The sequence below is a fragment of the Actinomycetes bacterium genome, from assembly GCA_035506535.1.
GTDB lineage: Bacteria > Actinomycetota > Actinomycetes > DATJPE01 > DATJPE01 > DATJPE01.
The window spans coordinates 1-57671 of sequence record DATJPE010000083.1 but is presented as its reverse complement, the minus strand read 5'-3'; the positions used below and the strand labels follow the sequence as shown (position 1 = coordinate 57671).

54 protein-coding genes (1 of these 54 running past the window's edge) are annotated in these 57671 nt (G+C 73.4%); 16 read left to right on the top strand and 38 right to left on the bottom strand.

Features of this window, described 5'->3' with window-relative positions; translation table 11 throughout:
- The 3 genes from recA to VMI11_13840 form a co-directional block, all read right to left on the bottom strand.
- Positions 1–1416 carry the 5' portion of an intein-containing recombinase RecA gene (gene recA, locus VMI11_13850; GenBank protein ID HTY73488.1) on the bottom strand. The gene continues 732 nt to the left of window position 1, outside the view, so the window shows 1416 of its 2148 coding nt (coding positions 1–1416); the start codon lies at positions 1414–1416; its stop codon lies beyond the left edge, outside the window.
- Between the two features lie 160 nt (positions 1417–1576).
- Positions 1577–2797: a glycoside hydrolase family 3 N-terminal domain-containing protein gene (locus tag VMI11_13845; GenBank protein HTY73487.1), complete on the bottom strand. Its 1221-nt coding sequence runs from the start codon at positions 2795–2797 to the stop codon at positions 1577–1579.
- Positions 2794–2988, bottom strand: a complete 195-nt coding sequence (locus VMI11_13840; protein ID HTY73486.1) for a DUF3046 domain-containing protein — start codon at positions 2986–2988, stop codon at positions 2794–2796. Before VMI11_13840 ends, VMI11_13845 begins: the two co-directional genes overlap by 4 nt.
- A 124-nt stretch (positions 2989–3112) precedes the next feature.
- On the opposite strand from VMI11_13840, the gene VMI11_13835 reads away from it, so the two are divergent.
- The 6 genes from VMI11_13835 (at position 3113) to VMI11_13810 (ending at position 12408) form a co-directional block, all read left to right on the top strand.
- The gene (locus tag VMI11_13835) at positions 3113–3658 is read left to right on the top strand and encodes a SigE family RNA polymerase sigma factor (GenBank protein ID HTY73485.1); all 546 of its coding nucleotides are present in this window, start codon (positions 3113–3115) and stop codon (positions 3656–3658) included.
- Positions 3646–4926, top strand: coding sequence for a hypothetical protein (locus VMI11_13830; GenBank protein ID HTY73484.1), 1281 nt, complete (start codon positions 3646–3648; stop codon positions 4924–4926). The genes VMI11_13835 and VMI11_13830 overlap by 13 nt, the downstream gene beginning before the upstream one ends.
- A gap of 170 nt (positions 4927–5096) precedes the next feature.
- Positions 5097–6161 carry a hypothetical protein gene (locus VMI11_13825; protein HTY73483.1) on the top strand — a complete coding sequence of 355 codons (1065 nt, stop codon included), beginning with the start codon at positions 5097–5099 and terminating at the stop codon, positions 6159–6161.
- A 193-nt stretch (positions 6162–6354) separates the two neighbouring features.
- Positions 6355–11064, top strand: coding sequence for a DEAD/DEAH box helicase (locus VMI11_13820; GenBank protein HTY73482.1), 4710 nt, complete (start codon positions 6355–6357; stop codon positions 11062–11064).
- Complete coding sequence (locus tag VMI11_13815; GenBank protein HTY73481.1) at positions 11061–11594, top strand: GNAT family N-acetyltransferase; 534 nt, start codon at positions 11061–11063, stop codon at positions 11592–11594. The genes VMI11_13820 and VMI11_13815 overlap by 4 nt, the downstream gene beginning before the upstream one ends.
- Positions 11581–12408 (top strand): DNA-formamidopyrimidine glycosylase family protein, encoded by an 828-nt coding sequence (locus tag VMI11_13810; GenBank protein ID HTY73480.1) that lies wholly within the window; start codon positions 11581–11583, stop codon positions 12406–12408. The genes VMI11_13815 and VMI11_13810 overlap by 14 nt, the downstream gene beginning before the upstream one ends.
- 87 nt (positions 12409–12495) lie before the next feature.
- On the opposite strand, the gene VMI11_13805 is transcribed toward VMI11_13810, so the two are convergent.
- A complete protein-coding gene (locus VMI11_13805) occupies positions 12496–12819 on the bottom strand; it encodes a carboxymuconolactone decarboxylase family protein (protein HTY73479.1) in 324 nt (107 codons plus the stop codon).
- A gap of 204 nt (positions 12820–13023) precedes the next feature.
- On the opposite strand from VMI11_13805, the gene VMI11_13800 reads away from it, so the two are divergent.
- Complete coding sequence (locus tag VMI11_13800; protein ID HTY73478.1) at positions 13024–13464, top strand: hypothetical protein; 441 nt, start codon at positions 13024–13026, stop codon at positions 13462–13464.
- 111 nt (positions 13465–13575) lie between these two features.
- Here VMI11_13800 and VMI11_13795 read toward each other — a convergent pair whose 3' ends face one another.
- The 11 genes from VMI11_13795 to thyX all read right to left on the bottom strand — a co-directional run bounded on the left by VMI11_13795 (position 13576) and on the right by thyX (position 26601).
- Positions 13576–14127: a helix-turn-helix domain-containing protein gene (locus VMI11_13795; GenBank protein HTY73477.1), complete on the bottom strand. Its 552-nt coding sequence runs from the start codon at positions 14125–14127 to the stop codon at positions 13576–13578.
- A 19-nt stretch (positions 14128–14146) separates the two neighbouring features.
- Entirely contained in the window at positions 14147–14416 is a 270-nt protein-coding gene (locus VMI11_13790) for a helix-turn-helix transcriptional regulator (protein ID HTY73476.1), read from the bottom strand.
- Between the two features lie 150 nt (positions 14417–14566).
- Positions 14567–15079: a nicotinamide-nucleotide amidohydrolase family protein gene (locus tag VMI11_13785; GenBank protein ID HTY73475.1), complete on the bottom strand. Its 513-nt coding sequence runs from the start codon at positions 15077–15079 to the stop codon at positions 14567–14569.
- 63 nt (positions 15080–15142) lie between these two features.
- Complete coding sequence (pgsA, locus tag VMI11_13780) at positions 15143–15754, bottom strand: CDP-diacylglycerol--glycerol-3-phosphate 3-phosphatidyltransferase (GenBank protein ID HTY73474.1); 612 nt, start codon at positions 15752–15754, stop codon at positions 15143–15145.
- Positions 15751–17127 carry a 30S ribosomal protein S12 methylthiotransferase RimO gene (gene rimO / locus VMI11_13775; GenBank protein ID HTY73473.1) on the bottom strand — a complete coding sequence of 459 codons (1377 nt, stop codon included), beginning with the start codon at positions 17125–17127 and terminating at the stop codon, positions 15751–15753. The genes pgsA and rimO overlap by 4 nt, the downstream gene beginning before the upstream one ends.
- Positions 17128–17214: 87 nt before the next feature.
- Positions 17215–18006, bottom strand: coding sequence for a RodZ domain-containing protein (locus VMI11_13770; GenBank protein HTY73472.1), 792 nt, complete (start codon positions 18004–18006; stop codon positions 17215–17217).
- A 402-nt stretch (positions 18007–18408) separates the two neighbouring features.
- Complete coding sequence (locus VMI11_13765) at positions 18409–20931, bottom strand: DNA translocase FtsK (protein ID HTY73471.1); 2523 nt, start codon at positions 20929–20931, stop codon at positions 18409–18411.
- 9 nt (positions 20932–20940) lie between these two features.
- Positions 20941–23199: a glycosyltransferase gene (locus tag VMI11_13760; GenBank protein ID HTY73470.1), complete on the bottom strand. Its 2259-nt coding sequence runs from the start codon at positions 23197–23199 to the stop codon at positions 20941–20943.
- 4 nt (positions 23200–23203) lie between these two features.
- Positions 23204–24886 carry a ribonuclease J gene (locus VMI11_13755; GenBank protein ID HTY73469.1) on the bottom strand — a complete coding sequence of 561 codons (1683 nt, stop codon included), beginning with the start codon at positions 24884–24886 and terminating at the stop codon, positions 23204–23206.
- Positions 24883–25842 (bottom strand): 4-hydroxy-tetrahydrodipicolinate synthase, encoded by a 960-nt coding sequence (gene dapA, locus VMI11_13750; GenBank protein HTY73468.1) that lies wholly within the window; start codon positions 25840–25842, stop codon positions 24883–24885. Before dapA ends, VMI11_13755 begins: the two co-directional genes overlap by 4 nt.
- 24 nt (positions 25843–25866) lie before the next feature.
- Positions 25867–26601: an FAD-dependent thymidylate synthase gene (thyX, locus tag VMI11_13745; GenBank protein HTY73467.1), complete on the bottom strand. Its 735-nt coding sequence runs from the start codon at positions 26599–26601 to the stop codon at positions 25867–25869.
- Positions 26602–26729: 128 nt separating this feature from the next.
- Between thyX and VMI11_13740 the strand changes: the two genes are divergently transcribed.
- The 4 genes from VMI11_13740 (at position 26730) to VMI11_13725 (ending at position 30058) form a co-directional block, all read left to right on the top strand.
- Positions 26730–27377 carry a GNAT family N-acetyltransferase gene (locus VMI11_13740; protein HTY73466.1) on the top strand — a complete coding sequence of 216 codons (648 nt, stop codon included), beginning with the start codon at positions 26730–26732 and terminating at the stop codon, positions 27375–27377.
- A gap of 119 nt (positions 27378–27496) precedes the next feature.
- A complete protein-coding gene (locus VMI11_13735; GenBank protein ID HTY73465.1) occupies positions 27497–28225 on the top strand; it encodes an AzlC family ABC transporter permease in 729 nt (242 codons plus the stop codon).
- A gap of 31 nt (positions 28226–28256) precedes the next feature.
- On the top strand, positions 28257–28559 hold the full coding sequence (locus VMI11_13730) for an AzlD domain-containing protein (protein HTY73464.1): 303 nt from the start codon (positions 28257–28259) through the stop codon (positions 28557–28559).
- Between the two features lie 173 nt (positions 28560–28732).
- Positions 28733–30058 carry a hypothetical protein gene (locus tag VMI11_13725; protein ID HTY73463.1) on the top strand — a complete coding sequence of 442 codons (1326 nt, stop codon included), beginning with the start codon at positions 28733–28735 and terminating at the stop codon, positions 30056–30058.
- 116 nt (positions 30059–30174) lie between these two features.
- On the opposite strand, the gene VMI11_13720 is transcribed toward VMI11_13725, so the two are convergent.
- Together VMI11_13720 and VMI11_13715 are read right to left on the bottom strand one after the other, a co-directional pair.
- Complete coding sequence (locus VMI11_13720) at positions 30175–30687, bottom strand: LURP-one-related family protein (protein ID HTY73462.1); 513 nt, start codon at positions 30685–30687, stop codon at positions 30175–30177.
- A gap of 106 nt (positions 30688–30793) precedes the next feature.
- A complete protein-coding gene (locus VMI11_13715; GenBank protein ID HTY73461.1) occupies positions 30794–31165 on the bottom strand; it encodes a VOC family protein in 372 nt (123 codons plus the stop codon).
- Between the two features lie 180 nt (positions 31166–31345).
- On the opposite strand from VMI11_13715, the gene VMI11_13710 reads away from it, so the two are divergent.
- Entirely contained in the window at positions 31346–31798 is a 453-nt protein-coding gene (locus VMI11_13710) for a MarR family transcriptional regulator (protein ID HTY73460.1), read from the top strand.
- Between the two features lie 10 nt (positions 31799–31808).
- Here the strand turns inward: VMI11_13710 and VMI11_13705 are convergent, their stop codons facing one another.
- The 9 genes from VMI11_13705 to VMI11_13665 all read right to left on the bottom strand — a co-directional run bounded on the left by VMI11_13705 (position 31809) and on the right by VMI11_13665 (position 42433).
- The gene (locus tag VMI11_13705) at positions 31809–32465 is read right to left on the bottom strand and encodes a GAP family protein (protein ID HTY73459.1); all 657 of its coding nucleotides are present in this window, start codon (positions 32463–32465) and stop codon (positions 31809–31811) included.
- An 84-nt stretch (positions 32466–32549) separates the two neighbouring features.
- The gene (gene dapB / locus VMI11_13700; protein HTY73458.1) at positions 32550–33296 is read right to left on the bottom strand and encodes a 4-hydroxy-tetrahydrodipicolinate reductase; all 747 of its coding nucleotides are present in this window, start codon (positions 33294–33296) and stop codon (positions 32550–32552) included.
- A gap of 9 nt (positions 33297–33305) precedes the next feature.
- Complete coding sequence (locus tag VMI11_13695) at positions 33306–34481, bottom strand: hypothetical protein (protein ID HTY73457.1); 1176 nt, start codon at positions 34479–34481, stop codon at positions 33306–33308.
- 337 nt (positions 34482–34818) lie between these two features.
- A complete protein-coding gene (locus tag VMI11_13690) occupies positions 34819–36165 on the bottom strand; it encodes a pitrilysin family protein (protein HTY73456.1) in 1347 nt (448 codons plus the stop codon).
- Positions 36166–36172: 7 nt separating this feature from the next.
- Positions 36173–38416, bottom strand: coding sequence for a polyribonucleotide nucleotidyltransferase (locus VMI11_13685; GenBank protein ID HTY73455.1), 2244 nt, complete (start codon positions 38414–38416; stop codon positions 36173–36175).
- A gap of 175 nt (positions 38417–38591) precedes the next feature.
- On the bottom strand, positions 38592–38861 hold the full coding sequence (gene rpsO / locus VMI11_13680) for a 30S ribosomal protein S15 (protein HTY73454.1): 270 nt from the start codon (positions 38859–38861) through the stop codon (positions 38592–38594).
- A gap of 116 nt (positions 38862–38977) precedes the next feature.
- The gene (locus VMI11_13675; GenBank protein HTY73453.1) at positions 38978–39916 is read right to left on the bottom strand and encodes a bifunctional riboflavin kinase/FAD synthetase; all 939 of its coding nucleotides are present in this window, start codon (positions 39914–39916) and stop codon (positions 38978–38980) included.
- A gap of 4 nt (positions 39917–39920) precedes the next feature.
- Positions 39921–41123 carry an MFS transporter gene (locus VMI11_13670; protein ID HTY73452.1) on the bottom strand — a complete coding sequence of 401 codons (1203 nt, stop codon included), beginning with the start codon at positions 41121–41123 and terminating at the stop codon, positions 39921–39923.
- Positions 41120–42433: a D-arabinono-1,4-lactone oxidase gene (locus VMI11_13665; protein ID HTY73451.1), complete on the bottom strand. Its 1314-nt coding sequence runs from the start codon at positions 42431–42433 to the stop codon at positions 41120–41122. The genes VMI11_13670 and VMI11_13665 overlap by 4 nt, the downstream gene beginning before the upstream one ends.
- Positions 42434–42586: 153 nt before the next feature.
- Here VMI11_13665 and VMI11_13660 point away from each other — a divergent pair, with 153 nt between their 5' ends.
- Both VMI11_13660 and VMI11_13655 read left to right on the top strand, forming a co-directional pair.
- Entirely contained in the window at positions 42587–43813 is a 1227-nt protein-coding gene (locus tag VMI11_13660; GenBank protein HTY73450.1) for an amino acid deaminase/aldolase, read from the top strand.
- A gap of 44 nt (positions 43814–43857) precedes the next feature.
- Complete coding sequence (locus tag VMI11_13655) at positions 43858–44793, top strand: hypothetical protein (protein HTY73449.1); 936 nt, start codon at positions 43858–43860, stop codon at positions 44791–44793.
- 9 nt (positions 44794–44802) lie between these two features.
- Here the strand turns inward: VMI11_13655 and truB are convergent, their stop codons facing one another.
- The 7 genes from truB to rimP all read right to left on the bottom strand — a co-directional run bounded on the left by truB (position 44803) and on the right by rimP (position 51461).
- Positions 44803–45699: a tRNA pseudouridine(55) synthase TruB gene (truB, locus tag VMI11_13650; GenBank protein HTY73448.1), complete on the bottom strand. Its 897-nt coding sequence runs from the start codon at positions 45697–45699 to the stop codon at positions 44803–44805.
- Between the two features lie 41 nt (positions 45700–45740).
- On the bottom strand, positions 45741–46193 hold the full coding sequence (rbfA, locus tag VMI11_13645) for a 30S ribosome-binding factor RbfA (GenBank protein HTY73447.1): 453 nt from the start codon (positions 46191–46193) through the stop codon (positions 45741–45743).
- Positions 46194–46250: 57 nt separating this feature from the next.
- Positions 46251–46547 (bottom strand): DUF503 domain-containing protein, encoded by a 297-nt coding sequence (locus VMI11_13640; GenBank protein ID HTY73446.1) that lies wholly within the window; start codon positions 46545–46547, stop codon positions 46251–46253.
- A gap of 187 nt (positions 46548–46734) precedes the next feature.
- Positions 46735–49494: a translation initiation factor IF-2 gene (infB, locus tag VMI11_13635; GenBank protein HTY73445.1), complete on the bottom strand. Its 2760-nt coding sequence runs from the start codon at positions 49492–49494 to the stop codon at positions 46735–46737.
- A 55-nt stretch (positions 49495–49549) separates the two neighbouring features.
- The gene (locus VMI11_13630) at positions 49550–49912 is read right to left on the bottom strand and encodes a YlxR family protein (protein ID HTY73444.1); all 363 of its coding nucleotides are present in this window, start codon (positions 49910–49912) and stop codon (positions 49550–49552) included.
- Positions 49913–49926: 14 nt separating this feature from the next.
- Positions 49927–50964: a transcription termination factor NusA gene (gene nusA / locus VMI11_13625; GenBank protein ID HTY73443.1), complete on the bottom strand. Its 1038-nt coding sequence runs from the start codon at positions 50962–50964 to the stop codon at positions 49927–49929.
- 2 nt (positions 50965–50966) lie between these two features.
- Positions 50967–51461: a ribosome maturation factor RimP gene (gene rimP / locus VMI11_13620; GenBank protein ID HTY73442.1), complete on the bottom strand. Its 495-nt coding sequence runs from the start codon at positions 51459–51461 to the stop codon at positions 50967–50969.
- Between the two features lie 155 nt (positions 51462–51616).
- On the opposite strand from rimP, the gene VMI11_13615 reads away from it, so the two are divergent.
- The gene (locus VMI11_13615; protein HTY73441.1) at positions 51617–52138 is read left to right on the top strand and encodes a hypothetical protein; all 522 of its coding nucleotides are present in this window, start codon (positions 51617–51619) and stop codon (positions 52136–52138) included.
- On the top strand, positions 52135–52554 hold the full coding sequence (locus VMI11_13610; protein ID HTY73440.1) for a ferritin-like domain-containing protein: 420 nt from the start codon (positions 52135–52137) through the stop codon (positions 52552–52554). The genes VMI11_13615 and VMI11_13610 overlap by 4 nt, the downstream gene beginning before the upstream one ends.
- Before the next feature lie 11 nt (positions 52555–52565).
- On the opposite strand, the gene VMI11_13605 is transcribed toward VMI11_13610, so the two are convergent.
- The 5 genes from VMI11_13605 to VMI11_13585 form a co-directional block, all read right to left on the bottom strand.
- Positions 52566–53300, bottom strand: a complete 735-nt coding sequence (locus VMI11_13605) for an HAD family hydrolase (GenBank protein ID HTY73439.1) — start codon at positions 53298–53300, stop codon at positions 52566–52568.
- Positions 53297–55075: a proline--tRNA ligase gene (locus VMI11_13600; GenBank protein ID HTY73438.1), complete on the bottom strand. Its 1779-nt coding sequence runs from the start codon at positions 55073–55075 to the stop codon at positions 53297–53299. The genes VMI11_13605 and VMI11_13600 overlap by 4 nt, the downstream gene beginning before the upstream one ends.
- 181 nt (positions 55076–55256) lie before the next feature.
- Positions 55257–56084, bottom strand: a complete 828-nt coding sequence (locus VMI11_13595) for a GNAT family N-acetyltransferase (protein HTY73437.1) — start codon at positions 56082–56084, stop codon at positions 55257–55259.
- A 61-nt stretch (positions 56085–56145) separates the two neighbouring features.
- Positions 56146–57258 (bottom strand): BTAD domain-containing putative transcriptional regulator, encoded by a 1113-nt coding sequence (locus VMI11_13590; GenBank protein HTY73436.1) that lies wholly within the window; start codon positions 57256–57258, stop codon positions 56146–56148.
- A 3-nt stretch (positions 57259–57261) separates the two neighbouring features.
- The coding region (locus VMI11_13585) for a hypothetical protein (GenBank protein ID HTY73435.1) at positions 57262–57671 on the bottom strand (410 nt) is incomplete at its 5' end.

Here is a 57671-nt window from a genome sequence, read left to right as displayed (position 1 = left end):
CAGCTTCGGATGGAGGTCGAAGGCTCCCGCGAGGTGATCCAACAGCCGTTGGCGTGAGTCCGGGGTGAGCGCGTCGATGCAGATCTCGACTCTCCCGCTGCCGTCGCGGGTGCGTTCCTGCAGCCCCTTGGCCCGCAGGGCGAACGTTCCGTCGTCCATGTACCAGATCGCCAGCGCGAACGGGGTCAGCGCCTTCAGGTAGTCCCAGGACAGGACCTTGCGACCGTCGAAATAGACCGCTCGCCGCAGCTCAGCCAGCTCGGGCAGGGGGGTCAGATCGACGAACGCGGCCCCGGCGGCGTTCTCGGACCGCGACTGCTGGATGTTGCCCAGCAACGACGCCTTCCAGTCCAGGTAGGCGTGCTGCTTGGGTCCGTGACTCATCCGGAAGCGTGTTCCGGAGCGGCCCCGGGTGTTGGGAGACAGCGCACCATCGCCCATGAGGCTGCCGAGGACCAGCTGCCACTGCAGGTCGCTCAGCTTCCGGTCCTCGGCGACCATGACCCGGTCCCCGGCCAGCAGCTCGCCGGCCTCCCGCCACCCCCCAGGCGTGCGGATCAAGTGGTTGGCGGTCGCCGAGAACTGGGCGCGCCGCCCGTTGCGCCCGGACTTGGCCACCGTGAACTGCAGGAACTCCTCGACCGGGCCGTTGTCGAACCAGTTCACGATGCGCCGCGGCACGACCCGGTTCGTCTCCGGGTCATAGGAGAGCACCTCGACGTCCATCTTCTGGTTGACGATCTTGCCGATCTTCTCCTGGGTGCCGTCGGCGAGGGTGACCCGCGTCGTGTAGGAGAAGCAGCCGAAGAACACTCCGACCTTCTCCCGCAGCTGGTTGATGAAGATCGCCGTGGTGTTCGACTGGCTCAGGGCACCGGTGATCTTGCGCATGGCCTGGGACATCAGTCGGGCCTGCAGTCCGACGTGGCTGTCGCCCATCTCGCCCTCGATCTCCGCGCGCGGGACCAGGGCCGCGACGGAGTCGATGACGATGACGTCGATCGCGCCGGAGCGGATGAGCATGTCCATGATCTCCAGCGCCTGCTCGCCGGTGTCCGGCTGGGAGACGAGCAGCGCGTCGGTGTCGACACCCAGCTTGCGGGCGTAGTCCGGGTCGAGAGCGTGCTCGGCGTCGATGAACGCGGCGATGCCGCCGGCTCGCTGGGCGCTGGCGACCGCGTGCAGCGCCAAGCTAGTCTTCCCGCTGCTCTCGGGTCCGTAGATCTCCACGATCCGGCCGCGCGGCAGGCCGCCGATGCCGAGGGCCACGTCGAGGGCGATCGAGCCGGTCGGGATCACGTCGATGGGTGCTCGCGCCTCGTCGCCGAGGCGCATGACCGCGCCCTTGCCGTGGGCGCGTTCGATCTGCGCGAGCGCCAGGTCGAGGGCCTTCTCGCGATCGGCGGGTGCTGGCATGGCTGGCGCTCCTGAGGGTCGAGCGGGTGGTCCGGTCGGGGCCGGGGTCGACGAGGACGCTAGGAGGCGCCACCGACAGTCCGGCTGGCGCGACCCGGGTCTGTGCACAAGGCCCGGGACCGGGTCGCCTGTGCATCGTAGGTCGAACGGCTGTTCGACCCTAGCGACACGCCGGGAGGAGCCCGAGCGCCTTCTTGGCGACCAGGACCCGCAGCACCGACGCCTTGACCTGGGCCCGGAAGGCGGGCGAGGCCGCGGCGCGAGCGCGTACGCCCGCCAGCATCGGAGCGAGCAGCGTCGAGTCGACCGCGAGGGCCACGTCCCCTCCCGCCGCGATCACGTCCGCGGCCCGGTGGCCGGCCGGGACGACCGCCGCGGAAGCGGCGCTGAGGGAGTCCGAGACCACCACGCCGGTGAACCCCAGCTGCCCGCGCAGCAGCCCGGTGACGACCGTGCTGGAGTAGGCAGCGCGGTGCCCGGGGTCGATCCGGTCGTAGATCGCGAGCGACACCATCACCCAGCCCGCGCCGGACGCCACCGCCTGCCGGAACGGGACCAGGGTCGACGACCGGGTCGAGGTGACCCTGTCGTGCACGCTGCGCGTGGTGTCGGTGTTCGCGGGCACCCGGCCCAGTCCCGGGAAGTGCTTCCAGGTGGTGCCCACGCCCGCCGCCGTCATCCCCGCCGCGAACGCCGACGACTTCACCGTCACCCTCGCGGAGGTGAAGCCGTAGGCGCGGTCCAGGTCGGCGATCGGCGGGTTCGGCCGACCGGCCACGGGTACGTCGGCCACGGGGGCGAGGTCCAGGTTCACCCCGGCACGTGCCAGGGCCTTGCCCCAGACGGTGGCGGCCGACCGCAGGGTCGTCGTCGCCATCCGTCCCTGCACGAGCGCGGACGGGATCGTGTGGAAGCCGGATCCCTGCAGGACCTGGACCTTGCCGCCCTCCTGGTCGGTGGAGACGACCAGGCCCACGCCGCCGGTCGCCGCCGTCGTCGCGAGATGCTGGAAGCTCGTGGTCAGCCGACCGATGCTCGCCACGCTGGCGTGGCTGCGCCCGGACAGGATGAGCGAGCCCACGTGGTCGGTGCCCACCAGGGTCGCGGCGATCTGGCGGGCCAGGGTCGGCTTGGCCACCGGCACCCCGATCATGAACAGCTGGCCGAGCCGCTGGTCGGGGGTCATCGCGTTGTACGTGTGAGCCACACAGACCGGAGTGGCTGACGACAAGGCGGCCGCGCTCACGCCGGGCACGGTGTCAGAGGGCCGTACGCCCTGCCGCGCGAAGCCGTCGAGGGCGTCGCCGGCGTACGCCGTCACGGGCACGGACCCGACGGCGACCAGCGCGACGGCCGCGACGAGGGCGGCGACGGGTCTCATCGCTCGCGCGCCGGCAGCTCGAGGTGCGCGGCGACCGCGCGCCATACGTCCTTGGTGGCGACCCCGCCCGCCAGCGCCTGGTCGACGGTCCGGTTGTCGAGCTCGGCCAGGACGATGTCGTGCGCCCAGGTCCGCGCGTACGCCGGACCGAGGTGGTGCTCCATGCGCACCCAGAAGTCGCTCAGCCGCACGGGTTCGACGCTACCCGCCGCCGCGGCGTACCCGGCCTCCACAACCATGACTCGGAGACGCGCAACCCCCGTCACCGGTTGCGCGTCCTGGGTTCGGACAACCGGACGACACGACGGTGAAGCCATGACCGACACCGCAATACGAGCCACCAGCGGGAGACTCGAGGACGTGGACGCGGCCGACCGCGAGGCCTTCGATGCCTTCGCGCGCGCCCGCACGCCCGCACTCCTGCGGTTCGCCTACGTGCTCACGGGTGATCGCGACAAGGCCGCCGACCTCGTGCAGGACGCGCTGGAACGCACGGTCGCGGCGTGGCCGAGGGTCGTGCGCAAGGACGATCCCGAGGGGTACGTGCGCCGCGCCATCGTGCACCGCAACGTCAGCGTCTGGCGCCGGATGCGTCGTGAGCACGTCACCGACCAGGTGCCGGACACGGCCTACGTCCCGTCCGACCCGCACGACGCGGCCCTGTGGTCGACCCTCGGCGAGCTCCCGCCGCGGATGCGCGCGGTGCTGGTGCTGCGCTTCTACGAGGACCTCGGCGAGGCGCAGACGGCCGAGGTGCTGGGGTGCTCGGTCGGGACGGTGAAGAGCACGACGTCACGGGCGCTGGTACGGCTACGCGAAAAGCTCGCCGCCCAGCAGCAGGAGGGGACGTGGTCGACATGAACGACGAGGAGCTGGAGCGCGACCTGCGCCGGGTCCTGGCCGACCGGGGCAACCGCCCCCCGGACCGCTCGGTGCCGCTCGAGCGCGTCTACGCGGGGGCGGACCGTCGCCGGCGCCGCAAGCAGGCGCTCGCCGCGACGCTGTCCGTGCTCGCGGTCGTGGGACTCGGTCTGGGCATCACCCATCCGTGGGCGAGCGGCGGGCCACAGGCCGTACCCGGCTCCTCGGGCGCGCAGACCACCGCCGCGGCCTCCAGCATCCAGGCGTCGCTCTACCACTCCCCCGCCAGCTCGCCCGCCTCGTCCTCGGTCGCGACCACGGGCGGCACGTCTCTGGCCGACCTCACCGACACCGCCTCGGTGTCGGCCATCGACGACCGGCACTGGTGGGTCGCGGCGAACCGGTCGTGCACCGGCTGTGGCGGCGCGCTGGTGACGACGAGCGACGGCGGGGCGACCTTCGCTCCCGCGTCGAACGTCACCCTCCCGAATCGCCTTGCGGGCGTTCGCTTCGTCGACAGCACGCACGGCACCGTCATGACGCAGGACGGCACCCTGGCGACCACTGCTGACGGGGGACAGACCCTGCGCGACATCGGTCCTGTCAAGGGCTACTTCGCGCTCGAGGCGGGCGGATCGACGACGACGTACGCCCTCCAGCAGGCCACCGACTCCTCGATCCACCTGTGGCGCCAGGCGGGTTCGGGGTCGTGGCGAGACGTCGCCACGATCCCCGGAACGGCGACGTCGGGTGCGGCGAACATACAGCTCGCCGTCCAGGGCGACCGGGCCGTCGTGGTGTGGCGCAACGCGAACGCGGTGGTGTCGGCGAGCTACGACAGCGACGGCAAGACCACCGGCACGCACCCCGTGACCGGGTGCGACGTCACGCTCGGGCTCTCGTCGCTGTCTGGTGGGCGTGGCGGCGTGTGGCTGTCGTGCCCGACCGGGACCGCCGACGCCGTCCTGCGCTCGACCGACCTCGGCACGACATGGCAGTCGGTGCCGGTCCAGGGTCCGGCCGGGCGGCACACGGTAGGCGCGATCGACGCGACGCACGCGGTGATCAGTACGTCGGACACCGCGCTGGCCGTCGTCGACGCGAACGGCACCCTGGAGCGTGAGGTGCACGTGAACGGGGTGAGCGGCGGGTGGCGCTACCTCGGGTTCACCAACGCGACCCACGGCTTCGCCATCACGGGCAAGGGCCAGCTGCTGCGGAGCACGGACGGTGGGCACTCGTGGATCGCGGTGACGTTCTCCCGATGAGGCGTCCTCGACGCGTCACTCCGCCCGCCCGCGGCAGGGCGTACGACGATGCGATGTATCAGCGCCGCACTCGCGCGATCTTTGACAGGTGCACTTCGACACGCCGTACCGGCCCTGGATCACTCACGATCGCTGGGACCGAGGCGGGGACACGAGCAGGAGGACGTGTGATGCGTAGACGGACCATGGCGACGGCAGGGGCAGCGGCGCTGGGGCTGGCGGTCCTGCCGGCCGTCAGCGCGCACGCGGGACTCGACCCGGTCCCTGCCGGCTTTCGCGCCCAGCAGGTGAGCGCGATCTCGGCGAGCCAGTGGTGGGTGCTGGGCAGCGTCCCGTGCGGCGCCCACCGCTGCAACGCGATCGCGCACACCACCAACGGCGGGGTCAGCTTCAGCCTGGAGAAGACCTCGGCGCACGTGGGTGGCACCCCGCGAAGGGCCACCACGCTTCGGATGGCCGCCGACGGCGTGCACGGCTGGATCCTGGCGCCCGGCCGAGCCGTCGGCTACCAGCTGTGGCGCACGTCGAACGCGGGATGGACGTGGCGGCGGGTACCGCTCGCGCAGCGGCTGTCCGTCATGGACGTCGGCGGCGGGCGCGTCTGGGTCGCCGGCCGCGCGAGCGGGCGGGTCCGTGCGTGGTCGGCATCGGCCACGGCCACTTCGGCGGGTGCCTTCGCGCGCCGCCTCGACGTACCGACCGTCACGGTCGAGGGCTCACCGGCGCTCGTCGCGCTCAGCGCCGGGCGCGCGGAGGTGCTGTCGTTCCGGCCGTCGGACCTGCACGTCCGGGCGTACGTCGTCAGCGCCGCCGGCTTCACGGCGAGCAACGGCCCGTCCTGGTGCGACGCCTCGCTCGGCTTCGGCCAGGTGTCCTCCTCGCACGGCACGACGTGGGTCGACTGCCCGACCGGGACGGCCGACGCCTACGGCTACTCCCCCGGCGGCGGCGTGGGCTGGCACGCCGGGCCGGCGGTCGCGGCCTCGGCGTCACGGATCGCGGTCGGCGGGATCGACGCGACGCACGCGGCGGTCTCGGCGCAGGGTTCCGGGAAACTGCGCCGGGTCTCGACGAGCGGTCACGTCGCCGTGGCGCACGTACCGTCGCTGCCGGCCGGCACGACGTTCGGGTTCATCGGGTACACCAGCCCGAGCGTCGGCTTCGCCGTCACGGACTCCGGCAAGCTCCTCGTCTCCAAGGACGGCGGCCTCCACTACGCCCTCGTCACCGTCTGACCACCCCCATCCCTTTCGAATGAACGCGGCGTTCCTCCAATAGGTCCGACTGAACGCCGCGTTCATTCGGGAAGACGGGGACCCCGATGGGGTGGGTGAGCGAGCGGGGTGGGTGAGCGAGCGGGGCGGGTGAGCGTGGAGGGGTAGGTGAGCGGGGCGGGGTGTCGGAGGGGGGAGGCAGGATGGGGGCACCATGGCCTCCTCGCCCCCCAGTACGCCCGCCGGCCCGCCGCCCCCGCCCGCTGAGGGTCCCGCAGCGCGCCGTGAACCGCTGGGCGGGTTCTCGGCCGCCACCAGGGCGTGGTTCAACGGGGCCTTCGAGGGGCCGACGCCGGCCCAGGCCGGGGCGTGGGCCGCGATCGACGCGGGACGCGACGCGCTCGTCGTGGCCCCCACCGGCTCCGGCAAGACCCTGGCGGCCTTCCTGTGGTCCCTCGACCGGCTGGCCGCCGAACCGGCACCCGCCGAGCCCCAGCGGCGTTGCCGGGTGCTGTACGTCTCCCCGCTCAAGGCCCTCGCCGTCGACGTCGAGCGCAACCTGCGCAGCCCGCTCACGGGCATCCGCCAGGCGGCGCACCGGCTCGGCCTGCCGGAGCCCGACATCAGCGTCGCGATCCGTACCGGGGACACCCCCGCCGAGGAGCGTCGGCGCTTCGCGAGCAAGCCCCCCGACATCCTCATCACCACGCCCGAGTCGCTGTTCCTGATCCTCACGTCGGCCTCGCGCGAGTCGCTGCGGGGGGTGGAGACCGTCATCGTCGACGAGGTGCACGCCCTGGCGGGGACCAAGCGGGGCGCGCACCTGGCGATCAGCCTCGAGCGTCTCGACGCCCTGCTCGAGCGGCCGGCCCGACGGATCGGGCTGTCCGCGACGGTACGACCGGTGGAGGAGGTCGCCCGCTGGCTGTCGGCGACCCGGCCGGTCGAGGTCGTGCAGCCGCCGTCGGCCAAGACGATCGAGCTCGAGGTCGTGGTCCCCGTCCCCGACCTGGCCGAGCTCGGTACGCCCACCGGCGAGGTCCACGGATCGGCGGCGGGCGAGGAGCAGCGCGCCAGCATCTGGCCGCACGTCGAGGAGCGGGTGCTCGACCTCGTCGAGGCGCACCGCTCCACGATCGTGTTCGCCAACTCCCGCCGCCTCGCCGAGCGGCTGTGCGCGCGCCTCAACGAGCTGCACGCGCAGCGGCTCGGTGACGAGCGAGGCACGAGCGAGGAGCCGAGCGCGACCAGGAGCCCGCAGCGGCTCGGTGACCAGCGAGGCACGAGCGAGGAGCCGAGCGCGACCAGCGGAACCGGGCGCGGAGGAGGCCGGCCAGGGCGCGGCGGCGGCCCCCCGGCGCAGGTGATGGCCCAGTCCGGCCAGACGTACGGCGCCTCTCTCGAGGTCGCCCGGGCGCACCACGGCAGCGTGAGCAAGGAGCAGCGTCGCCTGGTCGAGGAGGACCTGAAGGCCGGCCGGCTGCCGGCGGTCGTCGCGACGAGCAGCCTGGAGCTCGGCATCGACATGGGCGCGGTCGACCTCGTCGTGCAGGTGGAGTCCCCGCCCAGCGTGGCCAGCGGTCTGCAGCGCATCGGTCGTGCAGGCCACCAGGTCGGCGCGGTCAGCAAGGGCGTCATCTTCCCGAAGTACCGCGGCGACCTCGTCCAGACCGCCGTCGTCGCCGAGAGCATGCGGGCCGGGAGCATCGAGGCGCTGTCGGTCCCGCGCAACCCCCTCGACGTTCTCGCCCAGCAGGTCGTGGCGATGGTCGCGATGGACGCCTGGCAGGCGGACGAGCTGCTGACGCTGATACGTCGCGCCGCGCCCTACGCCACCGTGCCGCAGAGCGCGTACGACGCCGTGCTCGACATGCTCGCCGGGCGTTACCCGAGCGACGCCTTCGCCGAGCTGCGCCCGCGCATCGTCTGGGACCGGGTCAGCGGGACGCTGACCGCCCGCCCGGGTGCCCAGCGGCTGGCCGTGACCAGCGGCGGCACGATCCCCGACCGCGGCCTGTTCGGGGTGTTCCTGGTCGGCGAACGGGCGTCCCGGGTCGGAGAGCTCGACGAGGAGATGGTCTACGAGTCGCGCGTGGGCGACGTGTTCACCCTCGGCTCGACGTCGTGGCGCATCGAGGACATCACCCACGACCGGGTGCTCGTGTCGCCCGCGCCGGGGCAGCCGGGGCGCCTTCCCTTCTGGAAGGGCGACAGCCCCGGGCGACCTGCCGAGCTCGGGCGCGCGGTCGGGGCGTTCGTTCGGACCACGGCGGCCCTCGACGACGAGCACGCGAGGGCCCGCGCACGAGCGGCCGGGCTGGACGAGTGGGCGGCGGACAACCTCACGAGCTACCTGCGCGAGCAGCAGCAGGCCACCGGACACCTGCCCGACGACCGCACGATCGTGGTCGAGCGCTTCCGCGACGAGCTGGGCGACTGGCGCGTCGTCGTCCACTCGCCCTTCGGCGCTCCCGTGCACGCGCCGTGGTCCCTGGCGCTGGCCGCCCGGTTCCGCGAGCGCTTCGGGGTCGACGTCCAGGCGATGCACGCCGACGACGGGATCGTCCTACGCCTCCCCGAGAGCGACCTGCTCGAGGCCTCCGACGTCGCCTCGCTGGTCGCGCTCGACCCCGCCGACGTGGAGCCGACCGTCACTGCCGAGGTCGGCGGGTCCGCGCTCTTCGCGGCCCGGTTCCGGGAGTGCGCGGCGCGGGCGCTGCTGCTCCCCCGTCGTCGGCCGGACCGCCGGACACCGCTGTGGCAGCAGCGGCAGCGCGCCGCTCAGCTCCTCTCGGTGGCCAGCGAGTACGGCTCGTTCCCGATCGTGCTGGAGACGATGCGCGAGTGCCTGCAGGACGTCTTCGACGTACCGGGGCTGACAGCGCTCATGCGCGACCTGGACGCGCGGACGGTACGCCTCGTCGAGGTCGAGACCGCCCAGCCCAGCCCCTTCGCCCGCTCGCTGCTGTTCGGCTACGTCGCACAGTTCCTCTACGAGGGCGACTCCCCGCTCGCGGAGCGCCGGGCCGCCGCGCTCGCGCTCGACACCGGGCTGCTCGCCGAGCTGCTGGGGCAGGCCGAGCTGCGCGAGTTGCTCGACGAGACCGCGCTCGCCGAGGTCGAGGCCGACCTGCAGCGCCGATCGGAGGGACGCCGCGCGCGCGACGCCGAGGACGCGGCAGACCTGCTGCGCCTGCTTGGGCCGCTGTCGACCACCGAGGCGAGAGCCCGGGGGGTGGAGCCAGCGTGGCTGGTCGAGCTCGAGGGCGCGCGCAGGGTGATCCGGGTACGTCTGGCCGGTGAGGAGCGCTGGGCCGCCGTCGAGGACGCCGGCCGACTGCGCGACGCCCTGGGGGTCGCCCTACCGGTCGGGGTTCCCGAGGCCTTCCTGGAGCCGGTCGCCGACCCGGTCGGCGACCTGGTGGCCCGCTACGCGCGCACCCACGGGCCCTTCACCACCGGTGAGCTGGCCGCCGCTCTGGGCCTGGGACCCGCCGTCGTCCACGCCGCCCTGCAGCGCCTGCTCGGCGCCGGACGGGTGGTCGAGGGGGAGCTGCGGCCCGGCGGCGTCGGCACCGAGTGGTGCGACGCGCAGGTGCTGCGGCTGCTGCGGCGACGGTCGATGGCGGCGCTGCGGCACGAGGCGGAGCCCGTACCGCCGGTGGCCCTCGCCCGGTTCCTGCCCGCCTGGCAGCAGGTGACCAGCCCGCTGCGCGGGGCGGAGGGGCTTCTGCGCGTCGTCGAGCAGCTGCAGGGCGCGCCGGTGCCGGCCTCCGCGCTCGAGCGGCTCGTCCTGCCCGCCCGGGTCCGCGACTACGCACCCGCCCTGCTCGACGAGCTGACGGCGTCCGGCGAGGTGCTCTGGTGCGGGCACGGCCCGCTGCCCGGGGACGACGGCTGGCTGTCCCTGCACCTCGCCGAGAGCGCGCCGCTGACCCTGCCGCTGCTCGACGCCGGGGCCACGACGACCCCGTTGCACGCCGCGGTCGTGGCCGCGCTCGCCGACGGGGCCGCGCTGTTCTTCCGTACTCTCTCCGACCGCGTCGGCTCCCTCGACGACACCGAGCTGCTCGCCGTGCTGTGGGACCTGGTGTGGTCGGGCCAGATCACCAACGACACCCTCGGGCCGGTCCGCGCCCTCGTCTCCGGCGGCCGCGGCACGCACCGCGCGCGGCCGAGCCCGCCCCGGTCGCGCTACGGACACGTGCGCCGCCCCGCGATGCCGGCCCGCAGCGGGCCACCCAGCGCCTCCGGACGCTGGTCTCTGCTCCCCGACCGCGACGCCGACCCGACCCGTCGCGGCCACGCCCTCGCCGAGACCCTGCTCGACCGGCACGGCGTCGTCACCCGCGGGGCCGTCGCCGCCGAGCGGGCCCCGGGCGGGTTCGCCGCCGTCTATCGAGTGCTGGCCGCCTTCGAGGAGGCCGGCCGGGCTCGGCGCGGCTATGCGGTCGAGGGCCTCGGCGCCGCGCAGTTCTTCGTGCCTGGGGCCGTCGATCGGCTGCGCACGTACGCGCCCGCTCCCAGCCAACGTCGTGAGCCTGTCGGCGCCCTCGTCCTGGCGGCCACCGACCCCGCCAACGCCTACGGCGCGGCCCTGCCGTGGCCCGAGCGTCCCGAGGAGGTGGCCTCCGGGCACAAGCCTGGGCGCAAGGCGGGCGCGCTGGTGGTGCTCCACGACGGGGAGCTCGTCCTCTACGTCGAGCGCGGCGGGCGGTCCCTGCTCACGTGGTCGGAGGACCCCGGCGTCCTTCAGCCGGCCGTCGACGCCCTGGCCCTCGCGGTGCGCGAGGGCCAGCTCGGCCGTCTCGCGGTGGAGCGCGCCGACGGCAGCACTGTGCTGGGGGGCGATACCGCCCTGGCCCAGGCGCTCGAGCGGGCCGGGTTCCACGCGACGCCGCGCGGGCTCAGACTTCGGGCATGACCCACGTGCGTGCCGCGACCGTGTCCGACGCCGCCGCGGTGGCTCGGATCCGGATCAGCAGCTGGCGCGGCGCCTACCGAGGGCTGCTCGCGGACTCGGTCCTCGACGCCATGGACGAGGCCGCCGACACCGAGCGGTGGCTGGCGCGCCTCGCCGAGCACGGCGACACGCACACCCTGGTCAGTGCCGCGGACGGCTCGCTCACCGGCTTCTGCGCGTACGGTCCGGACCGCGACGACGACGGGGAGTCGCGGGCGGAGATCTACGCGGTGTACGTCCTGCCGCACCGCTGGGGCCTCGGCGACGGGAGCGCCCTGCTGGCGGTCGCCGCCGCCGACCTCGAGGCGCGCGGCGTCACCGAGGTCCGGCTCTGGGCACTGGTCGGCAACGACCGCGCCGACACCTTCTATCGCCGCCGTGGGTTCGCGCCCGACGGCGCGGAGCGGGTCCTCGACGGGCTGCCCACGGTCCACGGCGAGGACGCCCTCGAGGTGCGCTACCGCTGCCCGGTGGGCCGTGCCCGAAGGTGACACCGTCTGGCTGGCCGCTCGTCGGCTCGACGATGCGCTCGCCGGCCGGACCCTGGTGCGCAGCGACTTCCGCGTCCCGGCCCTGGCCACGGTCGACGTCAGCGAACGAAGCGTGCTCGAGGTCGTCTCGCGCGGCAAGCACCTGCTGCTTCGGCTGGCCGCCCACGGCACACAGCCGCCGCTGACCCTGCACACGCACTTTCGGATGGACGGTGCCTGGCACCTGTACAAGCCCGGCGAGCGCTGGCGGGGAGGTCCGGACCACCAGGTCCGGGTGGTCCTCGAGGTGCCCGGCCGAGTCGCGGTCGGCTACCGCCTGCCGGTCGTCGAGCTGCTGCCCACCGCGCAGGAGGCCCGCGTCGTCGGCCATCTCGGCCCGGACCTGCTGGCGAACGATTGGGACGACGCCCACCTGCGGGAGGCGGTCCGCCGGCTCGCCGCCGACCCCGACCGCGAGATCGGCGTGGCGCTGCTCGACCAGGCGGCCATCGCCGGCCTGGGCAACCTCTATCGCCTCGAGGTCCTCTTCCTGCGCGGCCTCGACCCCTGGTGCCTGGTGGGCGATGTCGCGGACCTGGCGGGCCTGGTCGGACTCGCCCGCCGGCTGCTGCTCGCCAACCGGGACACGGTCCGTCAGGTGAGCACCGGCGACGCGCGACGCGGCCAGGGCACGTACGTCCACGGCCGCGCCGGCCGCCCCTGCCGGCGCTGCGGCACCAGGATCGCGCGCGGCGAGCAGGGCAGTCCGCCGCGCGTCACGACCTGGTGCCCCCGGTGCCAGCCCGCCGTCGCCCCGCGTCCCCGGTCGCCATGAACGCGGCGTGGTTGCACACCTAGTGCAAGCACGCCGCGTTCATTGCTACAGCCACGTTCACTGCTACAGCCACGTTCACTGCTGCAGCTACAGGGCGCCGTCGTCCTCCGCGTCGGCGAGGGCGATGGCGAACCCGAGCGCCTCGACGATCTTGGCCGCCGCGGACACCGTACGCGCGCTGCCGATGACCGGGGCGACACTGACGAGCACGTCCTGCACCTGGTCCAGCGTCAGCCCGCTGTCGACCGCCGGCCCGACGTGCATCAGGTAGGACTCCGTCGGTGCGTCGACAGCCGCCAGCGCGGCCAGCCGGACCAGCACGAGCGTGGCCGGGTCCAGCTCGGTGTGCTCGAGCGACACCGCGGTCATCTCCAGGACGGTCTCGAGGACGGGCGCGTCTCCAGTTGCCATTCGTCAACTCCTGTTCGGTTCGGCGCCGCGACGACCGGTTGGCCATCGCTCTCCAGGCGCATCAGCCGCAAGTCTGGCAGCCACATGAACGGGCCGCGAGGGACCTTCGCCTCTCACGACGAGGTGGCGAGGCGGCCAGACTGGTAGGTGCGCGGCAGGGGCGCCTGCGCTGGCGTCCGGCCTGCGCGGAAGAAGGTGACAATCATGTCGCAGCAACTGACCCACCAGTCGACGAACGACCTCACGGTCGTGACGGATGAGAGGGTGGTCAGCAGGCGAGGCACCGGTGGAGCGATGCTCGCCGCGATCGTGATGATCGTGGCCGGGTGCTTCGGGATCCTCGAGGGGATCGCGTACATCGCCAAGGGTACGTTCTTCGTGCAGCCGGCGAACTACTGGATCAACACGAGTGCGGCGACCTGGGGCTGGACGCACCTGATCGTCAGCGCGGTCGTGCTGATTGCCGGGTTCGGGGTCATCGCGGCAGCTGCTTGGGCGCGGTGGCTGGGCATCGTGATGGTGGCCATCCAGGCCGTCATCAACTTCGCGTTCATCCCGGTGGCGCCGTTCTGGGCGATCACCTTGATCGTCGTCGATCTCTGGGTGATCCACTCGCTGTTCGTGCACCGGCGCGAACCGGTCTGACGTCTCCAACGGCCTCGTAGGCTCGAGGGGCTTCAGCCTTTGCGGCGAAGCCCCTCGAAGGCATGCGTGAGCACGCGATGCGGGCCTCAGGGGCCCTCAGTTCAGGGGCCTTCAGTTGGCGAGGTCGGTGAGGGCGGCGAGGGCCAGGGCGCCGGCGTGACGGGAGTGGGCGTCGCCGGGCGCGGCGAGGTGTGAGACGAGCCAGCGCAGGGCCACGTCGACGGACGCGTCCGTGGCGTCGGGGCCGAGGGCCGCGGCGACGTACCCGCGAGCCGCCACCCACGAAGGCCCCTCACCGATGCTCGCGAGGGCCGTGACGGTGTCCGGCTCCTCCGCGCGCAGGCGCACGAGCGCCGGGTGAGCTGCCAGCGCCCCCGCGACGGCGGCCAGCCGGTCGGCGAGCGGCGCGTCAGCCGCGAGGCGAGCGAGGGAGTCCAGCTCGGAGGCGACCAGCGCGGCCCACACCTCGTCCTTGGTACGGAAGTGGTTGTACAGCGTCGCCTTCGCGATCCCGCCGGCGACGGCGATGCCGGACATGCTGCTGCCCCGGGTGCCGTGCTCGGAGACGCTGCGCAACGCGCCGGCCAGGGCGCCGGCCCGGGTACGACCCATCGCGTTCCCCGCGCGTGAGGGACCGCTCGGGACACCGGGTCCGGTGGCCATGGGAGGGGAGCAGAACGGGTCAGGCGGCGGAGGCCACGACGGACGGCGCGGCTTCCTCGTGGACCGCCAGCTCGTCGCTCACCGAGCGCAGCACGGTCGACATCGGGATGTCCAGCGCAGTGCAGATCGACGCCAGCAGCTCGCTGCTGGCCTCCTTCTGCCCGCGCTCCACCTCCGAGAGGTACCCGAGGGAGACCCGCGCCTGCGCGGACACCTCGCGCAGGGTGCGACCCTGACGCAGCCGCTGGGCGCGCAGCTCGCTGCCCAGGACCCGGCGCAACAGGACCATCGACTCCTCCTCGTGCCACGGGGTCGAGACGGGCGAGGTCTCGATCCGCTGCCACCACCGTACCTGGCGTCCCCGACAGCGGAGCGGGATCCCACCCCGTTCGGCGGCGCGTCGTCACTCCCGTGGCGCAACGGAGGAACCCCGGACGACTCAGCCGAATTCCCCGACGCCGATCCGGCGCGCCAGCAGCGACAGCGCTTCGTCGGCGGTCGCCGCCCGGATGGCCGCTCGACCGGCCGGGTACGGCGAAGCGAGGGCCGCCACCTCGGTGGGCCGTTCCGGGCCCGCCACGGCGACGTACGCCGTCCCGGGCGCGTGGCCGTCCTGCGGGTCGGGGCCGGCCACCCCGGTCGTCGCCACGCCCCACGTGGCGCCGAGCCGACGACGGACCCCCTCCGCCATCTCGGCGGCGACGGCGGGGTCGACGGCTCCCACCCGCGCCAGCAGCGCGGCGTCCACGCCCAGCAGCGACGCCTTGAGCTCCGTCGCGTAGGCGACGATCCCGCCCCGGACGACGGCCGACGCGCCGGGGACGTCGACCAGGCGCGCGACGACCAGCCCGCCGGTGAGTGACTCCGCCACCGCCACGGTCTCCCCGCGCCGGGTCAGTTCGGCGACGACGGCCGTGACGTCCGGGCGGGGGCCGTCACCCGATGCGTCCACGCGGCTCACGCCGCCACCGCCGCATCCACGCGGCTCATGCCGCCACCGTCGTATCCACGCGGCTCACGCCGCCGCGGTGCGGGAGATGGGGGTACGGCGCAGGCGTACCGCCTTGACCACGTAGTGCAGGCCGGTGACAACCGTGACCACGAGCGCGGCCGCCATCACCCAGGCCCGCAGGGTCGCCATCGGGCCGGTGAGAGGCAGCAGATAGAGCGAGATCGCCACCGCCTGCAGGGCGGTCTTCAGCTTGCCGCCACGCCCGGCTGCGATGACGCCGTGCCGGATCACCCAGAAGCGCAGCAGCGTGACGCCGACCTCGCGGACGAGGATGACGATGGTCACCCACCAGGGCAGCTCGCCGAGCATCGACAGCCCGACCAGAGCCATCCCCATGAGGGCCTTGTCCGCGATGGGGTCGGCGATCTTGCCGAACGTCGTGACGAGCGAGCGCCGACGCGCGAGTGCCCCGTCGAGGTAGTCCGTCGCCGTCGCCGCCACGAAGACGACGAACGCCGCCACCCGCGAGGTCGTGTCCTGTCCCCCGTCGCGCAGCAGCAGCCATCCGAAGACGGGGACCAGCAGCAGCCGCAGCAGGGTCAGCGCGTTCGGCAGGTTGCGGATCCGCGACGGCGAGGGGGCCGCGGCGATCGGGTCGGGGGGCAACGCCCTCATGGGGCGGGGACCTCGGCCCGCGCGAGCAGGTCGACGCCGAGACAGGCCCGCACACGCGCACGGACGACGTGGCCGGCCGAGCCGTCGACGAGATCCTCGACGACGGTGGTCCCGTCGACCTCGGGTCCCTGGTGGGCGGCCCGACCCTCGGGCGCATCCTCCAGGAGGACCTCCACGACCGTCCCGACCCGTTCCTCGGCGCGCTGGCTGGTCAGTTCCTCGACGAGGTCGGTGAACCGGGAGACGCGGACCGCGACCTCGGCCGGGTCGACCTTGTCCGGATAGCCGGCCGCCTCGGTCCCCTCCTCGTCGGAGTAGCCGAACACCCCGACCGCGTCGAGGCGAGCCTCGACCAGGAAGGACTCGAGCACGGCCAGGTCCGCCTCCGTCTCCCCGGGGAAGCCGACGATGACGTTGGAGCGGATCCCGGCCTCGGGCGCGAGCTCGCGGACGCGCCCGATCAGGTCGAGGAAGGTCTCGGCCGAGCCGAAGCGGCGCATCCGGCGCAGCAGCGGGGCGCTGGCGTGCTGGAACGACAGGTCGAAGTACGGCGCGACACCCGATGTCGTGGCGATGGTCTCGAGCAGCGACGGGCGAAGCTCGGCGGGCTGCAGATAGGAGACCCGGACGCGCGCCACGCCCGGCAACTCGGCCAGTCTCGGCAGCAGCCCCTCGAGCGCCCGGAGGTCGCCGAGGTCCTTGCCGTAGGAGGTCGAGTTCTCGCTGACGAGGACCAGCTCACGTACGCCCTGATCAGCCAGCCAGCGCGCCTCGGCGAGGAGGTCCTCCGGCGGCCGCGACACGAAGGCGCCACGGAAGGACGGGATCGCACAGAACGCGCACCGCCGGTCGCAGCCGGAGGCGAGCTTGAGCGGGGCGACCGGGCCGGCGTCGAGCCGCTTGCGCCAGGCACCCTGAAGGTGCCCGGGCAGCGGCACCTCGCGGGTGGCCCGCTCGACGGGCGTGATCGGCAGCAGGCTGCGCCGGTCGCGGGGCGCGTGCGCGACGTGGGGGACGCCGGTCAGGACGTCGGCGAGGCGTCCGGCGATGTCGGCGTAGTCGTCGAAACCCAGGACGGCGTCGGCCTCTGGCAGGGCGTCGGCCAGCTCGGCGCCGTACCGCTCGGCCAGGCAGCCCACGGCGACGACGGCGCGCGGCCCACCCGCCGCCTTGAGGTCGGCGGCCGCGAGCAGGGTGTCGACGGAGTCCTTCTTGGCGGCCTCGATGAAGCCACAGGTGTTGACCAGCACCGCGTCGGCGTCGGCCGGCTCCGCGACCAGCTCGAAGCCGTGCGCCTCCAGGCGCCCCGCCAGCTCCTCGCTGTCGACGTCGTTACGCGCGCACCCGAGGGTGACGAGGGCGACGCGGGGCACGCCCCTCAGCCTAGGCGGCTCCCCCTGTCAGGCGTTTCGACAAGGGGGCTTTGCGACTTGCCTGACACGGGAGGCGCCCGGTGAGGCTCAGCCGCCGGCAGTCGGGTCGCCCGGACCGAAGGTCAGCCGGCTGATCTGGCCGGAGCCGGCGGGCGACCCGAGGTTGTGGCCGTTGACGGTCAGCCGCACGGCACCGGAGTTGCCGAGGATCAGCTTGACCTGCTTGGAGTCGGTGAAGACCTTCGAGCCGCCCTGCTGCAGGGTGCCCTCGTAGACGACCTTGCTGCCCGCGGTGGCCTGGATCCAGCAGTTCCCGGTGACCGCGGCCACTTTGACCGTGACCCCGGACCGCGGCGGCACCTGGGCCACGTCCGAGCTGTGCGGGCTGCTCGACGACGCGGTCGGCGAGTGCGTCACGGACGGCGAGGGCCCGGCCGTCGAGGGGCCCGGCGCCGAGGTGGAGGCGCTGCTGCCGACCAGGGCGGTCGGAGCCGCCGGTGCCCCGCCGCCGCGCAGCAGCTGCCAGCCGGTCAGCGCGATGACCACGACCAGCGCCGCGACCATGACGGCGGTCCAGTTCGGGCCGGTACGTTCGCGGGTTCCGACGTTCTCCGCCTCGAAGACCTCGCGGGCGCGCGGCAGGGAGTCGCCGCGGTGCGTCGAGTCGAACTCGGCGAGCAGGGGGGCCGGGTCGAGACCGACGGTGCGTGCGATGGTGCCGATGTGCCCGCGGGCGTACACGTCACCGCCGCACAGGTGGTAGTCGTCGGCCTCGATCGCCTCGACGAGGGTGCGCCGGATCCGCGTGCGGTCGGCGACGTCCTGGGTGGTGAGCCCAGCCGCGACGCGCGCGTTGGTGAGAGTCTCGCCGATGGACACGGGAGACGCTCCCTTCCGGGTGGTCGGTCCACGCCGCTGCACACCTGGTCCCCGCGTCCAACCCCGTGAGGTAAGGCCGTACGAATCGGTGCGACGTACGCGTTTTCCATGCTAGTCCCGGGTCCCTTGTCGACCAACTTGACGGTGATCTTGAACGGGCCCGACCGGGTCGGGCCAATCACCCTTCCCAGCGAGTCACCCTTCCCAGTCAGACCGCGTCCCTAACCTCGCGACATCTGGGCAGCCGGATCGACCAGCAGCCGCTTCCTGGTCAGCAATGAACGCGGCGCTGTTGCGCTAGCTGGGCAACCACGCCGCGTTCATTGCCGAACAGGCCGGCCGGATGGACGGCAGCCCTCGCCGGGGCGTGCGGGCGTCAGCCCACGTCTCCGCGAGCCGGCGTCAGCCCTCACCGCGGATGGAGGCGAGCAGGCCGTCGAGCTCGTCGGGACGGATCAGCACGTCTCGCGCCTTGGAGCCCTCGCTCGGGCCGACCACGCCTCGGGTCTCCATGAGGTCCATGAGGCGGCCGGCCTTGGCGAACCCGACCCGCAGCTTGCGCTGCAGCATCGACGTCGACCCGAACTGGGTGGTGACGACGAGCTCGATCGCCTGGCACAGCAGGTCGAGGTCGTCGCCGATCTCCTCGTCCACCTCGCGGGCCGACCCGGCGACCGCCGTGACGTCCTCGCGGTAGCTGGGCTGCAGCTGCTCCTTGCAGTGCCGGACGACGGCGTGCACCTCGGCCTCGGACACCCATGCGCCCTGGATGCGCACCGGCTTGCTCGCGCCCATGGGGAGGAACAGCGCGTCGCCCTGCCCCACCAGCTTCTCCGCGCCCGGCTGGTCGAGGATGACGCGGCTGTCGGCGAGGGAGGAGGTGGCGAAGGCCAGGCGCGAGGGGACGTTGGCCTTGATGAGGCCGGTCACGACGTCGACGCTCGGCCGCTGGGTCGCCAGGACGAGGTGGATGCCGGCCGCGCGGGCCAGCTGGGTGATCCGCACGATCGCGTCCTCGACGTCGCGGGGCGCCACCATCATCAGGTCGGCGAGCTCGTCGACGACGACGAGCAGGTACGGGTACGGGCGCAGCACCCGCTCGCTGCCCTCCGGCAGGTTGACCCGCCCGGCCTGGACGGCCTTGTTGAAGTCGTCGACGTGGCGGAACCCGAAGGCCGAGAGGTCGTCGTAGCGCATGTCCATCTCGCGCACGACCCACTGCAGCGCCTCGGCGGCCTTCTTCGGATTGGTGATGATCGGGGTGATGAGGTGCGGCACGCCCTCGTACATCGTCAGCTCGACGCGCTTCGGGTCCACGAGCACGAGCCGGACCTCGTCCGGGGTCGAGCGCATGAGGATCGAGGTGATGAGGCTGTTGATGCACGAGGACTTGCCGGAGCCGGTAGCACCCGCGACGAGCACGTGCGGCATCTTCGCGAGGTTCGCGCACACGTAGCGGCCCTCGACGTCCTTGCCGAGCCCCACGAGCAGGGCGTGCTGGTCCGCACGGGCGACCGAGGAGCGAAGGACGTCGCCGAGGGCGACGTTCTCGCGGTCGACGTTGGGGATCTCGATGCCGATCGCGGACTTGCCGGGGATGGGCGACAGGATGCGGACATCGGCCGACGCGACGGCGTAGGCGATGTTCTTGGACAGTGCCGTGACGCGTTCCACCTTGATCGCCGGCCCGAGCTCCACCTCGTAGCGGGTGACCGTCGGGCCGCGCGTGAACCCGGTGACCTGAGCGTCGATCTCGAACTGCTCGAGGACGCGGGTGAGGGACTCGACGACGGCGTCGTTGGCCGCGGTCCGGGCCTTGTGGGCCGCACCGCCGCCGAGCAGGTCCGAGGCCGGCAGGTGGTAGGTGACGTCGCCGGACAGCGAGAGCTGCTCGACGCGCGCGGGCACGGGCTCCGTCGGACGGGTACGCGCGGCCGCGAGGGCCTCCGGTTCGGCAGCCGCCTCGTCGGTCTCAGGCGCGGCGGCGGTCGAGGAGTCGGCGGGCGGGCGGGCGGCGAGCAGGGGGCTGTCGAAGGGCTGCTCGCTGACCGGCTCGGCCGCGACGCCGACCCGGCGGCGCGGCCGGTGCCGGCGCAGGGGTTCCGGGGCGTCGCCGGTCAGGTCGATCGTGTCCGGCGCGACCGGAGCCGGGCGAACGAGCAGGCGGGTGAGGACGACGCGCACTCGGGCGGGCACGGCGTGCACGGGCGTCCCGGTGATGACGAGCAGGCCGAAAACGGCCAGCAGGGCGAGGAGCGGGAAGGCGACCAGCCCGGTGACCGCGGAGGTGAGGGGAACCGCGAGGAGGTACCCCATCCAGCCCCCGCCGGCGCGCATCGCCGTGGCGCCGTCGGTGGCCTGCGGGGTACCGGCGGCGACGTGGAGCATGCCGGTGACGCCGAGCAGGAGCGCGGTCCAGCCGATCACCGCGCGCCCGGTCGGAGACGTCCTGGCCGGGTTGCGCAGCAACCGCACCGCGACCGCGACGAGCAGCAGCGGCGCCACCCACGCCAACCGGCCGAGGCCGCCCGCGACGATGGCGCGGACCGCCGTGCCGACCCCGCCGGACAGCCGCCACCAGACGCCCGCGGCGGCGAGGATCGCCGCAGCCACCAGGAGCAGGCCGAGCCCGTCCCGACGGTGCGCCGGGTCGAGGTCACGGGCCTGGCTGCGGGCCCCGCGGCCGAGGCGGCGTACCGTCCCGCCGAGCAGGTGGGCGATGCCGAGCCAGAGCGCCGCCAGCCCGCGGCCGATCCCGCGGACCAGGCGAGCCAGCGGACCCGGCCCCGTCCGGCGCGGCTTGCGCCGCTTGGCTGCGGGACGACGCGCCGGCGGTCTCGTCGCGGGTCGGGTCCGGCGAGGCGGGGAAGCCGTCGTGGTGGCCCGGCGGGACCGGGCAGGCGCGGCGGAGGTACGGCTGGGCATCGCGCCAGGTTAGCCGGACGTCCCACCAATCCCAGGGACCTCAGCCGCCTCAGCAGCCTCGCGCTGCCGCGAGCTCGTGGTCGTGAGGTCCTCGTAGAGGGCCTGGTACCGGGCGGCGTTGCCCTCCCAGGTGCGCTCGGTGAGCACCCACTCCTGGCCGCGCCTGCCGTTGCGGTGGCGACGGTCCGGGTCATCGAGCAGGCCCAGCAGCGTCTTCGCGAGCGATGCGGGATCGTCCGCGACGAACGTCTCGACCGCGCCCGAGTCGTTCAGCTCGCGCAGGACCGGCAGGTCCGACACGACCAGGGGCAGGCCCAGCAGCATGGCCTCGTAGGGCTTGAGCGGCGAGACCAGGCGACAGACCGGCAGGTCGAGCCGGGGCACGACGAACACGTCGAGCAGGGCGTACAGCCCCGGGACGTCGCGGTGCGGCACCCGCCCCGTGAACACGGCCGCCGGTCCGAGGCCGAGTCGCCATGCGTGCGCCACGAGCGACTCACGGACCGGCCCGTCACCCACGACGAGCAGCCGGACGTCGCGGCCCATCGCCCGGAGGTGCGCCACCGCCTCGACGAGGGTGCCCACGCCCTCGTAGTCGACGAGGCTGGTCACATACCCCACGACCAGCTCCGCCCCGTCGAGGCCGAGCTGACGCTGTCGCTGCGGGTCCCGCGGCTTGGCCACCACCTCCGCGGGGTCGATGGCGTTGGGGACCAGGCGGATCGCGTCCTCGGCCACCCCACGCTCGACCAGCTCGGCCCGCATGGTGCGCGCGAGGGTGACGACGGCATCCGCCGAGCGGGCCTCGAGGCTCTCGCGCTGCTTCATCAGGTGGAAGCGGTCGGTCGGCTCCTGGCGCGGATGACGCGAGAGCCGGGTGACCTCCCAGAACCCGCGCACCTCGTAGACGTAGGGGATGCCGAACGCTCGGGCGACCGTGCGCCCGACCATTGCGTTGGTGAAGTCGGAATGCGCGTGGATCACCGACGGGCGGATGTGGGCGACGAGCTGGCCCACGGCCTCGACCTGCGCCTGCAGGGCGACGTCGATGGGTGCGCCGGTCGACGCCGCCCGGATCGGGTGCACGGGGGTGCCGTCGAGGTCCACCGTGGCGTCGACGTCGCCGAAGTGGTCGGTTCCGGCGGCGAAGTACGGCGACTGGCGGACGACGATGTGGGGATCCAGCCCGGCGCTGCGCTGGGCGCGGACGATGGAACGGGTCCGGATCGTGTAGCCGGACTGGTGGAAGGGCAGGCTCTTGCTCACGACGTGCAGGATGCGCCCGGGGACCGGCTCGAAGGCGGGCTGCCGATCCAGGTACGGGGCCACGGTGCCGTCGAGGACCTCGATGAAGGCCCGGATGCTGCGCGCGAGGTCTTGACCGTGCGCGTCTCCCGCCTGCGCCGCCCACTCGGCATAGGTCAACGCCTTCCCGAGCTCGTCGTCCTTCTGGAAGCGGCGGGCCGCCCAGACCGCGAACGCCGGCGTGACCTCCTCGGTGGGGACCTCCTCGATCATGGCGAGCGCCTGCGCGGCGGTCTCCGGGCTGGCGGACGCCACCGCGATCCGCAGCTCCAGCGCCGAGGCGGTGCGGCCGTGGCCGATCCCCTCGCCCATGAAGGCGGCGACCTCTGCCCCGTAGCCCTCCTTGACGAGCAACCCCAGCTGCTGGCGCAGGAAGGGCTGGACGCGGCGACCGCCGAAGCGGATGTTCTCCCGTTGGTCGTCCGACAGCCGGATCAGTGCACGGGCGAGGCCGAGGGAGATCGTGGGCGCCCCAGGATCGCCGGTCAGCCAGCCTTCGCGGGCCCGCTCGACGAGGCGCAGCTCGCGGGGGCGCAGGCTTCGGTCCTGCGGACAGGCCGCCTTGTGCGCGACGAGCGGCTCGATCGCCATCTCGTCGGCCTCGTCCGGGTAGTAGGTGTCCAGCAGGCGGACGTACCCGGCGACGATGCCCGGCCGCCCGGCGCGTTCGATGACCAGCGCGCGGATCGCGGTCGCGTCCCGGTCACCCGATGCGAGCTCAGCTTCGGCGAGGTACAGCGTCCCGCGCAGGCTCGGATGCTTCTGGCCCCACCGGCTGATGGCCGGGCGCGCGTACCGGTCGACGTGCGGGACCGCCAGCACGCGATCGGTGGCGACCGAGGCGTAGCGCCTCGCGGTCCGGCTGCCGCGCTTGGCGATCCGCCGGCCCCGGCGGTAGTACGCCTTCGCCCCGCGTCCCACCAACGAGACGAGCGGCATCGGCTCGAGATCGGACGAGGACACGGAGTCAGACTTCGACGACGACAGGGATGATCATCGGACGGCGATGGAGATGCCCCCCGGCCCACTGGCCGACGGTGCGGCGGACCACCTGCTGGAGCTGGTGGGTGTCGTCCACGCCGTCGCGCAGCGCGTCCTCGACCGCGAGCGCAACCCGGGGGCGGATCTCGTCGAACACGGCGTCGTCCTCAGCCAGACCCCGCGCATGGATCTCGGGAGCCACGACCACCTTCCCTGCGTCGACGTCCACGACCATGAGCACGGAGATTAGCCCTTCGACGCCAAGGATACGTCGGTCCTTGAGCGAGGACTCGGCGACGTCGCCGACGGCGGAGCCGTCGACGTAGACGTATCCGCAGTGGACCGCACCGACGATTCGTGCGGTGCCGTCGACGACGTCAACGACGACGCCGTCCTCGGCGAGCACGACGTTGTCCGCCGGAACGCCGGTGAGCATGGCGATGTCTCGATTGGCTCGCAGGTGCCGGTACTCACCGTGGACCGGCATCACGTTGCGCGGCTTCACGATGTTGTAGCAGTACGTCAGCTCGCCGGCCGCCGCGTGGCCACTGACGTGCACCAGCGCGTTGCCCTTGTGGACGACGTGGGCGCCGAGTCGGGCCAGGCCGTTGATGACACGACCGACCGCGTTCTCGTTCCCCGGGATGAGCGACGACGCGAGGATGACCGTGTCACCCTCACCGATGCGGATGCGGTGGTCGTTGGCGGCCATCCGCGAGAGCGCCGCCATCGGTTCACCCTGCGAACCGGTCGACACGAGGACGATGCGGTCGTCCGGCAGCTTGTCCATCTCGTCCATGGACACGACGAGATCGGGCGGAATGCGTAGATAGCCCAGGTCGCGCGCGGCCCCCATGTTGCGCACCATCGAACGCCCGATGAACGCCACCTTGCGGTTGTGTCGCGCCGCGATGTCGAGCACCTGCTGAACGCGATGGATGTGCGACGCGAAGGACGCGACGATGATCCGGCGCTGCGCCTGGCTGAAGACGGCGTCGAGCGTGGGCTCGATGTCCCTCTCGGTACGGACGAAACCGGGAACCTCGGCGTTCGTCGAGTCGACGAGGAACAGGTCGACGCCCTCTTCGCCGAGCCGCGCGAAGGCCCGCAGATCGGTGATTCGGCCGTCGAGCGGCAGCTGGTCCAGCTTGAAGTCACCGGTGTGCAGGAGAAGCTGGCCGGCCGGGGTCCGCAGCGCGACCCCGAGGGCGTCGGGGATCGAGTGGTTGACGGCGATGAACTCGGCCGAGAACGGACCGAGCTGCTCGACGTGGCCCTCGCGGACCTCCAGCGTGTACGGCGTGATCCGGTGCTCGCGCAGCTTCGCCTCGACCAGCGCGAGGGTGAGCCGCGAACCGATCAGCGGGATGTCGGCGCGTTCCCGCAGCAGGTAGGGGACCCCGCCGATGTGGTCCTCGTGCCCGTGGGTGAGGATCAGCGCCTCGACGTCGTCGAGCCGGTCACGGATCGAGTCGAAGTCCGGGAGGATGAGGTCCACACCGGGCTGGTCGTCCTCGGGGAAGAGGACGCCACAGTCGACGATGACCAGGCGGCCGCCGAACTCGAAGACCGTCATGTTGCGGCCGATCTCGCCGATGCCACCCAGGGGTGTCACCCGCAGGGCGCCTACGGGCAGCGGCGGCGGAGGGCCGAGAGAGGGGTGGCTCACCGCGTGAGGCCGGCCCGGGCGAGGTCGCCGGCGAGCAGGGCGCGCTCGGCGTCGGTGGCCGCGACCAGCGGGGAGCGCAGCGCACCGCCGCCGGTGCGGCCCAGCAGGTCGAGAGCGGCCTTGACCATGATGGCGCCCTGGGTGCGCGTCATGACGCCGACGGTCACCGGCACCAGACCCTCGTTGATCTCCCGCGCCTTGAGCACCTCGCCGGCGAGGTAGCACTCCACGAGGGCGGCGAGCCGGTCGGCGACCAGATGACCGGTGACGCTGACGAAGCCCGCGGCTCCGACGGCGAGCAGCGGCAGGTTCAGCGCGTCGTCTCCGGAGTAGACCGCGAGGTCGCACGACGCGAGGAGCTGCTGGGCGGCGAACAGGTCGCCCTTGGCGTCCTTGTCGGCGACGATCCGCGGGTGCTCTGCCAGGCGCAGCAGCGTGTCGAGCGCGATCGGGACTCCCGTGCGGGCGGGGATGTCGTAGACCATCACCGGCAGGTCGGTGGCATCGGCGACGGCGGTGAAGTGAGCGAGGAGCCCCGACTGCGGGGGCTTGTTGTAGTAGGGCGTGACGACGAGGAGGCCGTGCGCGCCGGCAGCCGCGGCCTGGCGGGCGAGCTCGACGCTGTGCGCGGTGTCGTTGGTCCCTGCCCCGGCGACGACGTACGCGCGGTCCCCGACCGCGTCGACGACGGCCCGCAGGAGGTCGGCCTTCTCCCGATCCGTCGTCGTCGGGGACTCCCCCGTCGTCCCGCTGATCACCAGGCCGTCGTTGCCGAGCTCGATCAGGTCGGACGCCAGCTGCTGCGCTGCCGCGAGGTCGAGCGCGGAGCCGTCCGCGGTGAACGGGGTCACCATCGCGGTGAGGACCCGGCCGAAGGGCGCTCCCGGGATCGGAGTACGGCCTGCCGGCGTCGGTCCCACGGCCCCCGCGGTCCCCGGGCCGGCTGACTCTGGCATGAGCGTCAGGCTACTCGCGCCGGCTCAGGGCGCGACGCGACCGCCCGCCACGAAGGCGGCATGCGTGATCGGCATCAGCCGGGCCCACTCCTCCTCGTAGCGCTCGGCGACCATCTCGATCTCGCGCTGCGGGTAGCTCGGGAACGTCGACTCCTCGTCCTTGCGCCGCAGGGAGAGGAAGTTCATGAGCGCCCGCGCGTTCATCGTCACGTAGGCGGAGGAGTAGATCGAGACGGGCAGCACCATCCGGGCCACCTCGCGGGCGACGCCGGCGTCGAGCATGCGCACGTACGCCGCGTACGACTGGCCGACCGACGCGCGCATCGCCGCGTCGACCAGCTCGTGCTGCTCGGGGCTGCCGGCGACGAACTCGTAGGCGCCCGGCTTGCCCTGCTGGACGAGGTTGCGGTCGGGCCCGGGGACGTAGAAGACCGGGTCGAGCACGCGGTAGCGGCCCGACTCCTCGTTGTACGACGCCACGCGGTGGCGCATGTGCTCGCGCCACACGAAGATCGGCGCCTGCACGTAGAACGTCATGACCGAGTGCTCGAACGGGCTTCCGTGGCGCTCGCGCATGAGGTAGCGGATCAGCCCGGCGGCCGCGTTGGGGTCGGCGTCGACGGAGTCCAGCGAGCGCTCCCCCGCCGTCGACACGCGCGCGGCGAACGCCACGTCGGAGTCCGCGGCGGAGGACTTCACCAGCTCGACGGTGATGTCGCTGCGGAACTTGACCTCGGCCGTGGCCCCCGACTCCGTCATGCCGGCGAGGCTACCCCCGCGGCTTCGGACCATCTCGAGTGATCCGGGGGGCCCGACCCGGCGTGTCGGCCCCGTCCTTCGGGGCGCGCGGGAGGGACGAACTCGGGCGGGTGGGAGAGGATCGGGCCGTGGCGGGCGATCCGAGCGCGGCCGGGCGGGCCGGCCCCCAGCGGGCCGAGGGGAGCCAGGCCGTCGGGGCGGGGCCGGACGCGTTGGTACGCCTCGCGCGGGCGAGCGAGGCGGCCGCCATCGCCGCCGTCCAGCGCGCCGCCTGGCTGGCCGACGCGGCCCTGCCCCGCGCGGTCCTCGACGCGCTGGACGACGCCGAGCTCGCGGCGCGGTGGGCCGAGGCCGTGGTCAGGCCCCCCACCCCGTCCCACCGGGTGCTGGTCGCGCTCGAGGGCGACCAGCTCGTCGGGATGGCGGCGCTGGGTCCGGCCGAGGACCCCGACACCGACCCCGCCCGAGAGGCCGCGCTCGTGGCCCTGGTCGTGGCACCGGAGGCCAGGCGGCGGGGGCACGGCTCCCGGCTGCTGGCGGCCGCCGTCGACACGATGCGCGGCCTCGGCTTCCTGACCGCCTACGCCTGGGTCGGGGATCTCGGCGGGCGGCGGTTCCTGCACGGCGCCGGCTGGGCCGAGGACGACGCGCTGCGCGTGCTCGACCTCGACGGGAGCGGGCGGGTCCGGGTCGAGGAGGTCAGGCTCGCCACCGACCTGCGCGACGACCCCCGGGAGCACGCCGACCCCGGCGCGGGGGGTGGTCGCCGGCGTTGACCGTGGGCGCTGCCGTGGGCACCTGGCTGGCGCGGCCGAAGGTCACGGGCACTCCGCCGGCCGGCCGAGGTTGGACGGAGAGCCGTCCGCCGCCGCCCCGCTCGGGCAGGATCGAGCGGGTGACGACGGAGGAGGCGTGGCCCCCGGCTCGGCGGCGGATCACGCGCAACGCGGCGTCCATCGGGATCGCCGTGGGCACCTACGGCATCTCCTACGGCGCGCTCGGCGTGACCAACGGGCTCAGCGTGCTGCAGACGTGCGCGCTGTCCCTGCTCGCATTCACCGGGGGCAGCCAGTTCGCGTTCGCCGGGGTCATCGGGTCCGGCGGCTCGCCCTGGTCCGGGGTCGCAACCGCGCTGCTGCTCGGCACGCGAAACCTGCTTTACGGCCTGCGGGTCGGCCCGCTGCTCGGCCTGCGGACCAGGGGCCGCAAGGCGCTCGCGGCCCAGCTGGTCATCGACGAGACGACGGCCATGGCCCTCGGCAACGAGGACCCCGTGGAGCCCCGGGCCAGCCGGCTCGCGTTCTGGGCGACGGGCATCGCGGTCTACGTCTGCTGGAACCTGGCCACCCTGCTCGGCGCCCTCGGCGCCGCCGCGTTCGGCAACCCGCAGACCTACGGCCTGGACGCGGCGGTCGGCGCGGCCTTCCTCGCCCTGCTCTGGCCGCGGGTGCAGGACCGGCTGACCGCCCGGGTCGCGCTCGCTGCGGCCGGGGTCGCCCTGCTGCTGACGCCGCTGGTCACCCCGGGCGTCCCGGTCCTCGTGGCCGGCCTCGTCGCGGTCGTGGTCGGCGTACGCGCTCCCGCCCGCGTCCTCGCGACGGGTACGTCGGGAGCAAGCTCGTGAACAGCGCGAGCGGGCCGACGGGACGTCGGCGATGATCGCGGCGGCCGTCGCCGTGACGTGCGTGGGCTGCTACCTGCTCAAGCTGGCCGGGCTGTCGGTGCCGCCGCGCTGGCTGGCCGGCGAGCGGGTGCGGGCGGTCGCCGTGCTGCTCCCGATCGCCCTGCTCGCCGCGCTCACCGCGGTCCAGGTGATGGCGTCCGGCCAGAGCCTGCAGGTGGACGCGCGGCTGGCGGGTCTCGGCGCCGCGTACGTGTGCCTGCGGCTGAAGGCGCCCTTCATCGTCGTGGTCCTCGTGGCGGCCGCGGTCGCGGCCGGCCTGCGCGCCCTCGCCTGACCGTCGCCCGTGGCCGGCTCGGCAACGCGCCCGAGGGGTCGGCCTGGCATGCTGCCCGCCATGGGTGCCTCCCCGTGTCATGCGCTTCATCAAGGGGCCTTGTCAAATCGCCTGACAAGGGTGCCGGAGCGCGGGCGTTCTCGTGGTTCGGGCATCGGCGCCCGCGCGACCGCATGACCACACGACGCGGGGCGAGACGCGGGTCCGGGCGGGCGGACGCCGTCGCCTTCTCCGCGGCGCTCGGCGCGGCCGCGGGCGCGGCGTTGTTCGCCAACACCTCGCGCGGCGCGCGGGTCCTGGGTACCTCCGCCAGCGCGGCGGCCCTCGCCGCCGTGGACGCCCTCGCCCGGGCCCGCCAGGAACCGAACGAGATCCCCGCGATCTGGTCGCGGATCGCGGCGAGCGCCGCGATCGCGGCTCCCCTGGGGTGGGCGGCGGATCGGGCCGGCGCCGGTCCCCTGGTCGTGGGGACCGGGGCCGGGGCGGTAGCCGGGGCGCTCGGTCTGCGCCCGCAGAAGGTGGCGCTCGGCCCAGCCATCGGCGCCGCAGTGGGCGCCGGCTTCACGGTCGCCGGCCCCGGCCGTCGGCGCCACCGTGGTTCGGCACCCGATCGGGCCGCTACGGCGAACGCGGCGCTGGTCGCAGCGGCGGCGGTCGCGACGTACCGCACGGTCTCGGCGCTGGTGTTCCGCGACGCGCAGGTGAGCCTGCTCGCGGAGCGGGTGCCGGCCAGCGACCTCCCGTTCGTCGTGCCGCTCGCCTCGGCGACGCGCTACGTCGGGACCGGGTACGTCCGCGAGCTGGCAGCTGCCACCGGAGGGACGTACGCGGCCGACGTCGCGGACATCGGGATCGTCGCCTCCCTCGCGGACCTGGCCGGGCCGGCGTTCGACCCCGGCCTCGTCGACCCGCTGGTGCGCGAGTTCTACGAGCACACGACGCGGTTCTGTCTCGACATCGTGCCGTGGTGGCGACCGTGGGTGCGGCCCGGCTACCTGCTCTATCGCTCGCTCGTCGCGCGGCCGCTCGGCCAGGCCAACGTCCCCACGAACCAGCGAGAGACGCAGCGCGGCGTGCGCAGCCGCATCGACACCGTCACCACGGACGCCGGCGTCGTCCGCGGGTGGATCCGCTCTTACGCCGACGACGACGAACCGATCTACGTCGGCATCTACACGACGTACCGGCACGAGGGTCGCGGCTATGTGAGCGTGGGATTCCCGGCGCCGCAGTCGAACTTCACCGCGACGCTCACGCCGAGCAACACCCCTGGCGGCGGACTTCGGCTCGCGAGCCGCGGTGACCCGTACGGCCACGCCGGCCACTATCTGACGTACGTCGACCCTGCCACCGGCGAGCTCACCGCGCTTGCCGTCCACGGCTTCGCCGAGGAGCTCGAGGTGTTCGTCGACGACGAGGGGCTCGGCGCCCGGCACGCGTTCCGCGTCTTCGACCTGCCGTTCCTCGTGCTGCACTACCGCATGACGCGCAAGCCGTGAGCAGGCATAGACGTGTCATGCGTCCTGCTAAGGCACCTTTGCGAAACGCATGACAGAGCTCGAGCCACCGGCGGGAGGGGCGACCCCGATGAGACGAACAGATCCAGCAGCCTGCCTCAGCCGCGGGCCAGGTCGTCGATGCACACGGTGACCGCGAGAACCAGCGCGTCGTCCTCGCCGGGCGCGACCTCGACACCGTAGGTGTCACGCGCCCGGAACCACTTCTTCGACACCGTCGCGACGGTGTCGCCGTCACGCTCGATCTCGTACTCGTGGTCCACGAGGTTGCCATGGGCGCTCAGATCCTTGCCGCCGTGCACCTCGATCTTGAACCGATCCCTGATGCCGACGAGCGCCTTGTGCACCACGGCGTTGCCGCCGTCCCGTTCGATCTCCATCGTGTCGCGGGCCCGCATCGTGCGCTCCTGGATCTTCGCCACCTCATGGCCGGAGGCGTCGCGCAGGACGAAGGTGTCACGGACCCGCACCGCCTTGCCGTCCACCTTGTACGCGCGCTGCCCGGACTCGTCCTCGATCCAGAAGTCGTCACCGATCGACATCAGCTTCTCGCGCATCTGGTAGCGCCGGTGTCCCGCCTCGTCGCCGTGACGCCGATCCCTCAGTCCCATGAGCTCGACCTCCTCCAGTCGGACGCTGCGCCGCCACCGGTCTCTCACCGGCCCCGCGGCTCCCGTCCAACCTAGACCCGGCACCTGTGCGGGTCCTGTGGCCGCCCTACGCCTGCCGCAGGCCGAGGGTGTTCCCGTCGGGGTCACGGAACCACGCCGCACGTGCGGGGCCCAGCTGCGCGATGTGGCCCGTGGTGGTCAGAGGCCCTTCGGTGTAGTCGAGGAACTCGACCCCCTTGCTCTCGAGGTCCTTGACCACCACCTCTATCTCCTCGACCTCGAAGTGGGCGAGGGTGTGCTCGGTGGCGATCGGGGGGCGCTTGAACACCGAGATCTCGCTCACCGTCCCGCAGCGGAACCGGATCGCGGCCGTTGTCTCCCATAGGTTCTCGAGACCCAGGGTGTCACCATAGAACTCCCTGGCACGGTCGAGGTCGGTGACCGGAACCGTCGCCACAACCATGGTCGCGCTGATCATCGCAACTCCTCCTGCCTCGTGCTGTGACGCCATCGGGCTCGATCGTCGTACCGCCCGGCACCGTTGTGAAGGCTGGACGTCCGAGTCGCTCCCTCTCCCGGAGATCCCACCGTTTAGTTGGCATGCCAAGTGATACTCCAACTTATTTGGCATGTCAAGTAGTTGGGGTAGACTCGGGCTGTGACCGAGGAGGCCAGCGAGCGCTGGACCACAGCCTGGCTCTCGCTCGTCCGCACCCATGCCCGCCTCTGGGACCGGGTGGAGTCATCGATGCGCGCCGGCACGGGCTTGACGATGTCGAGGTACGACGTCCTCATGCAGCTGGACATCTGCGGCGGGCGGCTGGGGCTGAGCGAGCTGGCCGCGGCGGTCGTCCTGACCCCGTCGGGCCTGTCGAAGCTCCTGGACCGCATGGAGGCGGCGGGGCTGCTCACGCGCGAACCCGACCCGCAGGACGCGCGATCGGCGTTCGCGCGAATCACCCCCAGGGGGCGGGCCCTCGTGCGAAAGGCGCGTCACAGCCACCACGCACTGCTCCAGCAGGCCTTCGGCGACGCTCTGGACGACCGCGACCTCGCCGACCTCTCGCGCGTCATGCGGCGCATAGACGCCCGGGTGTCCCGCCTCGAGTGACCAGACGGCCTCACGTCAGCAGGCCGACCAAGCCCTTCACGACGAGCACCGCTGCGACGAGCCCGCCGGCGCCGTACACCACGGCACGGCTGTGCGCCACGATCCGAGCCCGCCAGCGCCGATAGGTGTCCGGGGCACCCTCGCGGTCCCGGACGAGCACGACGAGCGGGGACGCCACCCCCGCCGACGCGAGCAGCACCCACAAGATCGCGACCACGACCAGCCACGCCTGGGACAGTCCGCTGGAGAGCAGCTCGGTGACGGCGGCGACGACGATCGCGTACGTCGGCAGGAAGGCGCCCAGCCCGAACGCGAGCAGCGGCGACATCCCGTCCAGGCGTCCCATCCAGGTGGGCTGGCTCGGGGTCCCCGCGTCCTGCGGGTGCCGCCAACGCCAGACCACCCAGAGGCCGACGAGCACACCGAGCACGAGCTCCGCCGCGGACTGGCCCGTACTCACCGCCGCGCTCGTGGGTACCGCCGGGTAGACGGCGACGGTGATCGCGGCGACCACCGTGAGGGCGCTGACCCAGCCGGCGACGTACGCGACCTCCTTGCGCATCCCGCCGCGGCTGGTCACCAGCAGGATCGCCCCGAGGACCGACCACGGCTGGACGGCGAGGAAGAGGGCGAGCAGGCCCAGGGTGAGGAGCGAGCCGAGATCCATGGGCCAGCGGAACCTCTCCACGCAGCGGGACTCGCCATGCTGTCACGCACCGGGCACGAGACCGTGGTCCGACGCGGGACCGCGTCAGTCGAGGCCGAGCAGGGGCTCCAGTCCAACAGTGAGCCCGGGGCGGGACGCGACCGCGCGCACCGCGAGGAGCACCCCTGGCATGAACGACGCGCGGTCGAGGGAGTCGTGCCGGATGGTCAGCGTCTCGCCCTCGGTGCCGAGGAGGACCTCCTGGTGGGCGATGAGGCCGCGCAGACGTACCGAGTGGACGGGTACGCCGGCGACCGACGCGCCTCGCGCACCGGGAAGGGCCTGTGTCGTGGCGTCCGGGGCCGGCGGGCGGCCCGCGGCGGTACGCGCGGCCGCGACGAGCTCCGCGGTACGCCGGGCCGTGCCCGACGGCGCGTCGACCTTGTCCGGGTGGTGCAGCTCGACGATCTCGACCGACTCGAAGTGCGGGGCGGCCAGGGCGGCGAAGCGCATCATGAGGACGGCGCCGATGCCGAAGTTGGGGGCGATGACGACGCCGACCCCCGGTGCGCGCCGCAGCCACTCGCGGACCTCGTCCAGCCGCGCCTGGTCGAAGCCGGTCGTCCCGACCACCGCGTGGATGCCCGCCTCCACCAGCTCGTGCAGCGTGCCCATCACCGCGTCAGGGTGGGTGAAGTCCACCGCCACCTCGACGCCGGCTTGGGCGAGACCGGCGACGGAGTCCCCCACGTCCATGGCGCCGGCGAGCTGGAGATCCGTTGCGGCCTCGACGGCGCCGCAGACCTCACCGCCCATGCGACCGCGCGCGCCGATCACACCGACCCGGGTCATGGGCCGAGGCTACCGGTCGCGCGCCGCCGATCCGCTGGTGCGGAACAACCAGACGAGGGCGCCCACGAGCAGCAGGTCGCGGGGCAGACCGCGCAGGGTGTGGATCGCGAGGTAGTCCCCGACAGTGAGCGCGATCGAGACGGCGAGGGACACCGGCCAGAACCACGCCCACCGGTCGACCAGGTCCGGCCAGAGGCCGACGAGCAGGCAGCAGACGAGCGCTGCGCCGTAGTAGGGGTAGCAGGCGGGGTCGGTCAGCAGCCGTACGGCGATCGCGCCCCCCACGACCATCCAAGGCTCGGCGTAGGGACGGCGTGCGAGCGCCACCCCGACCGCGAGGGCGAGCACGCCCTGAGCGACCCGGAACGGCCAGCCGAAGTCCGCGCCCGCGTCGAGCAGGCCGAGGGGGGTGTCCGGGTTCACGGTCCAGCGGAACGCGAAGGAGTTCATGTCGCCGGCGGCGAAGAACGGCAGGAACGCGAAGCCGACGACGGCGACGAAGGCGGCAGCGCGTACGGCCAGTGCGCGCGGGCGGGCCGCGAGCAGCAGCACGGGAAGACCGAGGACGCCCCAGAGCTTCAGCGCGACGCTCAGCCCCACGATCGCCCCCGCCGCGCCGTCACGACCTCTGACCGCGAGCTGCCCCGCCGCCACGAGCACGAGAGCCACCAGCAACTCGGCCAGCTGACCGAACAGCGCCGCGACCGCCACCGGCCCGAGGACCACGGTCGTCCCGACGCCGACGTCACGCAGGACCGCAGCCCGCCCGGCGAGCGGTCGGGTGTCCCTGGCGACGTGCAGGGCGGCGTACGTCGAGAGCGCACCGAGCGCCGCCGTCGCGCCGATCGCCGCGGAGACGCCGACGATGGCGGCGAGCAGCCCCGCCAGCTCGACGACGAGGAGGGTCAGTGGGCCGACCTGGACGGACGGGTCGGCCAGCGCCGACCACGGGTGCCCCGAGGCGAGGACGTGCCCGGCGGCCACGAAGGTCGGCATGTCGTTGGTCGAGCCGATCGTCACGTCGACGGCGGTGGCCACCGCCGCGCCGAACGCGACCAGGAGCGGGATCCGCACCCCGACCAGGCGGCGACCCACCTCGTGAGCGGTCGGGTGCTCCACCCGGAGCCGGTGCAGCTCGGCGTCCAGCCAAGCCTCGGCCGTCCGGGACGGCACCGCGAGAGCCATACAGCAGCCTTCGGCAACACCGCCCGGCCGCTGAAACCCCACCGCCCCGCACCGGGGCTGGCCTACCCGCCCATCTGCTGCAGAAGTGCCTTTTGTCCCTTTTGCAGCGGTACATCCCAGGGACAAATGGGACTTCTGCCGTCCTACCTTGCGGCAGAAGTCCCATTTGTCCCCCCAGAGTGGGCTGGGAAATCGGACAAATGGGACTTCTGCAGAAGAGGGCTGGCGCGGTCGACGCTGGCGCGGTCGAGGGCTGGCGCGGTCGACGCTGGCGCGGTCGACGCCGGCGTCGGGCGCTCGAGGGACGGCTGGGCGGGGAGGCGGGTCAGCCCGGGGGTCAGGCGACGGCGCTGGTGAACCTGGTCTCGTCGTCGAAGGGACCGATGACGCTCAGCGAGGGCGTTCGGTCCAGCACCTCGGCGGCGACCGCACGTACGTCGTCCAGGGTCACAGCGTCGATGCGGCCGAGCGCCTCGTCGACGCTGAGGTGCTCGCCGTACACGAGCTCGCTCTTGCCGATGCGGACCATCCGGGAGCCGGTGTCCTCCAGCCCGAGGACGTACTGGCCCTTCAGTTGGCCCTGCCCGCGGGCCATCTCCTCGGCCGTGACGCCGTGGGCGGCGACTTCGTCGAGCTGGGCGCGGCACAGCTCGATGACCTGGTCCACCTTGCCGGGCTGGCAACCTGCGTAGACCCCGAAGAGGCCCGCCCCCGAGTACTGCGTGTTGTAGGAGTACACCGAGTACGCCAGCCCGCGCTTCTCCCGCACCTCCTGGAACAGCCGGCTGGACATCCCGCCGCCGAGCGCCGCGTTCAGCACCGACAGGGCGTAGCGCCGCTCGTCGAGGCGGCTCACGCCGGTGCCGCCCAGGACGAGGTTGGCCTGCTCGGTACGCCGGGGCGTGAGGTGGACGGCCGAGCCGCGCCGGGTGGCGGCCGTGTCGGGGCGCGGGACGGATGGCCGTACGTCGACGTCGGCGCGCTCGAGCACACCGGCGAAGGCCCGCCGGACCAGCCGCAGGAGGGCACCGTGGTCGACGTTGCCGGCAGCGGCCACCACCATGCGCTCCGGGGTGTAGTTGCGCCGCCAGTACCCGTGGACGGTCGCGCGGGAGAGCGCCCCGATCGACTCGACCGTCCCGATGACCGGCCGGCCGAGCGGGGTGTCGCCGAGGACCTGCTCGGCGAAGACGTCGTGCACGGCATCGGAGGGGTCGTCGTCGCGCATGGCGATCTCCTCGAGGATCACCCCGCGCTCCGCCTCGACGTCCTCGCCGCGGATGAGCGCCGAGGTCACGACGTCGGAGACGACGTCGACGGCGAGCGGCAGGTCAGCGTCGAGCACCCGCGCGTAGAAGCAGGTGTACTCCTTGGCGGTGAACGCGTTCAGCTCACCGCCGACGGCGTCCAGCGCCGCGGAGATGTCCAGGGCGGAGCGGCGGTGCGTGCCCTTGAAGAGCAGGTGCTCGAGGTAGTGAGAGCAACCCATCTGGCGGACGGACTCGTCGCGGCTGCCGACGCCGACCCAGACGCCGTACGCCGCCGAGCGGACCCCCGGGACGTGCTCGGACAGGACCCGCAGCCCGCCGGGCAGCACCGTGCGGCGCACGACGCCCCCGTCGGGCTCCCTCAGCAGAGTGCGGGTCGTGCCGGGCTTCTGCTCGGCGGCGAGAAGGGTCGCCACGGGCGGGTCAGGCCTCGACCGGCGCGGCGGGCGCGGACTCCTTGGGCTCCTCCTCGACGACCGGCACCAGGGACAGCTTGCCGCGCGGATCGATCTCGGCGATCTCCACCTGGACCTTGTCGCCGACCTTGACGACGTCCTCGACGTTCTCGACGCGCTTGCCGCCGGCGATCTTGCGCAGCTGCGAGATGTGCAGCAGGCCGTCCTTGCCGGGCAGCAGCGAGACGAACGCCCCGAAGGTCGTGGTCTTGACCACGGTCCCGAGGTAGCGCTCCCCGACCTCGGGCATCTGCGGGTTGGCGATCGCGTTGATGGCGGCCCGCGCCGCCTCCGCGGAGGGGCCGTCGACCGCCCCGACGTAGATCGTGCCGTCGTCCTCGATGGTGATGTCGGCGCCGGTGTCGTCCTGGATCTGGTTGATCATCTTTCCCTTGGGCCCGATGACCGCGCCGATCTGGTCGACCGGGATCTTCATCGTGATGATCCGCGGGGCGTACGGCGACATCTCGTCGGGGCCGTCGATCGCCTCGGCCATCACCTCGAGGATGGTCAGCCGCGCCTCGCGAGCCTGCTGCAGCGCCTGGCCGAGCACCGACGCGGGAATGCCGTCGAGCTTGGTGTCCAGCTGGAGGGCGGTCACGAAGTCCTTGGTGCCTGCGACCTTGAAGTCCATGTCACCGAAGGCGTCCTCGGCACCGAGGATGTCGGTGATGGCGACGTAGCGGGTCTCGCCGTCGACGGTGTCCGAGATGAGTCCCATCGCGATGCCCGCGACCGGGGCCTTGAGCGGCACGCCGGCATTGAGCAGCGACATCGTGGAGGCGCACACCGAGCCCATCGAGGTCGAGCCGTTCGAGCCGATCGCCTCGGACACCTGGCGGATCGCGTACGGGAACTCCTCGCGCGTCGGCAGCACCGGCACGAGGGCACGCTCGGCGAGGGCGCCGTGCCCGATCTCGCGCCGCTTCGGCGACCCGACCCGGCCGGTCTCACCGGTCGAGTACGGCGGGAAGTTGTAGTTGTGCATGTAGCGCTTGCGGGTCTCCGGCGCGAGGGTGTCGAGCTGCTGCTCCATGCGCAGCATGTTCAGCGTCGTGACCCCGAGGATCTGGGTCTCGCCGCGCTCGAAGAGCGCCGAGCCGTGCACCCGCGGGAGGACGTCGACCTCCGCGGACAGCGTGCGGATGTCGGTGATGCCACGGCCGTCGATGCGGATCCGGTCGCGCAGCACGCGCTGGCGGACCAGCTTCTTGGTGACCGAGCGGTACGCCGCCCCGATCTCCTTCTCACGACCCTCGAACTTCGGCGCCACCGCGTCCACGGCCAGCGCCTTGACCCGGTCGAGCTCGGCCTCGCGCTCCTGCTTGTCGGCGATGGTCAGCGCGGCCGACAGCGGCTCGCCGACCGCGGCCTCGACCGCCTCGTAGACGTCGTCGCCGTAGTCGAGGAAGCGCGGGAACTCCCCCACCGGCTTCTGGGCCTGCGCCGCGAGCCGGCCCTGGGCCTCGCAGAGGACTCGGATGAACGGCTTCGCCGCCTCCAGGCCCTGCGCCACGACCTCTTCGGTCGGAGCCCCGGCGCCGCCGGCGACCAGCTCGATGGTGCGGTCCGTCGCCTCGGCCTCGACCATCATGATCGCGACGTCGTCGCCGACGACGCGGCCGGCCACGACCATGTCGAAGACGGCCCGCTCCAGCTCGCTGTGCCGCGGGAAGGCCACCCACTGGCCCTCGATGAGGGCGACGCGCACCCCGCCGATCGGGCCGCTGAAGGGCAGGCCGGCGATCTGGGTGGAGGCGGACGCGGCGTTGATGGCGACGACGTCGTAGAGGTCGTCGGGGTGCAGGGTGAGCACCGTCTCGACGATCTGGATCTCGTTGCGCAGGCCCTTGGCGAAGGACGGGCGGAGCGGGCGGTCGATCAACCGGCAGGTGAGGATCGCGTCCTCGGACGGCCGGCCCTCACGACGGAAGAAGGAGCCGGGGATGCGCCCCGCGGCGTACATCCGCTCCTCGACGTCGACGGTGAGCGGGAAGAAGTCGAACTGCTCCTTCGGGGTCTTCGACGCGGTGGTCGCGGACAGCACGGTGGTCTCGCCGTCGAGCTGGACGAGGACCGCGCCGGCGGCCTGCCGGGCGAGCCGACCCGTCTCGAAGGACAGGGTGCGGGACCCGAAGCGTCCGTTGTCGATGACGGCTTCTGCGGTTGATGGGCCAGCAGTTGACGTGGTTGAGGTCGATGAGGTGGAGATGGTCTCGGGACCCGACACGGGTGCCCCTTTCGCACGTGGGGCGCGCGGCACGGACCGTCTCGCTGTCGGTCTTCGATCGAGGCACTCGGAGCGGGGCTCCGGGGGCCACTACCGAGGACCGACGGGGTGGGGGACCTGCGCGCCGCCCCGGTTGGGTGGGTTGTGGTTCGACGCGCTACCGACGCAGACCGAGGCGCTCGATCAGCGCGCGGTAGCGGTTGATGTCCTTGTTCTGGAGGTACTGCAGCAGCCGGCGACGGCGCCCGACGAGCAGGAGCAGCCCGCGCCGGCTGTGGTGGTCGTGCTTGTGCGTCTTGAGATGCTCGGTGAGCTGGGCGATGCGCTTGGTCAGGACGGCGACCTGGACCTCGGGGCTGCCGGTGTCGTTCTCGACCGTCGCGTACTCGGTCATGATCTGCTTCTTCGCGGCGGTGTCGATCGACACGGCACTCCTTCGGGGGTCTCGCTGCGCGGCGCCTCGGGGCTTGTCCACCCGGGCTCTCTCGAGTCCGCGGCCGTTCCACGGCTGCCCCCGAGGGTACCAGCGCCGCGGCGCGGACCCTAACCGGCGGTGATCGCGCGGGCCCGGTCCACGTCCTCGCGCATCTGGGCCACCAAGGGCTCGACGGCGTCGAAGCGGACCATGTCGCGCAGCCTGGGGCCGAAGTCCACGGCGACCGCCTCGCCGTAGAGGTCGAGGCCCACCTCGTCGATGCAGTACGCCTCCACCCGGCGCTCGGCCCCCGAGAAGGTCGGGTTGGTCCCGACGCTGATCGCGGCGGGCAGCGAGTCGCCGGAGGCCCGTACGAGCCAGCCGGCATAGACGCCGTCCGCCGGGATCGACGTGGGGCCGGTGACGAGGAGGTTGGCGGTCGGGTAGCCGAGCTCTCGACCGCGGTGGTCGCCGTGCACGACCACGCCCTCGACGCGGTGGGGGCGGCCCAGGACCCGCGCGGCCTCGTCGGTGTCGCCCTCGGCGACGCACTGGCGGACGTAGGTCGAGGACCAGCGCACCTCCCCCGCCCCGACCAGCTCGACACCGTCGACCTCGAAGCCGAGCTCGCGCCCGAGGTCGGCGAGGGTCTCGACGGTGCCCACGGCGCGGTGGCCGAAACGGAAGTTGGCCCCGACGACCACCGCCACCATGCGCAGCCGGTCGACGAGGACGATCTGGACGAACTCGGCCGGCGTCAGGCGCGACAGCTGCACCGAGAAGTGCAGGACGAGGACGGCGTCGGCCCCGGCCTCGCCGAGCAGGCGGGCCCGGTGCTCCAGCGTGGTGAGCATGGCGGGGTGGGTCCCCGGTCGGACCACCTCGGAGGGGTGCGGATCGAAGGTGACGACGACCAGCGGTGCGCCGAGGGCGTCCGCGCGCTCCCGGGCCCGGGCGAGGATCGCCCGGTGACCCAGGTGCACGCCGTCGTAGACGCCGATGGTGACCACGGAGCGCTCGAGCGACGCGGGCAGCTCGTCCAGGCCCCGCCACAGTGCCGTGGTCACGAGGTCATCCTGCCGGGTGCGGGGAGACCAGGACCGAGCCCGGCCCGACGTCGAGGCGGCTGCGCCGGGTCAGGGGCAATCCGGCGAGCAGGACGAGGGCCATGGCGAGGAAGGCCGCCGACGGGTGGGAGAGCAGGCCCTGGACGAGCAGCGCGACGAGGATCCCGCCGAGGTTGCCCGACATCCACAGCAGGGCCGCGGCCGTGGCGCCCGAGGATCCGGCCCGGCGCTCGACGATCTCCAGCAGCAACGGCAGGGCCGTGATGAGCGCGCCCCCGATGACGAGCAGGGCGATGGCGGCCACGCCGATCCGCGGCAGGACGGCGAGCAGGCCGCACCCGACCGCGGCGGTCGCCACCACGACCCGTAGGAAGCCGGGCGTGGCGTCGCGCCGGACGACGATGGGGGGCAGCACCGCCGATCCGACGATCCCGGCGACGACCATCTCCAGCAGGAGCAGCCCCGAGGTCGATGCGCTGACCCCGGCCGGCTCGAGCAGCGCCTGCAGCCAGGTGGTCACCGCGACGAAGACCCCGAAGCCGAGCAGGGCCAGGCCGGTGACGGCCCGGATGACCGGGTCGGCCCACACCGTGCGGACGCGGGCCAGGCCGCCGGCGCCGAGCGCGGGGGCGTACGCCGGCGCGTGCCGCAGCACGATCGTCAGGACGGCGGCCGAGACCACGGCGTAGGTCGCGCCCAGCTGAAGCAGCCGCGGGATGTCGCCGGCCTGGTCCAGCGCCGCGCCCATGACGAGCGCGAGCACCATGCCGGCGAACACGCTCGCGGAACCGGCGGCGATCCCGGTGGGCCGGCGGGCGGGCCGCACGTAGCCGCTGGCCACCTTGGTCAGCGCGTTGAGCACCAGGGGCTGCGCAACCGCGATGAGCAGCTGGCCGGCGAGCGCGGCGCCGTACCCGCCGCCGAGCCGCAGGGCCGCTCCCCCGGCCGTGAGCCACGCGCCCACGAGCAGGCCGGGCCGGAACCAGCGGTCCAGGACGGCGCCCGCGGGCAGGGCGAGGACGACGTACAGGAGAGGGAAGATCTCGGCGAGCCAGCCGATGGCGGACTCGGACACGCCGTAGTGCGCCGCGGCCACGGTGGTCACCGGCGCGAAGGTCAGCCACAGCATCTGGTTGGCCGAGGACACCAGGGCGTAGCCGGCGACCACCACCCAGCGGTCGGCGGGTGCCCCCGCTGGCTCGCTCACCCCTTGCCCAGCACGCGGTCGAGGTAGGCGTTGCCCAGCAGGCCCGAGGGGTCGAGCCGCTTGCGCAGCGCCTGGAACTCCTCGAACCGGGGGTAGCGGTCGACGAGGGCCTCCGCGTCGAGGGTGTGCAGCTTGCCCCAGTGCGGGCGCCCCCCGACCTGCCCGGCGATGCGTTCGAGGATGCCGAAGTACTCCGCCGGGTCGGTGCCGGCGGGCAGGTGCACGGCGACGTACCCGCTGTCGCGGCCGCTCGCCGTGGACAGCGTGATGTCGTCGGCCGCCGAGACGCGGACCTCGACGGGGAAGGCGATGCGCAGCTCGGAGCGCTCGACGGCGTCCACCAGCTCGCGCACGACGCCGAGCAGGTCGGCCCGCGCGACGGCGTACTCCATCTCGAGGAAGCGCACTCGACGCGGCGAGGTGAACACCTTGTGCGAGACGTCGGTGAACGTCCGTGCGCCGAGCGCGCGCGAGGCGACCCTGGCCGAGGGGCGGACCACCCCGGGGAAGCGCCGGCCGAGGGCGACCAGGCCGCCGAAGACAGTGTTCGACAGGAACTCGTCGTCCCACCACTCGCGCCAGGCCGGCAGCGGCGCCAGCCCCGCCTCGAGCGGCAGCCGGGTGTTCCGCTTGAGCAGGGTCATCCGGGAGTGCGGGAACCAGTAGAACTCGACGTGGTCGTGGGCGGCGACGAGCTCGTCGAAGCGCGCCAGGGTCTCTTCCAGCGGCATCGGGCCCTCCTCCGCGCGGATCGCGAACAGGGGAACGACCGCGAGGGTGAGCGTGGACACGACGCCGAGCGCCCCCAGGCCGACCCGCGCCGCGGCGAAGACGTCGGGGTTCTCTTCCGCCGAGCAGCGCAGCAGCGACCCGTCGGGCAGCACCAGCTCCAGCGCGCGCAGCTGGGTGGCGAGTCCGCCGTACGCCGCTCCCGTGCCGTGCGTCCCCGTCGACAGCGCGCCCGAGATGGTCTGCTGCTCGATGTCCCCGAGGTTGGCCATCGCCAGGCCGGCTGCCTCGAGCAGGCGGTTGAGGCGGTGCAGGGGCATCCCCGCCTGCACCGTGACCAGCCCGTTCGCGGCGTCGACGCTGACGGCATCCGACCATCGGTCGAGGACCAGCTGCACCGAGCCGGGATCGGGGCAGGCGATGCCGGTGAAGGAGTGGCCGCTGCCCACCGGACGTACCCGGCGCCCCTCGCCGGACGCGCGCAGCAGGACCGCCGCGATCTCCTCGGGGCCACGCGGATGCGCGGTCACGATGCCGGTGACGCTCTGGTTCCCGGCCCAGTTGGCCCACTGCTCGCTCACCGTGCTCCGTCCTCCTCGGGCCCTCCGGCCCGCTTCGTCCTCCGCGGGCACGCTCGTCGGTCCTGACACGTCGGTCCGTCCACGGCGGCGGACACGAGGTGGTGGAGACTGGCCCGGCACCCGTCCCGCCGCGAGGAGTAGCCGGAAGTGTCCATCACCGACCGCACGCGCCGCAGCGCAGTCTCCCCCTGGGACCGGCTGGAGGCCGCGACCGCCGCGCTGGACCCGCCCTTCGCCGTGGTGGACCTGGTGGCCTTCGACGCCAACGCGGCCGACCTGACCCGCCGGGCCGACCACACGCCGATCCGGGTCGCGAGCAAGTCGGTGCGCTGTCGGGAGCTGCTCCGCCGGGTGCTGGCCCGACCCGGGTACGCCGGCGTGCTCGCCTACACCCTGCGGGAGGCGCTCTGGCTCTCCCGCGGTGAGTCGCCGGTCAGCGGCGACGTGGTCGTGGGCTACCCCAGCGTGGACCGGGCCGCGCTCGCCGAGCTGGCCGCCTCCCCGGCCGCGGCCGAGTCGGTGACGCTGATGGTCGACTCGGTGGACCACCTCGACCTCATCGACTCCGTCGTCGCGGCGTCGCGGCGACCCGAGATCAGGGTGTGCATCGACCTGGACGCCTCGCTGCGGCTGCTCGGTGGCCGCGTCCACCTGGGCGTACGCCGCTCCCCGGTGCACACGCCCGAGCAAGCGGCGACCCTCGCCCGCTGCGTCCTCGCTCGCCCGGGATTCCGGCTGGAGGGCCTCATGGCCTACGAGGCCCAGGTCGCCGGCGTCGGCGACGCCCCGCCGGGCCGGCCGGTGCGCGGGCTCGCCGTACGAGGGATGCAGGCGCTGTCGGTGCGCCAGGTCGCGACCCGACGGGCGGCCGTCGTGACGGCGGTGTCCGAGGTGGCTCCCCTGCGTTTCGTCAACGGCGGCGGGACCGGCTCGCTCGAACGGACCGCGCGCGAGCCGTGGGTGACCGAGCTCGCCGCCGGCTCGGGGCTGTTCGCGCCCACCCTGTTCGACGCGTACCGGTCCTTCGCCCCCACCCCGGCAGCCGGGTACGCCCTGCCGGTCGTCCGTCGCCCGGCGCCCGGCGTGGTGACCGTCGCCGGGGGCGGTTGGCCGGCCTCCGGCCCGCCGGGGCCTGACCGCGTGCCGACGCCGGTGCACCCGGCCGGGCTTCGGTTGCTGCCGGCCGAGTCCGCCGGCGAGGTGCAGACGCCGCTGCGCGGCGCAGCGGCGGACCGGCTCCGGGTCGGCGACCGCGTCTGGTTCCGCCACGCCAAGGCCGGCGAGCTCTGCGAACGCGTGGACGTCCTGCACCTGGTGGACGAGGCGGGGCAGGTCGAGACCGTCCCGACGTACCGCGGCGAGGCGCGCACCTTCGGCTGACTCGCTCCCTGGTGACGACGGCCGTTACTGCCTACCATCGGGCCATGCACCGACGCGGGGGTCGGGTCGGGCGGCGTCTCGTCGCCCTGCTGATCGCCGCGCTGGCCACCGCCGCCGTCCCGTCGGTCGCCGCGGTCGGCTCGTCCCCCATCATCGTGCCCGCCCAGCCGCTGCCGGGCTCGACGACGGGACCGGCCGTGCTCGTCTACGAGGACCACGTCCCGGCCGCCCAGGGGCCTCAGGAGGTCATCGCCGACGTCCAGGTGCACGCCGAGGGCAAGCCTCCGGACGACATGTTCTCGGTCATCATCGCGTGCGCGAAGCAGACGTTCGTGGAGACCACCAACACCGTGGGGCACAAGGAGAGCCGGCTGCGTCCGCACTTCTTCATGGACGACGTGCGGCATTGCACGGTCCGCGTCCAGTCGGGTCACGGCAGGTCGAAGCACGACTACCTCGTCGTCGACGAGGTGACCTTCACCCGCAAGACGTTCGCGTCGTACGCGATCGGCTTCGATCCGGTCGGCACGGGTCGCCTGCTCGAGCCCGGCCGAACGCTGGACACGACGGCGGCGAGCCTACGGACCACGGCACCCGTCATTGCCGTGGTCGCGGACACCAAGGTGACCGCGTGCACGGAACAGACGGGGTCACGCGAGCGAGACGGGCCCAACATCTGCCCGCCGGGCGAGCACCCCAAGGCCGTCGCGCACGTCAGGTTCACCCTCTACGCGGAGCAGGTCAACGCCGACGGTACGGGCTACTGCGAGATCGCCCCGCTGAGCATCAGGACCGAGGCCATCGACCACAAGCTGCATCACGTCGTCGAGTACCAGTCGTCGCTGTTCACGCTCAGCCAGGCTCCCGGCTGCGGCACGCGCGTGCGCGGCAAGGTCGCTGTCCGCAACGTCGGCCACCTCGACGTCGTGCTGCACGCCGGCGGCACCGTGGTCCTGCTCCACAGCGCGGAGCACCGCTGACGCGCGACGCTAGGCGGGAGTGAGGACGACGAGCGGGGCGAGGGCGGTGGGGTCGTCCGGGGGCATCGGCGCCATCAGGGCGAGGGCGGTGCCGTCAGGGCCGTAGACGGCGGTGGGGCCGGTCTCACCCGCCAACGGCACCCGCCCGCCGTGGGTGACCGCTCGGGCCAGCTCCGCGCCCACGTCTCGACGCGGGAAGGACCGACCCAGCGCCACCTCGAGGGGGATCGACACGAAGTCCCGCTCGAGCTGGTCCAGCGTCCGCGCGTCGTCGAGACCGAACTCGCCGACCCTGGTACGCCGCAACGCGGTGAGGTGCCCACCCACCCTCAGCGCCGTGCCGAGGTCACGGGCGAGGGCGCGCACATAGGTGCCGGTCGAGCACTCGACGTGCACGTCCACGTCGAGGACGCCGTCACCAGGGCGCAGCGCGAGCACGTCGAACGCGGTGACGGTGACCGGTCGGGCGCTGAGCTCGACGGACTCCCCAGCGCGCACGCGGGCGTACGCGCGGACCCCGTCCACCTTGATGGCGGACACCGCGGACGGCACCTGAAGGAGGGCGCCGGTCAGGTCGGCTGCTCCCGCACGTACCGCCTCCTCGGTGATGCCGGAGGCATCCGCCGCGGAGACCACCTCGCCCTCGGCGTCGTCCGTCGTCGTCGCGACGCCGAGTCGAAGGGTCGCGTCGTAGGCTTTGTCGCGCAGCGCCAGGTGGCCGAGCAGCTTGGTCGCGCGCTCCAGCCCCAGCACCAGGACACCGGTCGCCATCGGGTCCAGGGTGCCGGCATGACCGACCCGCCGTGTCCCGGCCAGCCGGCGGACCCGGGCCACGACGTCGTGGGAGGTCCAGCCGGACGGCTTGTCGACGACGACCAGCCCGCTCCGGGCGCCTTCCGTAGCCATGAACGCGGCGTTGTTCCACGAGGTGTGTAACTACGCCGCGTTCATGCCAACGAGGAGGAGTCGGCGTCGGCGTCCTCGTGGGCAGCGCGGTAGGGGTCGGCGTCGCCGGCGTACGTCGCCTGCGCGGCGACCTCGTGCACCTGGGCGTCCGCCGCGCGGGCGACGTGGAGCAGGTCCTCGATGTGCGCGGCGTTCTCGGGCACGGCGTCAGCGACGAACACCAGGCTCGGCGTGTGCCGGACCCCCGTCTGACGGCCCACCTCCGAGCGCAGCACGCCTTTGGCCGACTCGAGGGCCGTCGCCGTCGCGGCGCGCTCCTCCTCGGAGCCGTACACGGTGTAGAAGACCGTGGCCTCGCGCAGGTCGCCGGTGATGCGGGCATCGGTGATCGTGACGAACCCGAGCCGCGGGTCCTTGACCCGCTTCTCGAGCGTCTCGGCCACGATGACCCGGATCCGGTCCGCCAGCTTGCGGGCGCGTGCGTCGTTGGTCACGGCGCTGTCCTCCTCCGTCTGCTCGTCGTCCTGCTCGTCGTCCTGCTCGTCGTCCTGCTAGTCGTCACTGTCGGCGTGGTAGGTGCGCCGCGCCGACAGCAGGTCGATCTCCGGGCGGGCGGCGACCAGCCGCTCGCACGCGTCCAGCACCTCCACGCAGTGGGCCCGGTCGGCCGCCACGACGGCGACACCCACGAGCGCCCTGCGGTGCAGATCCAGGTGCCCGGCCTCGGCGGCTGAGACGTCGAAGCGCCGTCTCAGCTCGGCGACGATCGGGCGTACGACGCTGCGCTTGCCCTTCAGCGAGTGGATGTCGCCGAGCAGGACGTCCAGCGCGAGCGTCCCGACGTACACCTCCTACCTCCTGATCAGGGTCACGTGCGGTCCGTGGCGATCGATCACCTTCGACGGAGTTCTGCATCCGCCGCCGCCTTCGGCGGCGAGCTCCCTACGAACTCCTTACGAAGGCGATCGATCGCCACGGTCTTGGCTGCCTGTCCACGACTCCCAGTCTCTTGGGGCGCCGGCACGGAGTTGGCTGTCAGGCGCGGGGCTTCTCGCGCAGCTCGTAGGTCTCGACCACGTCATCGACCTTGATGTCGTTGAACGAGCCGAGCCCGATACCGCACTCGTAGCCCTCGCGGACCTCGGTGACGTCGTCCTTGAACCGGCGCAGCGACTCGATGGCCAGGCTCTCCGCCACGACGGCGCCGTCGCGGACCAACCGGGCCTTGCTGTTGCGCGTGATCGTGCCGCTTCGCACCAGGCAGCCGGCGATGTTGCCGAACTTGCTGGAGCGGAAGACCTCGCGGACCTCGGCGGTCCCGAGCTGGACCTCCTCGAACTCCGGCTTGAGCATGCCCTTGAGGGCGGCCTCGACGTCCTCGATCGCCTGGTAGATGACCGAGTAGTAGCGCACGTCGATGCCCTCGCGGTCGGCCAGCTCCCTCGCCTTGCCCTCGGGGCGGACGTTGAAGCCGATGATCACCGCATCGGATGCCACCGCGAGGTTGACGTTGTTCTCGGTGATGGCGCCGACCCCGCGGTCGATGATGCGCAGCGAGACGTCCTCGCCCACGTCGAGCTGCAGCAACGCGTCCTCCAGGGCCTCGACCGAACCGGAGACGTCGCCCTTGAGGATGAGGTTGAGCTGCTGCTGCTTGCCCTGCTCGAGGGACTTGAAGATGTCCTCGAGGGTACGGCGCCCGCGCTGCTGCGCGAGCTGGGCGTTGCGCTCGCGCGAGGCCCGGCGCTCGGCGACCTGACGCGCGACCCGGTCCTCGGGAACGACGAGGAAGTTGTCGCCGGCACCGGGGACGGAGGTCAGGCCGAGCACCTGCACCGGCCGCGACGGCCCGGCCGCCTCGACGGTGTTGCCATTCTCGTCGAGCAGGGCACGCACGCGGCCGAACGCCTCGCCCGCGACGATCGAGTCGCCCGGGTGCAGCGTGCCGCGCTGCACCAGCACCGTCGCGACCGGGCCGCGGCCACGGTCGAGGTGCGCCTCGATCGCGACGCCCTGGGCGTCCTGGTCGGGGTTGGCCCGCAGGTCGAGCGCGGCGTCGGCGGTGAGCAGGATGGCCTCGAGCAACGCGTCGATGTTCGTGCCGTTGCGGGCCGAGACGTCGACGAACATCGTGTCGCCGCCGTACTCCTCGGCCACCAGGCCGTACTCGGTGAGCTGGCCACGGACCTTGGCCGGGTCCGCGCCCTCCTTGTCGATCTTGTTGACCGCGACGACGATCGGGACGTCGGCCGCCTGGGCGTGGTTGAGCGCCTCGATGGTCTGCGGCTTCACGCCATCGTCGGCGGCGACCACGAGGACCGCGATGTCGGTCACCTGGGCACCGCGGGCACGCATGGCGGTGAACGCCTCGTGTCCCGGGGTGTCGATGAAGGTGATCTTGCGCTCCTCGCCCTCGTGCTCGGCCGCGACCTGGTAGGCACCGATGTGCTGAGTGATGCCGCCCGCCTCGCCGCGCACCACGTCGGTGTTGCGGATCGCGTCGAGCAGCTTGGTCTTGCCGTGGTCGACGTGGCCCATGACCGTCACGACAGGCGGGCGCGGGCGCAGGTCGGACTCCTCGCCCTCGTCCTCGCCGAACTCCAGGTCGAAGGACTCGAGCAGCTCGCGGTCCTCGTCCTCGGGCGAGACGACCTGGACCTCGAAGTTGAGCTCGGCGCCGAGCAGCTGCAGCGTCTCGTCGTTGACCGACTGGGTGGCGGTCACCATCTCGCCGAGGTTGAACAGGATCTGCACGAGCGACGCGGGGTTGGCGTTGATCTTCTCCGCGAAGTCGGTCAGGGAGGCGCCGCGGGGGAGCCGGACGACCTCGCCGTTGCCGCGAGGTGCGATCACGCCGCCGATCGACGGCGCCTGCATGTTGTCGAACTCCTGGCGCCGCTGCTTCTTGCTCTTGCGTCCCCGGGTCGGCCGCCCACCTGGACGCCCGAAGGCCCCGGCGGTGCCCCCGCCGCGACCACGTCCCCCGGCACCCGGACGACCGCCGAAACCGCCACCCGCCGGGGCGCCGCCGCCACCGCCGGGACGGCCGGCGTAGCCACCGCCAGCGCCACCACCGCCACCGCTCGGGCGGCCCCCGAAGCCGGGCCTCGGCGCGCCGGTACGTCCGGCGCCGCCGGGCCCGCCGCGACCGGGGGCACCGGGTCGTGCGGGAACCCCGCCCACGGTGGGCCGCCCCGGCATCATCCCGGGATTGGGGCGAGCCCCTGGACGCGGGGGCATCCCCGCCGCCGGAGGCCGGGGACCGGCGACACCGGCACCGGCCGGCCGCGGCGCACCCGGGACGGCGGGGGCGCCGGGAGCCGGCGGACGCGGCGCCGGGGTACGGCCCATCCCGGTTGCCTGCGAGCTGAACGGGTTGTTCCCGGGGCGCGGGCCGACGTGGCGCCCCGGTGCGGGGGCGCCGGCGGCCGGCGCCGCCGGGCGGGGCGCCGCCTCGCCGCCGTCAGCGGCGGGCGCCGGGGCAGCCGGGGCGGCAGGGGCCGCCGTCTCGGCGTCCACGACGGAGACCGACGTGGCGGCAGGGCGCGGCTGTGGCGCGACCGGCTCGGTGGGGCTGGGCTTGGGGGCAGGCTTCGCCTTGGGCGCCGCGGCAGCGGGCGTCGCGCCATTGCCCTGCTGCGCCGGATAGGCCTCGCGCAGCTTGCGGACGACGGGCGCCTCCACCGTCGAGGAGGCGGAGCGGACGAACTCCCCCATCTCCTGGAGCTTGGTCACGAGGACCTTGCTCTCGACACCGAGCTCCTTGGCGAGCTCGTAGACCCGGACCTTGGCCACTGTTCTCCTTCACCTGGTCCGGGCTCGTGCGCGGACCGTCGTTACCTGGGCGTGCTCATCGGTTCATCGAGCGCTCATCGACGTCGGACCTGCTTTCCGGCGCTTGGGGGGTGCTGCTCTTGGGAATGCTGCTCCTGGGAGTGCTCGCCTCGAGGAGGCTCCGCAGCCCGGCTGGGTCGAGCGGCCCCGGGACGCGTAGTGCCCTCGGGAACGCCCGCCGTCGGACGGCGGCGTCGAGGCACCCGAGGTCGGGGTGCACGTACGCCCCTCGCCCGGGCTGCCGCGCCCGTGGGTCCGCCAAGAGCACGCCCCCGACGGCCACGACACGCAGCAGGTCGGCCTTGTCCGCGGACACCCGGCACCCGACACAGAGGCGTCGAGGGCGCGAACGACCCGTGGCCGGACCGACCTGTTCCAAGTCTAGCGCCTCCGTCAGCGCTCCGAGCCCACCGTTTCGGCCGGGTCGGACGGCGCCGCTGCCTCGGGCGTCGCCTCGCCGGCCCCGACCGGGGCATCGGAGCGGATGTCGATGCGCCAGCCGGTCAACCGGGCGGCGAGCCGCGCGTTCTGGCCCTCCCGGCCGATGGCCAGCGAGAGCTGGTAGTCCGGGACGATCACGCGGGCGGAGCGGGCGACGGGGTCGACGATCTCGACCGAGCTGACCCGCGCGGGCTGCAGGGCCTCGCGGACGAAGTCCGCCGGGTCGTCCGAGTAGTCGACGATGTCGATCTTCTCGCCGTGCAGCTCGTTCATCACCGCCCGGGCCCGCGCCCCCATCGGGCCGATGCACGCGCCCTTGGCGTTGACCTGGGGACGGGTCGAGCGGACCGCGACCTTGCTGCGGTGGCCGGCCTCGCGCGCGATGGCCACGATCTCCACGGTCCCGTCGGCGACCTCGGGCACCTCCAGGGCGAACAGCTTGCGGACCAGGTTGGGGTGGGTCCGCGACAGCGTGACCGACGCCCCTCGAAGACCCTTGCGCACGGCCAGCACGTAGCAGCGGATCCGCTCGCCGTGGACGTACTTCTCGCCGGGGACCTGCTCCTGGGAGGGCAGGATCGCCTCGATCTTGCCGAGGTCGACCAGGACGTCGCGCGGGTTGGGGCCCTGCTGGATCGTCCCCGCGACGATGTCGCCCTCCTTGCCGAGGTACTCGCCGTACGTCCGCTCGTCCTCGGCGTCGCGCAGCCGCTGCAGGATCACGTTCTTGGCGGTCGTCGCCGCGATCCGCCCGAAGCCCTCAGGGGTGTCGTCGTGCTCGCCGAGCACTTCGCCCTCGTCGTCGACGTCGCGCGCCCACACGGTCACGTGCCCCGTGGTCCGGTCCAGCTCGACCCGAGCCCGGGGAGCAGCGCCCTCGGTGTGGTGGTAGGCGACCAGCAGGGCCTGCTCGATCGCCTCCACGAGCAGGTCGAAGGACACCTCCTTCTCGCGCACCAGCGCGCGCAGGGCCGCCATGTCGACGTCCATCGCTACCCCTCCCCGTTCGCGTCAGCGCCGTCGTCGGCCGCCCCCAGGCGCGAGAACTCGACCTGGACGACGGCCCGCGCGACCTCCGGGTACGCCAGCCGGCGCGCCTGACGGTCGACGAGGAGGTCGACGCCGTCGTCGTCGGCCCCGACGACCCGCCCCTCGAGCGCACCACCGGCGACCAGGCGCACCTCGACGAGACGACCCACGGCCCGCCGCCAGTGCCGGGGCTCGGTCAGCGGCCGGTCGGTTCCCGGCGAGCTGACCTCGAGGACGTAGGGCTGCCCGCCCATGGCGTCGGTGTCGTCGAGCGCCTGTGACAGCCGCTGTGACACCTCCGCGACGGTGTCCAGGGAGACCCCCTCGTCGGCGTCGACGACCACACGAAGCAGCCGCCGACGGCCGGCGGCGCTCACCTGAAGGCTCTCCAGGTCCAGACCGGCGGCCGCCACGACGGGGCCGACCACGCCTCGCACCCGGTCGTCGGCGGCGCTCACGGCGGCTCCCTTGTGCACTTGTCTGGCCCTGCTCTGCCGCGACTTCGCGGTGCAGCAAGGGTAACGCCGCCACCACCCTGGGCGGACCTCCCGGCGGCCCGGATCGGCGCCCCGAACACCGGTCACGACCGCAAGGGATGGCAGCATGTCCCGGCGTGCCGGCACCCCTCACCCGCCGCGCCGTCCTTGCGGGCCTGCTCGCCGGTGGCGCGGCAGCCGCCTGCACCGCCGGCTCGTCGCCCGAGCCCGAGCCGACCCCGACGCTGACGCCCGACCAGGCTCGCCGAGTCGCGGCGGTGGCGCGCGAGCGGGAGCTGGGTGAGCTTGCCTCGGCGGCGGTGGCCGCCTTCCCCGGCTTCCTCGCCGCGCGGCGGACCGTACGCTTCTCCGCCGAGCACGCCACCGCGTTGTCGGAGACCCTGCCGCCCTCGCCGAGCGCACAACCCTCGGGCAGCGCCGCCTCCGCGGCGCCGCGGCTCCCCTCCTCGAGCGCAACGGGCTCGGGAGGCCCGGGCGCAAGCCGGGTCGCGACGGCGCGCTCGCTCGCCACCGCGCTGCTCGACACCTCCGACGCCCACCGGGCGGCAGCGGCCCAGGCCTCGCCCGACCTCGCCCGCCTGCTCGTCTCGGTCGCCGCCTCGGACGCCGCGCTGGCCGCCGCCCTGGTGGCCCGGTGACCCTGCTCCAGGCGCTCCAGGAGGTGCTCGCGGGTGAGCACGCCGCCGTCTACGCCTACGGCCTGGTCGGCGCCCAGCTGGGCGGGACGCGCGAGGAGCCCGCGGCGCGGCAGGCGTACGCGCTCCACCAGAACCGCCGCGACCGAGTCGCGGAGCTGGTGGTGGCGGCGGGCGGGACGCCGGTCGGCCCGTTGGCCGGCTACGACGTCGGCGGCCCGGTGACCACGCCCGCCGAGGCGCGCGCGCTGGCGGCGACCGTCGAGGCCCGGCTGGCCGGTCCCTACGCCGACCTCGTCACCGTCGCGACGGGCGAGGTCCGCGCGGCGGCGTCGGGCTGGCTGGTCGACGCCGCGGTCCGCTCGGTGCGCTGGGGAGGGACGCCGGTGGCCTTCCCGGGTCTCGCCGAGCGCCGCTGAGCAGGCCCGGCTCAGCCGGCGAGCCAGCCGTCGACCAGCGGGACCAGGTCGGACAGCCGTTGGATCACCGCATCGGGCTCACCCTGCACGTGCCCGCGCTGCCATGCCGGGATCGCGCTGTGCGGGACGAGGACGGCGCGCATGCCGGCCCGCTTGGCGCCGTGGATGTCGTCGTAGGGCCGGTCGCCGACGAACACGCAGGCCGCGGGGTCGGTGACCCCGACCGCCGCCATGGCCGCCGTGAACGCGTCCGCGTGCGGCTTGGTCCACGGCAGCTCGCTGGAGTACACCGCGCCGTCGATGAGGGCGAGCAGCCCGTCCCTGGCGAAGACCTCCTCGTGGAAGGCCCGCGTCCACAGCGTGTTCGAGAGCACGCCGACCGCGAGGCCGCGGTCGCGCATGGCCGTCATGACGTCGGCGGCGTCCGGGTCTGCGTAGGTGTGCGGCTCCCAGCCCGCGTGGTAGGCGGCCAGCGCACGCGTGTGACGCTCCCCCGAGGGCTCGACGCCGGCGGAGCGGAAGACGTGGTCGAGGGTGCTCGCGCGGGACTCCTGTCGGGCTCGCGCCCACGAGGCGTCCTCCGCCGCGACCAGGCGCGCGGCCAGGGCATCGGCGTCGTCAGGGGCGTAGACGCGCGCGTAGGGGCGCCACTGCTCGTACGGGTCGATGGCATGCCAGGGCGTCAACGTGCCGCCCCAGTCGAAGATCACCGCGCGGGGCCGGGTCGACGGCGGGGTGTCGCTCACCCCGAGGCCGCCCCGGCGAGCTGCAGGAACCGGGCGGCGGCGTCGGCGACCGGTACGTCGACCCGCTCCCCCGTACGCCGGTCCCGCAGCTCGACCACCCCCTCGGCCAGGCCCTTGCCGACGACGAGGACCCACGGGACGCCGATCAACTCGGCGTCGGCGAACTTCACCCCCGGCGAGACCTGCCGCCGGTCGTCGTAGAGCACGTCGACGCCCCGGCCGGCCAACTCGTCGACGAGGGCGTCCGCCGCCGCGAACACCGCATCGTCCTTGCCGGTGGCCACCACGTGGACGTCCGCCGGCGCGACCGCGGCCGGCCAGCACAGGCCGAGGTCGTCGTGGGTGGACTCGGCGATGGCGGCCACCGCGCGGGAGACCCCGATGCCGTAGGACCCCATGGTGACCACGACCTGCCGCCCGTCCCGGTCGAGGACCTTGAGGTCGAGGGCCTCGGCGAACTTGCGGCCGAGCTGGAAGATGTGGCCCATCTCGATGCCGCGCGCCATCTCGAGCACACCGTCGCCGTTCGGGCAGGGGTCGCCGACGCGGACCTCGGCCGCCTCGATCGTCCCGTCCGCGGCGAAGTCGCGCCCGGCCACCAGGTCGAAGACGTGCCGGCCGGGCTGGTCGGCGCCGGTGATCCACCGGGTCCCGTCGACCACGCGGGGGTCCAGCAGGTAGCGGACGCCGGCCGGCTTGTCGGACCCGAGCGCACCCGGTCCGATGTAGCCACGCACCAGCCCCGGGTGCGCCGCGAAGTCGTCCTCGGTGAATGGCTCCACCACCGCGGGGTGGACCTGGGCGGCCAGCCGCTTGTCGTCGACCTCACGGTCGCCGGGGACGCCGACGGCGAGCACCTCGGTCCGTCCGGTCGGGTGCCTCAGCTTGACCACGACGTTCTTGAGCGTGTCTGCGGCGACCCAGGGGCGGTCGTCGCGGCGCAGGTCCGGCCGGGCATTGGCCAGCGCGACGAGGGACTCGATGGTCGGTGTGTCCGGGGTGTCCTCGACGTGGGCCGCCGGCAGGCCGGCGTAGCCGATCGCGGGCGGCACCGCGACGCGCACCGCCTCGGTGTTGGCGGCGTAGTCGCAGGCCGTGCAGCGCACGTACGTGTCCTCGCCGTGCTCCGCCGGGGTCAGGAACTCCTCGCTGCGTGAGCCGCCCATCGCCCCGGACATCGCCGACACGATGACGTAGTCCAGGCCCAGCCGGTCGAAGATCCTGATGTAGGCGTCGCGGTGCGCCTGGTAGCTCGCGTCGAGGCCGGCGTCGTCGACGTCGAAGGAGTAGGAGTCCTTCATCACGAACTCGCGGCCCCGCAGAAGCCCGGCCCGCGGCCGCGGCTCGTCGCGGAACTTGGTCTGGATCTGGTACAGCCAGACCGGCAGGTCCTTGTAGGAGGAGTAGAGGTCCTTGACGAGCAGCGTGAACATCTCCTCGTGGGTCGGCCCCAGGAGGTGGTCGGCCCCCCTGCGGTCCTGCAGCCGGAAGATGTCGTCGCCGTACTCCGTCCACCGGTTGCTGCGCTCGTATGGCTCGCGCGGCAGCAGCGCGGGGAAGTGCACCTCCTGGGCGCCCATGGCGTCCATCTCCTCGCGGACGATCCGCTCGATCTTGGAGTAGACGCGCCAGCCCAGCGGCAGCCAGGTGTAGCCGCCGGGGGCCGCGCGGCGGATGTAGCCCGCGCGCACGAGCAGGCGGTGGCTGGGGACCTCGGCGTCCGCCGGGTCCTCGCGCAAGGTGCGCACGAACAGCGTGGACAGACGCAGGACCACGTCGAGTCCCCTCGGCTGGGTCGGGAGGCGGGCGAGGCGCGCTCACGCGCGCCTGGCGAGGATATCCGCGCCGGCGCCGACGTTTCAGCGAGGTTTCCCTGGGCCCCGTCGCCGAGCGGGGCGGCTCGCTCGCGCCGTGCCGCCTCCGGGGTCGAACAGGTGGGGGTGAGACAGCAGCGGGTCAGAACAAGACGGAGGTGAAGGTCGAGAGCTCGACGAAGCCGACCCGCTCGTAGGCCCGGCGGGCCGCCAGGTTGAAGTCGTTGACGTAGAGGGTGACGGCGGGCGCGTGGTCTCGGCGGGCAGCGGCCACGACCGCCGCGGTCCCCGGCACCGACAGGCCCCGGCCGCGCTGCTCGGGGGCGACCCACACCCCCTGGATCTGGCAGGCCTGGCGCGAGACCGCCCCGACCTCGGCCTTGAAGACGACGCGCCCGTCCTCGATGCGGGCATAGGCGCGGCCGGCGTCGATCAGCTCGGCGACGCGGGAGCGGTACGCCCGGGAGTCCCCCACCACGGGCGAGACGCCGACCTCCTCGGTGAACATCGCGACCGAGGCCGGATAGAGCAGGTCGAGCTCCTCGGGACGTACCCGCCGCACGAGCGGGTCCGGCTCCACCAGCGGGTCGGCGTCGATGGCCATGTACGGCTGCCGGGCGCGGATCGCCCTCGCCGGCCCCCACGTCGGCTCGAGCAGGCGCCACAGCGGCTCGACCATCTCGGTCGGACCCACGATCGAGGAGCAGCGCCTGCCCTGGCGGCGGGCGCGGTCCGCGAAGGCCTCGATCGCCTCCGTCCCGGCGTCGACCGGCACCAGGTTGGCGCCGGAGTAGCACAGCGCGTCCAGCCGGCCGTCGACCGTCCAGCCCCACAGCTCGCCGCCGAGGCCGGACCCGGGCCGGAAGCGGGAGGCGACGAAGACGTTGACGAGGGGGTCGCGCGCGAGCAGCTCCTCGGCCGCGGCCCGGTCATGCTGATCGAGCACGCGAAGGGCGGCCGTCCCGATCACACGGGGAGGGTAGCCGCCGCGGGGGACCGGCCGCCCCAGATCCGAGGGCCCCGGCCGAGGCTCACCCGGCGCGGAACACCAGGGTGGTGGTGCCGACGCCGATGCGGTCGCCGTCCTCCAGGCGGTGCTCGCGGACCTCCCGGTCCCCGACCCTGGTGCCGTTGGTCGAGGCGAGGTCGACGAGGACGTAGCCGCCCGGGACCGGACGTACCTCGGCGTGCCGGCGGGACGCCTCCGGATCGGCGAGGACCACCTGGCAGTCGGGATGCCGGCCGATCAGCCAGGTGCGGGCGGCCAGCTCCAGCTCGACCCCGTTGGGCAGCACGAGGACCGCGCCGCGCAGACCCCGGTCGTCGCGCTGGAGGGTGACGCCGGGATCGGCCGCCGGGGCGGGCAGGTCCAGCGACGGATCCTGGCGCAGCACCGCCGCCTCCAGGGAGCGCAGGTCGGGGCCGGGGTCGATCCCCAGCTCCTCGACCAGCCGGCGTGCGGTCCGGCGGTACGTCACCAGCGCATCCGCCTGCCGCCCGGCCCGGTACAGCGCCACCACGAGCTGCCCGGCGAGGCGCTCGTCCAGCGGCTCGGCCGCGCAGGCCGCCTCCAGCTCGGGGAGCAGCTGACGGTGCCGGCCCAGGGCCAGCTCGAGGTCGAAGCACTCGGACATCAGGTGCGTGCGCCGCCGCTCGATCGGGACGGTGAGCGCGGCCACGCGCGGCATCACGACGAGGTCGGCCAGGGTGGGGCCGCGCCACAGCGACAGGGCCAGCCGGTACAGGTGCGCTGCGGCCGCCCCGTCGCCGGCGTCGCGGCGCTCGCGGGCCTGCGCGGTCAGCTCCTCCAGCTGCAGCAGGTCGAGGGTGGCCGCGTCGGCCTCGACGGCGTAGCCGGGCCGACGTCCGAGGAGGACCCCGTCGTCGGAGTCCACGCAGTCCGAGCCGCGCAGCGCCCGCCGCAGGTTGTACACGTACACCTGCAGGGTGGCGGACCAGCGCTCGGGGAGCTCCTCTCCCCAGATGCACTCCGCGATGCGCTCCGCGGCGACGACCCTGCCCGGCTCGAGCAGCAGGACCGCGAGGGCGGTGCGCTGCTTGGGGCCGCCGATGGGGACCAGCGCCCCGTCGAGGTGGACCTCGAGCGGGCCGAGGACCCCGAAGCGGGCACGTGCGGCGCTCATGGGTCAGGCCTTGGCACAGGTCAGGACGAGCGCCTTGCCGGGGCGGCGCAGGCCGGCACCCAGCGACTGCCCGGCCACGTAGTAGGCGACGCCCTGGCCGCCGGCCAGGCGGTGCGCCGTGGTGCGCAGACCGGACGAACGCATGCCGAGCACCGCGGGCGAGCAGCCGCGACCGCTCAGTGTCACGAGCCGGACCCGTAGCAGGTGCCAGGCCGACAGGCCGCCAGGGCCGCGTGCACGGACCTGCCAGCGGTACCAGCCCTGGGTGTCCGGCACGAGCGGAGCCGACAGACGAAGGTCGAGACCGCCGAAGCCGTGGACGACCACCGCCGGGGCCGCGGCCGCGCTGGTCCCGTGCATGAGCGTGCGGCGCACGTCGTAGGACACCGCGCTGCCCCCGGTCGTCGGCGCCC

Coding starts and splice junctions, on each gene's coding strand:
- VMI11_13845 (HTY73487.1), bottom strand. CDS start 2,797: ATGAGACCCGTCGCCGCCCTCGTCGCGGCCGTCGCGCTGGTCGCCGTC.
- VMI11_13725 (HTY73463.1), top strand. CDS start 28,733: ATGACCACACGACGCGGGGCGAGACGCGGGTCCGGGCGGGCGGACGCC.
- VMI11_13795 (HTY73477.1), bottom strand. CDS start 14,127: ATGGCCACCGGACCCGGTGTCCCGAGCGGTCCCTCACGCGCGGGGAAC.
- dapA (HTY73468.1), bottom strand. CDS start 25,842: ATGCCAGAGTCAGCCGGCCCGGGGACCGCGGGGGCCGTGGGACCGACG.
- VMI11_13800 (HTY73478.1), top strand. CDS start 13,024: ATGTCGCAGCAACTGACCCACCAGTCGACGAACGACCTCACGGTCGTG.
- VMI11_13815 (HTY73481.1), top strand. CDS start 11,061: ATGACCCACGTGCGTGCCGCGACCGTGTCCGACGCCGCCGCGGTGGCT.
- VMI11_13705 (HTY73459.1), bottom strand. CDS start 32,465: ATGGATCTCGGCTCGCTCCTCACCCTGGGCCTGCTCGCCCTCTTCCTC.
- VMI11_13655 (HTY73449.1), top strand. CDS start 43,858: ATGCACCGACGCGGGGGTCGGGTCGGGCGGCGTCTCGTCGCCCTGCTG.
- truB (HTY73448.1), bottom strand. CDS start 45,699: ATGGCTACGGAAGGCGCCCGGAGCGGGCTGGTCGTCGTCGACAAGCCG.
- pgsA (HTY73474.1), bottom strand. CDS start 15,754: ATGAGGGCGTTGCCCCCCGACCCGATCGCCGCGGCCCCCTCGCCGTCG.
- dapB (HTY73458.1), bottom strand. CDS start 33,296: ATGACCCGGGTCGGTGTGATCGGCGCGCGCGGTCGCATGGGCGGTGAG.
- VMI11_13730 (HTY73464.1), top strand. CDS start 28,257: ATGATCGCGGCGGCCGTCGCCGTGACGTGCGTGGGCTGCTACCTGCTC.
- VMI11_13590 (HTY73436.1), bottom strand. CDS start 57,258: ATGAGCGCCGCACGTGCCCGCTTCGGGGTCCTCGGCCCGCTCGAGGTC.
- VMI11_13720 (HTY73462.1), bottom strand. CDS start 30,687: ATGGGACTGAGGGATCGGCGTCACGGCGACGAGGCGGGACACCGGCGC.
- VMI11_13790 (HTY73476.1), bottom strand. CDS start 14,416: ATGGTCCTGTTGCGCCGGGTCCTGGGCAGCGAGCTGCGCGCCCAGCGG.
- VMI11_13715 (HTY73461.1), bottom strand. CDS start 31,165: ATGATCAGCGCGACCATGGTTGTGGCGACGGTTCCGGTCACCGACCTC.
- nusA (HTY73443.1), bottom strand. CDS start 50,964: ATGGACGTCGACATGGCGGCCCTGCGCGCGCTGGTGCGCGAGAAGGAG.
- VMI11_13695 (HTY73457.1), bottom strand. CDS start 34,481: ATGGCTCTCGCGGTGCCGTCCCGGACGGCCGAGGCTTGGCTGGACGCC.
- VMI11_13765 (HTY73471.1), bottom strand. CDS start 20,931: ATGCCCAGCCGTACCTCCGCCGCGCCTGCCCGGTCCCGCCGGGCCACC.
- VMI11_13805 (HTY73479.1), bottom strand. CDS start 12,819: ATGGCAACTGGAGACGCGCCCGTCCTCGAGACCGTCCTGGAGATGACC.
- VMI11_13825 (HTY73483.1), top strand. CDS start 5,097: ATGCGTAGACGGACCATGGCGACGGCAGGGGCAGCGGCGCTGGGGCTG.
- VMI11_13820 (HTY73482.1), top strand. CDS start 6,355: ATGGCCTCCTCGCCCCCCAGTACGCCCGCCGGCCCGCCGCCCCCGCCC.
- VMI11_13835 (HTY73485.1), top strand. CDS start 3,113: ATGACCGACACCGCAATACGAGCCACCAGCGGGAGACTCGAGGACGTG.
- thyX (HTY73467.1), bottom strand. CDS start 26,601: ATGACGGAGTCGGGGGCCACGGCCGAGGTCAAGTTCCGCAGCGACATC.